We start from the raw sequence: 57,671 nt of genomic DNA, 5'->3' as shown, positions 1-57,671 counted from the left end.
CCTACGAGAATTGAACGTCATAATCCATGCCCACGATAAAGTCGGCTATATCAGGAATGCCTTAATTAGCGATGTATGCTGCACATAGCGATGTAAAATGTAGCATGATCAAGATTTGCGATTTCGTCAGCGCTGCATAAACTCGTAACTCTTGAAACAAACCAGAGGAGTCAACAGCCTCCAGTGACGGAGTACGGATAGCGCTCTTCTTGATGGCGGAAACGATTCTCATCCCTTCGTATTTCACTAGCTGTTACTCAGCTTAAAGATATCGATGGTTAGTCAATGTGATCTAAATCACAATCCCACTCGCCGACATAAGACGTTCAAAACTTTCTGACAAAACTGTTTATTTTTCGTTACATTTTGGCTAATGTATAAGATTCATTTCCGTATATTAACGGAATAGGATTTTCTGGACGGTCAAAATGTGTGGCAGTTGAAGCCGGCTAAGTCACTAAGCCGGCTTCTTGGTTCCCTCGAGCAAACGCGAGAACGCCTTGCACTTCCCCATCACTAATGGAGATGCAGGGCGTCTTTTGAATCAAAGCTCCGTATACGCTGCAATTCATTCCTCGTCGGCGGCCACTTTTCGTGTCAGGATCGGCTTGCGTTTGTCTTTTTGCGTGAGCTGAGCCGAGCGGTTTTCTTTGCGGGCCAAGTAGGCGAGCTCCTTTTGCAGCTTCACGTAATTGTCGTAGCGGTCGCGGCTGAGTTCATCTTCGGCAATAGCCAGTTTGACGGCGCAGCCCGGCTCCTTCAAATGCCGGCAATCCTGAAAGCGGCATTGCTCCGCCAACGCTTCGATATCCTGAAACGAAGCGTTGAAGCCGCTGTCGGCGTCCCACATTTGCAGCTCCCGCATCCCCGGTGTATCAATCAGCAGTCCGCCGTCCGGCAGGATGATCATTTCATGGTACGTCGTTGTATGCTTGCCCCGGTCATCCACATGCCGTACATCGTTCGTCTCATGCATGACACTGCCGTAAAGGCTGTTGATCAGCGTGGATTTGCGGCTCCGGACGAGCCAAGCAGAGCGACCGTTGTTCCTTCTTTGAGATATGGCGTCAATTGTTCCAGCCCTTGCTGCTCGATCGAGCTGATGACATGAATAGTCACTCCGACTGAAACTGCTGCGACCTCGGCCACTGCCGCTTTAACATCGTCGCATAAATCGGCTTTGCTGAGCACGATGACCGGGTTCGCGCCGCTTTCCCAAGCGAGTATCATGTACCTTTCAATACGGCGCACATTAAAGTCTTGATTGAGCGCATTAACGAGAAATACCGTGTCGATGTTGGCGGCGACAATTTGTTCTTCAATCGTGCTGCCGGCCGCTTTGCGCGAAAACTTACTGAGGCGGGGCAGCACGCCGTGGGTCGTCGCCCGGCCTTCCTCCAGACGTGCGGAAACGGCGACCCAGTCTCCGACAGCCGGATAGTCGGCCCGGCCGGCCGCGGTGTGCCGCATTTTGCCCGAGACCTCGGTGAGCAAATCCCCATGCTCTGTATACACGCGGTACATATGTTTATGCTCCAGCGCAACCCTACCGGGTATGCAGCCTTTGTCCCGGTATGCAGCAAACTTCAGCTCCCATTCGGGCTTCCAGCTCAATGTTTCCAATTTCAATGATGAATCCTCCTCAAAAATTGTGAAGCAATTAGCTTCGAAGGCGTTTAACGTCGAGTCGCGGCTGCAGCTTCTATGTCTCGAACAGCCGAACTTGACTTCGATGCTTCTAGTGTAATCAGCCCGCCGCCCCCATTACACGGTACAGTTTGAGGTAAATCATTTTTTCCAACACATGAAGGCGCTTCTGCACCGTCTTAATAAATACGAATGTGGTTATCATATTTCTCATGGGAAGTACTTTTGATATACTGGGAAAAAACAACTAGGAATGGGTGTCGAGGATTGAATACTGAGGATATGCTTGCCGTACTGAAGGCTTTGTCTAATGAGACTCGTCTCAACATTCTTTGCTGGCTGCGGGAGCCGGAAAAAATGAACGAGAATCTGCCTAACATTATCAAAGAAGAGTTCCCTGGAGGTGTCTGCGTGGGAAGCAATCAAGAAAAATCCGGTCTTGCGCAGTCGGTCATCTCCTCTTACCTCTCCTCCATGCAGAAAGCCGGACTTCTGAAGTCCCGACGCTACGGCCAATGGACCTATTACAGGCGTAATGAAGAAGGGATTGCCGCCTTCTTAGAAAGCTTCACAGCCGGGCTGCAAGTCAATAACAAGTAGTCAAAGCTTCTCCGAAAAATTTGCATTTTGATCTATTAACCTATATATTTGTATTTATAGATAAATAAACACTTTCTAGGCAGGAGGAGAGAAAGATGACTATATCCAAAACAGCAGAGGCTTTGTTCAAACCTTTTGAAGACGGCCGATTGAAGCTTAAAAATCGTATCGTTATGGCCCCTATGACCCGATGCTTTTCGCCGAAAGGCGTTCCAGGTCCCGATGTGGCCGGATATTACCGCCGCAGAGCGAAAAATGACGTCGGCCTCATCATCACTGAAGGAACGGTCATTAACCATCCGGCTGCAGCTGCCGATCACGGCGTACCTCATTTTTACGGTGAGGAAGCGCTAGAAGGATGGTCGCACGTTGTCCGCGAGGTGCATGAAGCCGGCGGCAAAATCGCTCCTCAGATCTGGCACACCGGCACGGCCCGCGATAAGGAAAAATTTCCGGATTCGAATGTTGACCCGATCGGGCCATCGGGCCTGAGCCTGACCGGCCAGCCGGTATCTGAGCCGTTGACGGTCGAGGAGATTCGCGGTCTTGTGCAGGCTTACGCCCAAGCCGCAGCCGACGCGAAGCGTATCGGCTTTGATGCTGTGGAAATCCACGGCGCGCACGGTTACCTCATTGACCAGTTTTTCTGGGAGGTAACCAACAAGCGCACGGATAAGTATGGCGGCGACCTGGTTGGCCGCACCACATTCGCGGTAGAGGTTATCGAGGCGGTGCGAGCCGCGGTTGGCCCCGCCTTCCCGATTATCTTCCGCTTCTCCCAATGGAAGCCGATGCATTACGACGCCAAGCTGGCAGCGAACCCGGAGGACTTGGGGCGCTTCCTCGCACCGCTGTCTGTGGCAGGTGTCGATATTTTCCATGCTTCCACGCGCCGCTTCTGGGAGCCTGAGTTCGAGGGATCCGACCTCAACCTGGCGGGCTGGACCCGCAAACTGACAGGGAAGCCGTCTATTACGGTAGGCTCCGTCGGCCTTGACTCCGTTTTCACCAGTCTGTTCGAGGAAGGCAAGGGTGGGCAGGCTGCCGGCATCGAAAACTTGATCGAGCGTCTGGAGCGCGGCGAGTTCGACCTCGTTGCCGTTGGTCGCGCACTGCTGACTGACCCGGCCTGGGCGGCCAAGATCCGCGATAACCGCACCGATGAGCTGCTGTCATTCACGCGGGAGGCGCTTGCCACGCTGAGCTAATCAAGCTCGTAATGAGTTCGTAAATTAGAAAGATTGCCACTATCCGACCTTCTTGACCGGATGGTTGGCAATCTTTTTTTGTACCAGGCTATGGCTTTATCAAAACGAGTGGTGGGGTAAGGATGCTAGTTAATGAGATGCTCCTCCAGCAATTTGCGAATCACGATTTCAAGTGCAGGTAAAGCGATTCGGGGGAGCTCCTCGTAAGAGAATAACCTACTTGGTCGATGTCGTCTCCCGAACAAAGCTGCCCGCCGGTCTCTTTAGCCAGAAACCAGATCATGACGCTCTGCTACTCGGGATTATACCATTCAGTGCCTACGTACGGCTCGCCATAAAGGGAACTGACGGTATAGAGAGAGGTAAGCTTTATGCGCAGCCCCCGTCTCCGTTGTTTCCCCCATTACCGAAAACCCGGTTTCCGGTTCGTCCCGGCTTCTATTCGTCAACGAGCTGGTTTAGCTGCTGGAACCAGAAGAAGAGCTTCCTATTCCGCCCCTGGAACCTGGCACTCCGTTGGATATCCCGTTGGACGTTGATCCACTTTTCGACGTTCCTACACTTCCTATGGACTTTGAGGGCGTCTTCGAAGCGGAGCTAGAGGTTGAAACCTTTGATGTTTATTCGCTTGTCGTCGATCCCGTGCTCTTCTTGTCCGCATCAGTTTGACTTCCCGAACCGGTGCTGAACGAACCGGTTCGGGACGAAGTCGTCGGAGCTGCCGTTCCGGTTGAAGGCGTCCCAGTTCCCATAGAAGGAGGCGTCTTCTTCGGGTCCACGCTGGTCACAGGCAGGGATACAGACGGCGGAGTGCTGGGGATCGGCTGTGTAGGCTTCCCTGCCGTCATCGCCGCAGCGCCGAGAGCTGCACCGGCCAGCGCGCCGGCCGCGATAACCCCGGACGTGACGGCGCCGCTCCGGCCATAATACGGATGTCCATCGTGGGTATAAGCGTATTGCTTATCATAGTTCTCGCCAGAATCGTCGCAGTGCCCGTCTCCGTTATCATCGCGGCAGTAGTCTATGATCGTCCCCCCGTACGGCGGAGCGTCCTGATTGGCCGTTGTCTGCGTCGATGCCGTCTGCTGGGCAGGACTTGCCGGTGTCTTTTGCGGTGGCGTTGTTGTCTGGCCGCACCCTACTAAGGCGGTAGCCATGAAGATCGAAACCATCATGGCCGATTTATTTAACGGTATCGTATTCTCAGTGCCAATGTTCGCTTGTTTTTTTGTCATCGCGGCTCACCTCGTTTCTGTAGATCCATCTTTCATCTGGCTCCATTCGGCCCGCATCCGTCTGCGCTTTATGCTGCGGCAATCCGAGTTGCGTAACTGTTAGGGTCGACTTCCACCAACTTTTGATTCCTCCTGCACGGGATCTAATACCTTACTATATAGGTAGCAGCTTACCTCTGGTTAACAAAAGCGCGGCAAAGCGGATTGCCCTGGCGGTCCAACTCGCCCACAGGTTGATTACCGGCCGGATCGCACCCATGCAACGCATATACTCTTGTTCGCCCTGCCGCTGTCGGGCCGGACAAGCAAAACTACAGTGATCCAACTCGGGGCGAAAGTACTTCTTCTCTTTAGGAACGATTCTGTTTTTTGGTAACGGCATAAGAATACCTCCGTCAAAGTGTGTTTTTAATACTTCGACAGAGGCTATTGGAAATACTTGTTAGTGAATTGGTTAGTCGAAGAAAAAACATTAGTACTATTGGTGTAGGTATAAACGATAATTTACACCAATCTAATTATCAATATTTCTCTTCTCGAATTTTGATATGGTCTTGAGAAAATGTAGTTAAGTCCGGATCATAATATTTAGTCCGGTAATTAAAGGTAAAAGATGGCCCGCCAACGTAGACCTCTACCCAGTTATGATTAACCTGGGATCGATCTGAACCAGACCCTACTCTACTGGCCCAACCATCAATCACTTTAGTCCTAATCCCAACTGCCCTATTCCCTCGGTTTTTAGGATTTTCTTCACATATGCTCACTCATTCGCAAGATTTCAACACCATGGAAATGAGGATTACTGGGAGCGTTGGTTCACATAAATCCATGATTCGCATTTCAAGGCATGCAGGAACAGAAGAAACGTGTTATTACTTTTCCCCTAGGTATACTCTATTGCACACTAACTCCACAAATGCTTTGTTTCATTCGCTTTTGCGTCCATTGTCAAATCACCCTTTTGAAGGTCTAAAATAATAAGCATCGGCCAGCGCAAGCGAACGTGACTTGAGAATCGATTCTACTTTGAAAATCCCTTTATTTCCCATATGATAGGAAGTATGTATCGACCACGCTATCCTGTCCGTTACTTCAATAAACCAAAAAAGGAGCTTCCGTAAAGCAAGCACAGCCTTTTCCACATTCGAAAGTCCTTTTACTGATGTTTACGATGCGTTAGCGGTCAAAATGTGGTTAGGACGCTCCCATCGGCTTCTTTAAAATGGCTTAACGACCATAAGCACCAATATGGCAATCATCAGCAGCTGTGCTGCCGTCTCGATTGGTGCGATCTTTTTTATCAGCAGTCCGAACTCGGCGGGAATTTCATTACCCTGGTCTTGACTTTCAGATATGATCTTTTTGATCTTTTTCATACGCGGCTCGATCCATCCGTCGATCATGACGACCATGAGCAGCGATAAAAGGATGGATACATTCAGCCACATTTGGGATAACCCCATCTTGGTTATGATCATAAGCCAAACCCCGGTTAAAATAAGTACGGCTCCGCCAATTTTAGGCATTATGGCAAGCTTGGTCGTTATACCAAAAGCAAAGTGCAGCTGGCCGACGGTTCTAGCGCATCTTCGAATGATGGGCATCACGAAAGCGGGGCCAATTATGGCGATCGAAGCCAATATATGCAAAACGAGCAGTAATCCAAACAAACCCATGATCCCCCCTCTCCTCAGCGCACCGTAATATTGCTTTGATAGGCTAGACCGACCCTTTTTCTTTTAAACGCTCCTCCGAGCTCAAGGTGGTCCAACATACATATTGCGACATCGTCATAAGCAACATTCAGCTCTTGAAGTCGGCTGAACAAGTGACCGGCTATATCTGCCTCGGAATATTCCTTGATCGTCTCCGGAATCGGAACGGGCAAGGTTTCCGTTGTTACATGTAGATGAACCGGATCTGGATGCTCTCTCGAATCAATCATTGTTCCCGGACACATAATGGACCAATCGAGTTGAGTCTGTTGTAGCCTTTCGAAATTCCGGTTGTGATTTCTATACTCAGGTGGGAAGCCGGGTAAATTGTTGCCGATAAGATCAGTATATGGAATATCCAACAGGCCGGCTCCTCCCATTATCCATACCCGCCCAGAGAAACTAGGTTGGAATTCACATTGGCTTATAATGTTATCGACGATACGAACAAACTCTTCTCCCTGGCCCGCATGGCCGGCTGCAATAATAGCGGCGTCTTGATGTGCGAGCGCCTCACCGACGCTCACCGGGTCCATAATATCGTCCACGATCACCTTCACATGCTTTGCGGAATGCTTACCTAGTTGATCATAAAGCTTCTCAGAATTTCGCACAAATGCGGTCATTTCATGCCCCATTTTTATCCCTTGTACCAACACTCTTTTCCCTGTATTCCCCGTCGCTCCAAAAACAATAATTTTCATTGTTCTTTCCTCCTCTTTAATGGACCCCAATATTTGGTTAACTCAAGCTTAGCATCGCTTCAAAATTATGTTAAGAACCCACTTTAAAGTAGGGTACTTACTTAAAAGTAAGCATGACAGAAAGGGATACCATAATTATACGCGGAGGTCGGGAGGACAGGAAAATTCTAAAGACAGATTGGCGACAATTCTACACTATAAGGAGTTTTATTATCTCAAACCCGATAATTAATTCATATCAGGAGTGCGACTCTAGGTAAACAAAAGCTGCCCGGAATCCCGTGGCAGCTTTTGTTTTGAGTTGATTGAATTAGTGTACAAGTTCATTGAACCAGCTTTATGACGCTGACTCTTCATATTTCCGCTTATTATGATTTTCTCCCCAAGCACACATGACTTCTGCTACAGGAATCAATGTTCTGCCGTATTCACTAAGAGAATATTCTACTTTTGGAGGGATAGTAGGGTAGACCGTTCTATCGACTATGCCTTCTCGTTCCAAATCTCGGAGATGTTGTGAAAGCATTTTTTGTGAAACATCAGGTATAAGCTTTTCCAGATCGTTGAATCTCTTTTTGGATTCAATCAAATGCCATAAAATCATTGGCTTCCATTTGCCACCTAAAACATGAATGAGTGTCTCAACTGGACATTCACGCTGATGAATCATTGATAAATCATCCCCTTACTTTTAAGTAAGTGCATTACCTAAAATTAACATAACAAAATTTTACGATAGCGCTACAATCAAGTCAATCATTGAAACTAAAAAGGATAAAGACATTAACGAATGCAGTACTCACCTCCGCCCTACTACAATGAATTGCGGAACTATTTCATTCTCTTGGAAATCGGGTGATCTTGATTTAACTCCAACAGATCCCATAAGTTTCCATATAGGTCTTTAAATACGGCAACAGTCCCATATTCCTGTTCTTTTGGTTCTCTAACGAATTCAATTCCCTTTGATAACATTGCATTATAATCTCTCCAGAAATCATCTGTGTTTAAAAATAGAAAGACTCTTCCTCCTGTCTGATTTCCAATAAACCCTTCTTGCTCCGTTTTGGATGCTTTTGCCAGAAGTAATGTGGTGCCCACAGATCCTGGCGGTGATACTATTACCCATCGTTTATCTTGTTCTGGTTGATATGTATCTTCAATTAAAGTGAAGTTCAGCTTCTCTGTATAAAATTCTATTGCTTCATCATAATCTTTTACCACAAGAGCAATATGAACAATTGATTGAATCATTTTTTGGCTCCCCTCGAAAAACATGAATAATTGAATCCTATCAACGTCCTATATTCTACCACTTTTCAAGCGATAAATAATGATTTGTTCACTTGCGATATCCTGCCCGTACTTCAACAGGCTGACGATGAATCCGTCAGCCTGCTTTCTTGATACTATCGTATCCGTTAGCGGAATATCTTAATTCTGAAGCAATGCTCATAAGTCATAAAGTTACTTCTGCATTATCTGAATAAGATTACCGCATGTATCGTCGAAGATAGCCAATGTAACTTCGCCTATTTCTGTCGGCTCCATGGTAAACTTTACGCCGTGTTTCAATAATCTTTCGTACTCTTTGCGAACATCTGCAACGCCAAACATTGTTGCTGGGATGCCTTCAGCAAATATCTTCTTTTGATACTCTTTGGTGGCAGGATGGTTATTCGGTTCGAGCAAAAGCTCGGTACCGTCTTGATCCTCGGGAGAAACAAGCGTTATCCACCTAAATTCTCCTACGGGAACGTCATGCTTTTTTACAAAGCCCAAGGTTTCTGAATAAAACTCCAGTGCCTTGTCTTGATCTTGTACGAATATACTGGTAACAATGATTTTCATACTGTATTTTCCTCCTTTGATATTTGCCATGTATGGTGCTCTGGTAACAATCTGGCTACAAGCAAAACAACCCATACATTCGACAGAAGTCCTGTTCCGAATTAATCATAACACTTAATCATTATCTCGAAATCAAGTCTTCCATAATCCTGCCCGTTTGTTGAACGAAGAGCACAAATAACGAAAACAAGCGATGGATCGCTTCCATCACTGCACTCTTGTTACCCTTTAGCGTAACATTTCCATAAAATCTTTTAATGAATGGGAAATCCACTTCTTAGGGTGTAAAACCATTTGTAAATCCAACCTAATTTCGGGATGGATAAATGGGAGGACGACTAATTCCTCTCGTAGAATCTCTTCGTGAACCACCATTCGTGGAAGTAATGAGATACCGGAGCCTGACATTAAACAACGTTTAATCGCTTCGGGGTTCCCCAACTCTAATCCGATCTTGTATGGGACGCTTTGTTCCCGAAGAACCTTTTCTAACATAATCCGGTAATTACAGCTCGCCTCAGTCATAATCCATTCTAAATCATAAAGTTGGTCAAGGTTAATTATAGGGAGAGTGGATAAAGGATGATCAGGACTCGCGATTAAAACCAGTGGTTCTTCTCTGATTTTCCTCCATTGCAAAACCGGATCAGACGGCTTATTTTCAAGCAAGAGTCCGATATCAAATTCACCTTCCTTGACTTTCTCTATTATGGAGGCTTCGCAGTCCGGCTGAAGTCTGATAGTAAGAGTAGGATATTTCTCGCGGATAGTTTGGATCAAAGAAGGCAGATAGTAAGAGGCCAGCGAATCAATTGTACCGATAGTTAGTGTCCCACCTCCTTGAAGGGTCAGAATTTCCTTAGACTGCTGAAATAAATTAAGCATTTGAACAGTAATTTTCATTAGCTCTTCCCCAGCGGAAGTAAGTCGAAGACCTTTTCCATACCTTTCGAACAACCTAACGCCATAAAGTTGCTCTAACTTTTGAATTTGCATCGTCACACTAGATTGAGCGTAACCAAGTTCCACTGCAGCTTTGGTGAAGCTTTGATGGAATGCAACTTCCCGAAAAGTCTGAAAATACGTGAGATCCAAATTATCACCACTTCAAAATTATTGATAATACCTATCATTTATTATAGATAACACCGATGTAAAATACCATGTTAAAGTATAATTCAATAAGGGAGAATTGGAGGGAAAATACAATGCTGATTGAACGGGATTTAGTGGGGATTTATGTGCCAGCCGTTACACCTTTTTTACCAAATGAAGAGTTAGATTTGGATTCATACCGATATTATTTGGAGAAGCTATTAAGTCATGACATTCAAGGCTTAGTGATCAATGGTACCACAGGTGAATCTCCCACTTTATTATGGGAAGAAGTAACGGCTCTCGTGCAATTGACGAAAGCTTGCCTGAACAAGCTTCAGAAGCGGTTACCAGTGGTTGTAGGCACGGGAACAAATAGCACAGCATCTACTGTCAAACGTACGGAACTGGCGGGAAAACTGGGGGCAGATGCAGTCCTCGTTGTAACACCGTATTATAATCGACCGTCACAAGCAGGCGTGCTTGAGCATTTCCGTAGGGTAGTACAAGTAGGCATTCCGGTAATTGCTTATGATGTTCCTAGTCGCACGGGTATTCATTTAACCACTGATACAGTACGGAAAATTTTGGATCTAAATGGTGTGATCGGATTAAAAGATAGTTCAGGTGGCATCGATCTTGTTTCTGAACTCGCCAAATCGGATATGAAACCTATACTTTGCGGGGAAGATCTTCATTTTTATTCTATGTTAAAGCATGGTGCCTCTGGCGGTATTTTAGCTTCAGCAAATATCCAAACTGAACTTTTCTTACAAGTGTATCAGCTTTCCAATCAAGGTAAGTATTCCCATGCGAAAAAGGTTTTTGATTCCCTAGTTCCTTTGATCAAGAGGTTATTTCAAGAGTCAAATCCTTCTCCAATAAAGTGGGTTCTTGCTAACCAAGGCCTCTTGGCATCAGACACCTTACGTTTACCAATGGGATCAATAAGCAAGGATTTACAGTTGGAATTGGAAGAGCTATTACAGAAACCTGCCCGTTACTTCAGTAGACTAACGTGGTGATTTCGTCAGTACGTAGTCACAGAGCAACTATATGCGTTTAGGTGTATCTTATCTACAAAGACAGGTAGAATAGGATTGCCGACAAAGGAAGTAATATGTAATTTCCAACTTGTCCTGGAGGCGTATGGGAGAAACGGACAGGTTTCATTCTCCCTGCCATCATTCGTAATACAATTTCGAGGAACATAAGCAAATACATGAGGGGAATAAGGGTTTTATACCGAAAAAAGATGACGAGTTGTATCAATGCATAGAGAAGTTGAGCGCTTCCCCACAACGCAAACGCGAATTTTATACCATCTGCACCAGGAACTGATAAATCCATTCCCGCAATAGTCCCAGCGCCACCATCAGGTGCAAAGAAATGAATACAACTTCTAACGATACCAATGATGGCAAGCAGCAAAAACGCGATAGACGCTATTTGACTACCTTGATAATGGTTGTCTGCGACGATAGGGAATATCAGATTTAACACGTTATGCATGACTGAGCGCTCCTTCTATACATTTATCCAAATTAATCAAATATACTGGGAATATTCGGTCGTTCATTTAAATAATAAATGATGCTGCCGGTCATTTTTGGCAGCAATGATTTTTATTGAGCGCAAGTTCTCCATTTAGTTCAGCGAGGCGGCTGAAAAGCTATGTCGGTCGCCTCGCTGTTTTTTTATTTCACAAGCGTACCCGTTAACGCCTTAAGCTTAAGAACCAAAATATCACTTTAGTTTTTCGCGCATGACATCGATCGCTTGGTGCATTGAGCCTAAAATAACCTCAATCTTAAAATCACGTGCTATACATTCAAATGTTGAATCATGAAAAGATAGTATGAAATGTTTGTAATCTTTTAAGTTTTCTGATTGGTGATAAGGGTGAACTTCGTTCATCTTCGATAAAATTCTGATCCATGATGAGTCCTCAACGATAAAAGATGAGTAGGGTCTTAGCGGATATTGGATGAATCTAAGGTTTATGCGCGACCAGCACTTGCTTGGAAGCTTTTTCGGTTGAGTGCTCCATAACCTGCTGTTGCCCGGTACGAGAAGATAACCCGGCGCATTCACGAAAAGCGAAATGTTTGCAGCCTAAACATTTGTTGTAATCCAATTTATTTAACGCATAGGTGATAGCTTCACCGGTATGGTCAAAGAAGTGGTCTTCTCCAATAATTTGATCTAATCCGGTCTTTTTTAAATAGGCTTTGGGTTGAGGTTGAATGCCTGAAAGGAGCACACTGCCTCCGGATTTTTTAAAATGCTTCACGATACTGGCAAGGTTCGATTCGCCGGTAGCATCCATGAAAGGTACTTTTCCCATTCGAAGCAGCAACACTTTCGGATGCAAGCGAAGTGTGTCCATAATCGATTTTTCAAACATATTGGCCGCGCCAAAGAAAAGGGGTCCCTCAATCGTATAAATGCCAACTTGTGGGCAGTCATGGCCTTCGTTTACCATATAAGACTTTACCTTCTCGTTCTTCATCGATGGGTCGGGTAAAACTTTTGTAACCGTAAGGATATCCCGCATGCGTTTCACAAAGACAATAACGGCAAGGAGCAATCCCACCTCAACGGCTGTAGTCAGATTCGTTAATACCGTAAGAAGGAACGTAATCACTAAAATGATCGAATCGCTGGTTTTCGTTTTTAACACATGGGCGAATTCTTTCCGCTCGCTCATATTCCAGGCCACCACCATCAGGATCGGTGCCATGCTGGATAGCGGAATGGCCGACGCCAAAGGAGCGAATAGGATCAAGACCAACAACACGACTACCCCATGTACCATTCCCGATATAGGTGAGGCAGCCCCGTTTTTAATATTCGTTGCCGTCCGTGCAATGGCCCCGGTTGCCGGAATTCCGCCAAAAAGAGGAGCCGCGATATTGGCAATCCCTTGCCCAATGAGCTCACGATTACTATTATGTTTGCTGCCTGACATACCATCTGCAACAACAGCTGACAGCAGAGATTCAATTCCGCCCAGCATCGCAATAACAAATGCGGGCGGGAGCAGTTGTTGTATCTTTTCCAGCGAAAAATGTGGAATAGAAAGAGTCGGCAATGTGCTTGGAATCGCGCCATAGGTCGAACCAATGGTTTCCACCTTTCCGCTAAAGAATAAAGCCGCAACAATGCTTGAAACGATAAGACCGACTAACGACGCCGGAATTTTCGGAAAGACTTTGGGAAGAAAGATTATGACGACAAGACTAACGACAGCAGTAATGACACTGTACATATTCAAAGTGTAAAGATGGGTTCCGATTTCTTTCATATTGGACAAAAAGTCTTCATGACTCTTCATATTTCGCAATCCAAAGAAATTCGCGATTTGTCCGGAAAAGATGATAACAGCGATACCTGACGTAAACCCGATCGTAACGGGGCGGGGAATAAATTGAATCAAGATGCCAAGCTTGAAAATACCCATCAAAACAAGAATAATCCCTGCGATAATGCCAGCGAGGAGCAAATTTTCATATCCGTACTGCAGGACAATACCTAATAAGATCGGAACAAAGGCTCCGGTTGGACCGCCAATCTGAAACTTGGAACCACCAAGCAAAGAAATGAGGAATCCTGCTACAATGGTCGTATAAATTCCAAACTGAGGTTTTACCCCGGAAGCAATAGCAAAAGACATGGCAAGCGGAATGGCTACGACACCGACAATCAACCCTGCAACGAGATCCCGACGTAGCGCTTGGCTGTTGTATCCTTCAAATCTTCCTGACCATTTCATAAAAACCCTTCTTCTTTATATATTTGATTATTTGAATATACGGGAAATATACACCCATCAATCGTTCCTGTCAATGAACAAATAACTGCCTTTTACATGCAAAAATGCCCTTTTCGCACAATAAAAACAAGGCTATCTTGTTGGATTTCAAGATTCCCTCCTTACTTGTCTTTTTATTCATTTCTTATGTTTTCCAACAACGAAATAGCGTCTACCAGATGATTGTCAAAAATAATTTTGGCAACCCTAAGCAGCTCCTTTATGAGGGGATCTCGAAGGGAATAAATAACGGAAGTCCCCTCTTTTGTTCCGCTAACCACATTTTTATTTCGAAGTACGGCTAGCTGCTGCGAGACAGCTGAGCCTTCACTTCCCAATATAGTCTGCAATTCATTGACATTTTTATCTCCCTCGCAGAGCACCTCAAGGATCCGAATACGCATGGGATGAGCCAACGCTTTAAAAAATTCCGCTTTAAATTGCTGAATATCGCGATTCATCATCTAATCCCCTTAAAAATTTTGAAGATCTAAATATATACAAATAATAATACCACATATAAAAAGCTGGTTGTAAAACAGCCCTTGGGCGTATAATATTATATTCAAATAATCAAATATTAGTTTCTCGGATATTCAGTTTTTGTAAAATATGAAAGGTGCTGCGCACATGACTAAATTTTTAAATATCTCACAGGGAGACTATCCCTTAATCAATAAGGGATTACTACAGTCTGACCAAAAAAACAACTCGGCCACCCGACCGAAACAATTAAATGAGAGATTGCGCATTACAACAAAACAAAAAGTAATCGAAGTTGGATTGGAATTTCTCAGTGGGGCTGGGGCCGATCATATCTGTAAAGTGTGTATTTCTGGCGGCGGCTCTTGCTGCATAGGCTGCGGCTTTTTGAACCATGGTGTCGGCTGTCAACAACGGAATACGAGTTGCACGGCTTGGCTATGCGGGTTTCTAAAGTTTATCTTGTATGAAGCTGGCTTGATAAATGAATGGATAGAATTTTGGGAGCAAGTTCCAGGACAAGAATTCCGGGAAGATTTCACACCTGCCTTTTTTGCCGTTCACAAATGGTTAGATACACCGAATATTCGTGTTTTGTCCGAAGCTTTTGCCGAGGATTTACACGAGCTGCAACCCAATAACTATCCGTTCTGGTTGCTTGAAATTAAAGAAACATTAGACCGGCATGTAGAAATGATTTTGGAGTATAACGATCCGGAAATCACCAGAAAGATCGAGAAGGACATAAAATACCTGACAAAGGATTTCCGTAGGTTTCATCTGGCAAAGAACAGCTTGATTCCTTGCTGAACAGGAATTTGAACGTTTTTGAAACTTGCAGCCAAAGGAAGGGTGCACGATAGGGCTCCTTCATTTTTATGTAACCATTATCTTTTAATGATTCTACAACCGAATTAAAGAGTTTTTTTCCTAACCCTATTCGTTGGTAATCCTTTAGTAGATAGATTGCAAATAGCTCACCATCATGTTCAAATTCGTTATTCCGTCTTCGACCCCCATTCGAAAATCCAACGATATTACCTGCCATGTCTTCTGCGACGAATATCTTTTCGTCAACGTTTAGATTCTCAAATGTCCACAACCAACTTTTCATTCTCTTTTCAACGGAGAGATTGGACAAATACGATTCGGAAATAATGCCTTTATAAGTGGTTTTCCAGCTATCAACATGAACTTTTGCGATTTTTTCTGCATCCTCAATGTGAGCTTCTCTTATTATCATCGGTTTCCCCTCAATCCGATTGTATGTTTATCCCTATGTTACCATAAAGGAACATTGAAGATAGCTGCCCGTTAGCGTAACAAAGCTGCCGTTCAACGCGGCAGCTTTATCATGGTGTGGATTATTGTGCTATCGTACTCCGTTAGCGCAATGATTTATGATGCGGTTTACCGTACAAAAGACTTCTCTTAAGTATCGTTTTATGATTGTCTTTGAATTTCCGAAGCCTTATGTTTGCTAAACGAAGTCAATCATACAATCTAACAACTCAATGGGATACGTATGCTCCTTTGTTCCGCTCGGCGTAGTGGTAATAATATTTTAAACGCTACTTTCTACATCAACGGATTCACGACCGTTTTCGGCAAAATTATCATACATAGATGACTCATGTTATACTGGTCAAAAAGGAGGTCGCTGACATTGCCCCAACTGACGATAAGAGGAATTGCACCGGAACGAGTGATCGCGATCAGCGAAGCGTTAGTACGACAATTAGCCGACGTGTGCGGCTGCGGCACAGATAATTTTACCTTCGATTGCCTGCAGACTGTTTCTGCGATGGACGGTAAGCGTGTGGATACGTATCCGTTCGTCGAAGTCGCCTGGTTCGAACGCGGGATGCAAACGAGAGACCGTTTCGCCGAAACGATAACGAAGCATTTGCTTGCAGCGGGCGTGCCGGAGGTGGAAATTGCCTTCAAAGTGTATAGCGAGGAAGGTTACTACATCAACGGCATGCGCTGCGATGCGCTTTGACGGCGGCTTGCCAGTCTACGTATCAGCTGCCCCAGTGCCGTTGATACAACCATATGTTGGAATGGCTTACTACGCTATCCTGCCCGTTGAACGGAGTGTACAGAAACGAAAACAAGCGATGGATCAGTTCCATCGCCAAGTTTAATGATTAATGGTACTGTCCCGTAATGTTTTCATCAATATCTTTCAATAGTTTGGTGAGAAATACAATTTGCCCAGTATGATAACCATAGTGCGCAGCAACTTGAATGAGCAGAAGTCTTATGACTCTAATATCGTAGGTCTCGTCTTCCGACGCATTAACTCGATGCATCTTATTCCAATCCTCTAAAGAATACCTAATAATTACTTCCCTATTTAAATCCTTCTCGGATAAGTTTGATAATGTGCTAGTCGAATCAGAGCGTGTTCTCTGAAGTAGGTTTTTTAATTCATCCCTAGTCATACCGCCTTCAGGTACAAATTCTCCTCGGGAGCGTTCTCTAATGAACGGATTGTTACCGATTGCACTTACGAAATTTTGATACTCGTTTCCTGCTAAATGTAAGCAGAGGTTTCCAATACTATTGGTCGAAGACCCCGTTTTTTTCCAAATCAAATCATCATCAAGATTATCAAGGCTCTTTATAATGCGATTTAACTGCTTATTCATGTCTTCGAGTACGTTCTTTACTATCTCCAGCATATCAGTACCCTCCGCAAATGTTATCATACTGTCCAATAGAACATTAAGACTACCTATCTGTGGTCGCCTCTTATTGAATTTATTCCAAAAACGCTTATCCATATTCTAACACAATAATTTGAAGATAACTGCCAGTTAGCATAACGCGGCTGCCGAATTTTGCCGGGAGCCGCGTCTTAGTTTGATTATTCCACTAACGTACCCGTCCCTCAGGCCGCCGATTCGAGCGGCAGCCTTCTAGCAGTATATCATTGCACTTCCCCCAATATTATTTTAACAATGCCTTAAAGCTGCTTAATCCTTGTTCGCCATCGACAAATAGTCTACGGAGCAGCAAAGGGTTCTGGTCCGGCGCAGCCTTCCCCTGATCGATCGTGAAAGCATAACGGAATTGGTTCTCCTTCAAAATGTTCAAGGTGACTTGATTTCGTTCCCCGTATGGGTAACAAAAGACGTCTGCCGTTATCTCCAGCTGCTCTTCGATTTGATGACGGCCCTCCATAATTTCGTGCTCTTGTTTCTCAGCGCTCAGCCTTGGCAAATGCGGATGAGTCATACCGTGGGGCTGTATGTCCCAGCCGACCTGATGCATTTCTTTTACCTCATCCCAGTTTAAAAAATACCCGTCATCCACCATACCCGGGGACATAAATAGAGTGGCGCGGAACTCATACTTTTTTAGAATAGGCATGGCAGTGGTGTAATTGTCTTTGTACCCGTCATCGAACGTTAGAAGTACCGGTTTGGTCGGCGGACTGACGCGGCCTTCCCAAATGTCTATGAATTCTTTCAAAGACAACGTCGTATAGCCTTGTTCCGCTAAGTATTGCATCTGTTCTTCCAGCTTTTTCGGAGTGATTGCGGCTCTATTGCCGGGCTGAATCGTAACGCTATGATAGTTTAGCACCGGTATACTTACTTTGGAAAGAAAAGGCGGCGTCTTATATATGGCGTCTACAACTGCTGAACTAGGCGCCGCCAGAGGGTGCTGAATTGGCTCCATTATTAGAACAGGCTCAATGATTTGTGGTGGTTCCTGCTGCCCACCTAAAGCAGACGCTTGAGTAGGCTTTGACGGTTCTTGGGTCCATGTCGGCATCGTCTGCTGCGGTTCAGAGCTCGTCTGAGCGGTCGTTTCCAATTTCTGGAGAACAGCAAATGCTGTTAAACAAAGAATTGCAATGGTAACCAGAACTCCAACTATAATCAAAGAAAAACGCCTTTTCAAAGGGAACATCGTACATGCACCACCCGATTCATAGAATAACCGACATTCTATTAATCTATTACTATCCGGCTGATGCTCAAAATATGCTTATGTTGCGATACTTATTTTTCCGCATAATAAGATCCGCGCAACGGAAGAATCAGCTCCGCCAGCATAATGACCCAGATATATCCACATTATTGTGATCTACTAATAATTTCTTTATACCAACAACAGCGGGTCCCGCTATCTCAGGGGCCTGCGAACCCGATAGGCCGACTGTGGAATTGAAGTCAGCAGCCGTGGCCAGATTGACGTCCTCGGGCTCATGCACCAACAAGCAACCCATCCCCTCCCCATACACTGCCTGAGTTTTGTACATTCCTGCCACAGTCGTTGTCACTTCGCGCTTTTCACGGTCAACGTTGTATCGCATCAAGCTATCGATAAAACGAATGGCTCCGGTCGGCTTCACCATATCGGCGTAGATCTGATCGGAATTCAGGCCCGAGACAAAAGTTTCGGAACAGATTTGATGACTGGTAAAGCCCGAGGCAACCATTAATGGTTGATACAGCAGGAACCCTGAGCAAACGGATAACATTAAAACGGCTGTGACAGCCAGTAAAGTAAATCTTCGCTTTCCGTCACTCCTAGAAATTATCGCCAATGGGCAAATTTTGCGAGCTTTTTTCATTGCAAGATCAACACCTCTAGTTTTACTTCTGCATCTGTCATAATATAAGCTGCCAGCACTGATATTACATCGACAAAGCCGTATGCCAAGGTTTCAATGGAAAACGGTTTGCCTTCAAGTTTGAGATGGTTGGCACGGTTAAACCTCAACAAGCTTACGCCGTTAGAGTACGGGCACCAGCTTGTGGGGTTTTGAGTCTTAATCAATTCACTAGGTAGATGTTCTATTCCCGTAAGGAACTTTTATATTCCTGTTTGCTTCGCTTATAAACGTTGATCCCAGTAACAGGAGAGCGCCTAATATTTGAAATAAGGTCATCCTTTATATTTCGGATAAATTTGTTGGCCAAGGTCAGAATTGCATAAAAAGCTGCCGCAATAAGTCCATAAAGGATACCGAGCAGATGATGTTCGGCTCCCCCAGTACTGCCGCTTTGCACAATTAAAATCAATCCGAAAAGAGCCATTCCGACACATATCACTTTTTTGAGTGAAAGTTTTTCTTTCAGTACAATAGGCGACATCATAATGACCAAAACGGGAGCAAAATAATAGCTTAAAGCTGCATTCGCGATTGTGGTTTCCTTATAAGACTGAAAAAGAAAGATCCAATTTCCACCCAAGGCGAAGCTTGCGAGTAATAGTACAGGAGCATTCATTTTAATGTTTTGCCACGATATTTTACGCTTGGTACAGATGCAGATGATGAACAGAAACAAGCTGCCAATCAGACTCATGAATAAAGCTATTTCACTTGAAGCCAAATCAATATACTTGGCAAAAACTCCAACTGCACCGAAGATTACCATCGACAAGATGAAATATATTTTTTCTTTCACTTCATTTCCCGCTTTCTACTAGATATGATGGTGCGACCTATGAGTTGCCGGCTGCCACATGCATACAGTAGAATCTTTGGAAAGGACTAGCAAACCTCATGTAAGTACCTTGACAGTAGATTCTACTGTTGAGGTATTACTGGCGGGTCAATAAAGTTAAACATCGTTATCTCTCCTCCACAAAGTAAAATAAGAAAAAACTGAATCATTTCATGACCCATAAATTTTATAAACTTATTATATAGCCAAGACGTCTGCCTGAAAAGTTTGTAAGACAGCCATCCTGTCAGGGGAGTTTGGCGGACCATGTACGTCGCCTTACCACCTAAGCATCCGGAATTGATCCAGGTTCGGTTTGACCAAATAAAATTCCCCCGTTCCAGCGCGATAATTGCCGGAGCGGGGGGATTTTTCGTCTTTGCAACGTCATAATCGGATTAGTGCAGCGAAAGCATGGCCGCCATGTCCTCTTGCGCATCGCCGATCAGCTTCAGGCCGAATTTCTCGACGAGTACGTTCATGACACCTTCGTTAATGAACTCCGGCGCCTTCGGGCCGATACGGATATCCTGGATTCCGAGGCTGAACAAGCCTAACAGAATGGCGACGGCCTTCTGTTCGAACCACGACAGCACGATGCTCACCGGCAGTTCGTTGACACTGCAGCCAAAGGCGTCGGCGAGCGCCAGCGCGATTTTGACCGTGGAGCCGGAGTTGTTGCACTGGCCCAAATCGATGTACCGCGGGATACCGGTGCCGGCAACCGTGCCGTAATCCACATCATTAAAGCGGAACTTGCCGCAGGACGTCGTCAGGATGACCGTGTCGTTCGGAAGCGATGTCGCCAGCTCGCGGTAATACTCACCGCCTTTGCCCGGGGCGTCGCAGCCGGCGATGACGAAGAAACGTTTGATCAGGCCGTCTTTGACCGCTTGAATGATTTCCGGCGCAAGCCCGATGACGGTTTCGTGGTGGTAGCCGGTGGTCAGCACTTGCTCGGAGTCGATATTCGCCCCCGGCAGCTCGAGCGCCCGCTCGATCAGCGGCGAGAAATCCTCGCCGACGATTTTCGTAACGTTCTCAAGCCCGGCTACCTCATAGGAGAAGAAGCGGTCCGCATAGGTGCCCTTGATCGGCATAACGCAGTTTGTCGTCGCGAGAATCGCTCCCGGGAACTGCTCGAACAGCCGGCGTTGGTCATACCAGGCTTTCCCGATGTTTCCTTTTAAGTGCGCATATTGCTTCAGCTTCGGATATCCGTGTGCCGGCAGCATTTCGGAGTGGGTATAGATATTGATGCCTTTGCCTTCCGTCTGCTTAAGCAGCTCTTCCAGCGCATACAGGTTGTGCCCCGTCACGACGATGCACTTGCCCTCAATCTTATTCTGCGGTACCGTAACCGGCTGCGGAATACCGAAGTGCGTCGTATGCGCCCGGTCGAGCACATCCATGATCCGCACCGCGGCATTGCCGACCTTCTGGCCATATCCAGGTGCTCCTGCAGATTGAAATTGGAGTTGGTCAATGTCAGATAAAGTGCTTCGTGCGTTATTTTATCAACTTCCGGGTCGGTATAACCAAGCTGTCTGGCGTGCGTCGCATAGGCAGCTATTCCCTTTAATGCAAAAATGATCGTATCCTGCAAGCTTGCGATCGTCTCGTCTTTTCCGCATACCCCGACAACCTTACAGCCACCGTTCGGTGTTTGTTCGCATTGGTAACAAAACATGATGCATCCTCCATTCAGTGATTCGCTATTTACTCTTACAATGATTAGCTTATCAGAAGCGGGAGGATACTAATGTGATAGTGCTCACATCGTTTCTGGCGAAATGGTGACAACGATTCACGCATTGCTCGTACAACTGTTGACAATACCCGGTTTTCATATAAATCAGTGCTGATGTCTAAATAGGATTGTTTTATGGATATGTTGATTTTACTGGGTTTTCAAGGCGTTTCAATTAGCTTTCAAATGAAATAAGTTTTTTATTGTGGTGGAAATATTAATTGGTAAACTGAAAATAAAGTTTTTTAAGGCTATGGGGGCATATGTAAGTAAACGTACCCGACGATTCGGAGCCGCATACTCCGGAATGTTTATTTATTTCTGGTTACAAACTTTTTATAATTCTTAACGTTTCGTATCACCTTCACATTACCTGACAACAGTTTCTTCTCGCTAATAATCCATGTATGATCTCTAGAATGTTTCCTGCGCAGTGCTGCAAAATTATACTTTCCTCTCGAATAAACCGTATAGCCCTTTGCCCGGCATTTTTGGCAGAACTTATCGTCCTCGCCTACATCTACATTGGAGAAACGAACCTTACGGAAGACACTTTTTTTGAATACCAGCGTAGCTCCGGGTAAAATTCGAACTCGTTGATACTGCCTATTTGGGTTGCGCAAAATCAGAACCTTTTTTCCGTCCAACCAGAGGAAATGGGCTCTTTTTCCTACGACATCCACCTTTTTGCTCCGAAACAGATTCATGGCATCCGACAAGTATCGAGGAGCGTAATAATCATCGTCGTCAAATTTGGCTATATGCGAGTACTTCGATTCCCTTATTCCGAAGTTAAGGCACTTTCCTAGCGTGGTGATTTCCTTTTTCCTGTACACTCTGATATTCCTATACTTCTTGACCATTGCTCTGTACGGCCTTACCGGAATATCGTTGTTATTGATAATGATGATCAGTTCCTTTTTGGCAAACGAGTCCGACCCTCGCATAAGGTAGCATATCTTACCTTCGACGACGGTCCGAACGAGGTGACGCTGGCATTATTGAACATACTTGCCCGTCATCGGGCAAAGGCTTCCTTTTTTATGCTGGAGCCCCATATTCGCCGGTATCCCTGCACAGTAAGAGCCATGATCCGGCAAGGCCATGCCGTCGGGTTGCACGGAGTTACCCATAAAGTCAATCGATTCTATGCTTCGAAACGCTCTGTCGTCCGTGAACTCGATCAGACCCGCCGCACTTTAAAAAGAGCAACCGGCAAAACCAGCTATTTGGTCCGTACCCCTTACGAAAGCTTGCCCCATCTCAAGCCTGCTTATTTCAAAGCGCTCAAGAAAGCAGGCTATCGGCTGTGGGATTGGAATGTAGACAGTAAGGATTGGAAATACAAGAACCGATACTCCATCGTTATGGTGAAAAAGGGGACTCTTCGAATGGAGAAAGCGATGGTTCGTCCAGTCATATTGATGCACGATCTTAAAGAAACGGCTGAAATATTACCAAAAATCCTCTTATTCTTGAAGAGAAGAGGATTTAGATTCAAAAAAATAACTCCAGATTTAAAACCCGTTCATTTTGTCAAATGATCCCGGATTCACTTCAAAAGTAAAAGCCCGAAATAATAACGACGATAAAACAAACAAGGTATAGCGTATAAATCATCGAAATCCCCTCAAAACAGGAGAAATACCGAACACAGAACGTAAAAAGATCGTCCTTTACCTCGCCAAAAGGCAAGTTAGAGGGCGATTATTCGTTTCTCGAAGAAATAAATGGCCACTGGCGAGTTCTATATAACTCAACGTTCGCAGCTTGAAACAGGTTCTATAGCAAGAGCGATGTTATGTTACTGCCATCCCCTCTTCCGAAATTACTCAGCATCATCGGTAGTACGCAGTGATCCAACTCCCTGTCCATCGGGAAAAAACTTAATATAACAGGTTAGTAAATCGCGGATTTCAGCCTCTCCTCCTGTTATGCAACTTAAAATTTCCATAATCGATCACCTTGATCTTTCCGCTAGTATTTAAACGTAAGTTATCACGTGTTATGTCAAACGGAGTGATTCCGTTTTTCCTAAATTTGGATTTCAATGTGTTTAATTTGCTTACATACTGGCGCGACTTGGGAAATTTACGATCGTATTTTTTCATAATCAACCAACTTCTACCATAGTGTATTATTTCGGCAAGATGTTTTTTAATCGTAGAGGGAACTGATTTATATATTCTGATTTCTCTTTTGTTGTATTTGATCGCCTTTTTTGATTTAGCTACCTTTAAAACATAGCCATTACCCAGATCATATACAATTCGACTAGCGCCTTCCCCGAAGACTTGTTTCCCTTTAATCAATTTTCTAATTGACTTTCTCATTTTGCTTCCTCCAAATAAGATAGGTTCAAAACATTAATCAACAAATTACTTATTCCGCGGTGCATCATGACTGAGTCGTTTGAATCATTTTAACGACCAGGAATGTTTTTCTTATAAATTATGTTGGAGGTGACCACGCAGTGTTGGCGTATGTTCACGAGCAATAATTTTTAATTCCTCTTGCATTTACATGACAAAAATCGAGATACTGATGATTCCATTCGAACACGATGGCGAGATCAACAATAAAAAAAGATCAAAACCTACATCAGTAAAATGCGGGGTCTGACCTTTTTCATCTCATGTCATCATTACTTTTTGATTATACCTAATTATTTCTTCATCATCTTTATGTTAGGGTGCAGGTCTCACTGTCTCACCAGGCATCATCGCGCCTTAAGATTCCATGCACACTGCCGACAACCAAAAAGTAAGGTTTGATGTACGAAAAAATATAAAAAGCGGTTGTTTACTAAAGCAAACAACCGCTAACGAACTTTATTTTCCACTAACGAACTTAAATGCTCACTAATGCACTTTATTTTCCACTAACAAACTTTATTTTCCTTCACCAAGTGCGCTTAGTTGTATTTATCCAAATCACCAGGCTCCAGCATCAGCTCGTGCTTCAATTGTTTAATGTAACAGACAAGAAATTGATGCCGTTCAGAGGCTATTCGCTTACCAATTATCGTATGCATTCCATTCGAAAGGTGTAGTAGTTTTTCGTAAAAGTGGCGATATACCGAACCTTGAGGTCGTAATGTCGGATCGAACACGGCATCGGGCAATGATCCGTCCTCCACCAGCGGCAGTCCGTGAACCCCGCCGAACATAAAAGTTCTTGCGATACCTACAGCTCCGATCGCATCAATCCGATCCGCGTCTTGCACAATTTGATGGTCTAAGGACAATTGGATTCCACCGGATTCACCTCGGGAGAAATCATACTCTTCGTGCCGTGCTATTACATCCATGACACGCTCGAATCGCACTTCTTCCAGATGCGGCAGCAATAGCGGCCCAAACTCCCGGCGCAATCCATCGATGGCTTCCAACCCGTAATGGAGTCGTCCTGTTTGTTTTTCCTCTTTACGGTAATAATCGTGCAGCAACCCGGCTGTCATCGCAATATCTCGATCCGCTCCAAGCTGACTGGCTATGTCCACAGCCAGCTCCATCACGCGAACGGCATGCAGAAAATCGTGCCCGGTGGCGTCATCGTTCATTTTCAGCCAAACTTTCTCTACCGCAGGCTCAAACCATTCAGGTAAAGCCATTCGAACAAAGGGAAATAATCGCTTCATTCTGCTCCCTCCTTGATCGTCTTTACAAATCCCTTCCCGCCCCGCTTACCAGGACAACCATTCATGCTGCCGTAAAAGTGTCATGCCCTGCAAACCGGTTCCCGTCATTCCGATAGGAGCTTCTCCGTAGTGCATTAAATACAATCGGTTTCGTATTTCTTCCGGGTATTCACATAATGTATCGAAATCCGCGTGAACGGGATTGGGAGTGAAGCATGAATCATGATAAAACGTTTCGATACCCTGACTGAATAGTCCGCAGACCAGCTCCTGATCCGCCTGCATATCCGAGCTATAAAAGAATCGCTCCTCCAGGATCAACGAACAACTGAACTTGGACGGAACATGACACGTCTGAATCCAACGGGCCGTCGAAGCTTGCGGCATCCAATCGGTTTCCGAGTTGCCTGAGGAACAAAACGAAAACAGCTCATCTTCCTTCACCCACTGGACCTCAAAATAATCGTCAAGGCTTGTTTTGCCTTCCGTCACGTTCTCCAGCGTCCCTCGAAGGTACCGCTCCCACAAAATGCCTTTCAGCGGGGTTGGAACGAACAGCTTCATCTTTCTATGGGCCGCATAAGAACCGTACAAAGCTGCTTCCTCCAAACCTCCGCAATGGTCGTAATGGAGATGAGTGATGAAAATTCCCTCGATATCGTCAAAGCCATAGCCTGCTTCGTGCAAGCTATGCCATGCCAAAGCCCCGCAATCAATCATGAACAGCTGCCCCTGCGTCTCAATCAACGCATTGTTATGGTACGTCGACTTGCAGAATCCGTTCCCCACGCCCAACATCATGATTCGAAACGGACGGTTCATCTGATCCCTCCAGCTGATGCCAGTTTCGCGTCTGCCGCACCATGAATTCGAGATACAAAGTCGTCCGAGGACAAAGACGGTACGGACCATCCCAAACCGAACGAGAGATCGACTACAGGCGGCAGCGTAATGTGATGTCGGTGAAGCTCCTCTTTTTTAGCAAAAATGTGACCGGTCGGACCATCCCATTGGATTTGTCCGTCTGACATCACGATCGTTCTCGGGACATAGTCAGCCACTACCCGCATATCGTGGGTAAGCAGCACAATAGTATGTCCGTGTTCCCACAAGGTACGGATATAATTCATCATCTCCCGGGAACGCAAGGAGTCGATGCCCGTCGTCGGTTCATCCAATATGATCACTTCCGGCTCCAGCGCGAGAATGGATGCAATCGCCACCCTCCGCCGCTCCCCCCGGCTCAGAAAATGAGGATGCTCCTGCAAATAGTTGTCAATCTGCAAAAGCTTCGTCACTCGGTGCACTCGTTCGTCGATTTCTGCAGGCTTCAGTTTCTGAATTTGCAAGCCGTAGGCTACTTCGTCATACACCGTGCGGCTTACAAATTGAAAATCCGGGTTTTGAAAAACAAAACCGACATGTCTTACCCGCTGATCCCCCCGATACGAATTCGCCGATTTCCCATAGATCAATACTTCCCCACTTCTTGGCTTCAGCAAACCGGTGATTAATTTGCACAAGGTGGACTTGCCTGCCCCATTGTGCCCGATGATCGCCGTAAATTCCCCTTGATGAATACGCAAATCCAAGGGCTTGATGACTAGCTCGTCATCGTATTTGTTATAGCGAAACATGACTTGCTTCAGTTCAATGATCGGTTTTCCCGGCGGCGCTTGCACCTGCGGTTCCGGCCCGAGCACAGGATGACGGCCTGCCCCATCGAGAAAGCGGCTAACGCCTCCTCGTAACATTTCTTTCTCCAGCTCAGCTACGGTCAGAGGGTCGCCTCCATCCGTCTTGCGCACACCAAGCTGTCGTGCAATTTCGATTACCTGCGGCATTGGCAGTAACTCGCTAATCCCCGGCTGATCGTACAGCTTCGAAGGCGGCGTATCGGCGATAATACGGCCACCCGCAACCACAATAACCCTGTCGGCGTGCGGAAATGTCACATCGAGATTATGATCGACGAACACGACGGTATAGCCCCACTCCCGATGAAGATTCCGAATCGTCTCGATGACCATTTCTTTGCCCATCGGATCCAGCTCAGCGGTCGGTTCGTCCAGTACGATCACCTTAGGCTGCATCATTAGGCAAGCCGCAATAGCAACCCGCTGCTTCTGCCCGCCGGACAGCTCAAGCGAGGAACGCAGCAGAAGCGGCTTTATCTTCACTTGCTCCACTACTCGGGACAAGCGACGGTCAATCTCCTCGACGGGAACACCCATATTTTCCAACGCAAACGTCAGTTCCTCCTTGACCGTCCCGCGGACTAACTGCCATTCGGGATCCTGCAGCACCGTGCCGACAACGGAGACGAGATCATAAGGGAACATTTGCTGCACATTGATTCCGTCTACGGTAATACTTCCTTCGTACAGTGAACCTTCCATTTCGTTGGGTATCAGTCCATTGATCGAAAAGCAAAGCGTCGATTTGCCGCCTCCGCTCGGTCCCGTTACAAATACAAATTCACCTTCGTTAATTTGAAGATTCAACGGATGCAGAAGAGGCTCTTGTTTGACTTCAAATGTACACGAATAGTTTTCAAAACGGATCATGGCTTCCTCCTTGATTACAGTCCGTACAACCAATGCAAAGCCAACCAAACGATAAACAATAACGCAGCCAAGCGAATGGCCCAAGCATCGATTATGGTTAACTGGGGATGATAATAGTAGGTCCGTTTATTTTTTCTCCCTACCCCTTTTAATGTAAGCGCGAAGCTGGTCGTACGAAATCGTTTCAGGAACACGAACAATACCGGAACGAATACGCTGGCAAATCGCTTGGTTCGGGTAAGCAAACTGCCGGAGCGAAAATCCACCCCGCGGCAATACTGCGCATCCATAACCGTCTTCACATCGAAAATCATTAGGCTCCAATAACGCATCGCCAAAGAAACCGCCAAGGTTGCGAATTCAGGCAACCCGAATTTTTTCAGCCCGATGACCAAGTCTTCTGAAGAAGTAGTAAATAGCAAAATAAAAAACAATAAACACCAAATCATCATTCGCAGTGTAAAAGTGATCGCATACAGGATATTATTGGAAGAAATTTTAAAAATCCAATACCCCAGATTTGCTTGTACATAGACCTCTCCACCCATATCCGCGAAAAAGTAAGTCAGACTCATGAAAATGGCCAGCAGCCCGACCGGGATCAGCAACAGCCAATGGGATTTCGGGGGTCTAATATACGAGAACAGCATTAAGCATACAAGCAGCAGCACAGACAGACTCAAGCTTCGATCCATAAACAGAGGGATGAGCGTAAATAGCAATCCGAAGATCAAAATTTTAGTAAATCCATGCATTAAGTGAATGATGGAATTCGAAGGGTAATATAACTGCATGAATCTCCCTCCTTGTTAACCCCAAAACCGCTTGAAAAACAAACCGGATTTATTCATATAATCGGACATCCATGCAAACAGAAGCGGACTAAACACGGCAGCTGTTAGGGAGTTGCTTACCTGCATCCAAGCCCAGACGGTTCCCCACGCCACATTGGCCGGCACTTTTTGAAAAATAACGAGATTGAGCGCCACCAATACCGTACCCGCCAGCATGCCGAGCAAGACGACGAAAATAAAATACACGCGGTCTTTCATGCTTTCGATATTGATTTTGCGGTACATAATCCCCGGTACAAAGCCCATCATAAATTGCGCCAATAGCGCCAAAGGATAAACGGCGGGGTTCATTCCGACCACTAACATCGATAATATATTACCGACAACCAGACCGGCCGAACCCCAGATGCCGAACCACATACCGAATAATGGAGCAAACACTGCCGCCGGATAAATGGCCTGAATCGTTCCGATCTTTATCGGGAAATAACGGGAAATATAGATCGTCGCTCCATAAATTAACGCACTGATAACGATAGCCACAATATGGCGAGCTGAGACGCCCTTTTGCACTAATCCTTTTTGCATCGGGTTGGATACTTGTGTCATGTTCTCATCACTCCTGCTCTCATTTGTTTTCAAGCTCCGCTAATTCCTTCTCGATCAAATAGCGGCTCCATTCGTTGAAAATGATCTGATTTTTTTTGACGAAGATGACCCTGCGATCTTTAAGATCCTTTAAAATTCGGTTAATGCTGCGCACCGTAACGCCCCACTCGGAGGCAATATCTTCGCGAGAAAAGGGAGTAATGCAGGCGATATGCTCATTAAAATCGAAATGCTCGAGCTTCTTATAAAAATAACGGATGAGCCTGTGGCGAATGGACATGGACATTTGGTCAATCGTCTTTTGCGAAGCTCCATAAAGCTTGTTCGATAGCTGTGCGTTTAGCAATATTAAGAAATGGTTGTCTCTCGCGATCCATTTCCGGTAAACATCCGCCTTTAGCGCCAGCGCCACACCCTTCGTCGTTGCAATGACAGAGCATACATATGCCTGGCCCAGCGCTATTTCAATATCGCTGATAAGTTCTCCCGGATACAGGTATGCCATAATAACCAAATGCCCGTCATCCAACGTATGTTGTACTTTGAATTCCCCTTCGATGACGATATAGAAATACTCGGACATTCTCCCCTGCTCACAAACCATGTCATGGGGCTTGTAATTACGGATGTCCCATTGGTTAAACAAGTCCGGCGGCATTTGGCTCAGCATATCGTGTAACCAATGATGTTTGTTCATCAGCTTGTTGATCGTATCGGCGCTCACTGCTGTTCCCCTCATATCCAATAAGTATTTACCTTATTATGCCGGGAATGAAAGAGAAGAATCAACGAATCCATTCCATGCCTCAAGGCACCGCTCACCCGTAAGAATCCGTTTCGCCGATGCTCGAATCGATGCCGGCAGCGGATTGTCGTCTAACTGTGAAGCAGATAGCCAAATACCTCCCTCTTCCCCTTCACCGAGCTGCTCCTGTTCCCCTATGACTTGTCCCAGATAGACAAAATCAATATGATCATGCTCCTCATCGATAGGCTCCAGCTGAATAGCGATGGGATAAGCCAGAACCTGAACCCCATCTTCTTCTAACGACTCACGCGAAGTAGAAGATAAGAGCCTTATGGAATATCCCGTCTCTTCCTTCACTTCGCGCAGCGCTGCTTCATCCGGCGTTTCATTCCTTTCCAAATGCCCGCCGGGCGGTAAATAATACCCTAGAAAAGGCGGGTTCCTCCTGCGAACAAACAATAAAGCCTCTCTGCTCTCGTTCAGCACATACACCGTTGCCGTAAATTCCCGGCGTCGTTCCTGTCGTTCCATTGTTTCCTCTCACCTCCGTTACGCTTTTGCGAACCTTGCATTTTCATTAAACAATAAACCCCATACTTGGAGTTAGGACATTTGTCCAAATTAACAATCTTAAAAAAGAATTGGCACGGAAACAAAAAAACGCGCTAGACCTAAGGTCCTGCGCGTTGGCATGTTGCAGTGTAGACAGCGCGAAAAACGTCAAACACCTCTTAATCCTTATACCTTACAATGGTTCCCGCAATAAAATCATAAACCGTTTGTTTATTTTTGCTAATTAAGGCGCAAAGCAAGTAAAGGAATACCAAACCGTAGACCGCGGCCAATAAAGTATAAATCATATAATCGGGATTGCCGGACGGCATGACCATATGCCATACGGTGAAATGAGCCATCTCCCAAGGGATGAATTTCAAGGCGGAACGGAAAAGAGAACGTCCAAGCCCGAACGGTTGACCATCTACGCTAACCACCACGATCCCCATTTTTCGTTTTCCCCATGTTGCGTGCGATTTCGACCCCTCACCTACGGCAAAATAAAGATAAACAGGCAGTGTAATGAATATAAACCCGGTGATCTCCGCCGACAGAGGACTTAATGTGAACAGCGGAATCAGTAACGGTTTTGCTAAGTAAAATAGTCCGATCAGCAGGATGATGTAACATAATATGATGATGTAATCCCACAAAAAAGATATGATTCGGGTGCCAAGCGATACGTTTTTTAGATCTTGCATAAATCCGGCCCTCCTTAGGACGGACTTTTAATGCTCATGGAGAAGATCATTGGAGATAACAAAGAAGTAATAATCGCGACCACAATGACGGCATCTTGAATCCCCCTGTTAATAATCCCCAATCTCATGCCGATCGATGCCGCAACAACGATTAGCGTCATACGTGACGAAAGCAAGAATCCGCCTGCCAGCGCCCTCCGCATGCCAAGAATCGGTCCGAGACACATCATCGGAAGCACTTTAACGATATAGGCTGTGGAGAGAAGAAGGGGAACCCAACCTAACGCCTGGGGAGATCTTAAAAATTCCGTTAAATTAAAACGGAAGCCGACCATTACAAAGAAGATAGGAATAATCAAGCCGTAGCCCAGTACTTCTAACTGCTCCTTAAACGGATGATGATCGTGAAGATGAAAACTCGCTAAAAGTAATCCCGCCAAAAAACTGCCAAGAATAGCCTCCGACCCTGTCATATCCGTAATGATTCCATATAGGCCGAGCACGGCAAGCAGCCCCTGCAATCGCACGACGGAATTTTTGCGGATCTCCTTATGCCAAAAAGAGGTTCTCTTCAGTCTGAATATGGCTTGATAGAGAATTACGGATAAAGGCAACAGCAAACCTACTGAAGCCTGACGCCAAGTAAATCCGCTTTGGTAGGAGCCTCCAATGATGGAGAGGATGATCATTGTGATGAGATCGGCGAGAATTGCGGAAGTAAGGAGCAGTTGGCCATATTGGCTCTTAATGATTCTCGTTTCCTTTAGGACCGGCATCACAATCCCGAGTGAGGTTGTCAAAAGGATAAGCATAATCATCCAAGGCTGTGTTGAGCTGTCTATTTGGTTAATTCTTGTCCCTAACAAAAAAGCCAACAAAGCGCTGCCCGCAAAGACTAAGAATCCGATTACAAGAGGATTTTGTCGGAGCTTCGCCCCCTTTTGATAACGAAGGATATTAAAATCGATCTCCATCCCCGACAAAAACATTAAATAATAAAGCCCAAATTCACTTAGATTGTCCAGCCAATTCATTTCCTCCTGATGAAACAATCCTCTGCCGTAGTAGGAAAGCAGTATTCCTAAAATCAAATAGCCCAGGATTGTAGGAATCTGAGCACCTTTCATTCTGCTTAGCAGCATTTGCATGAGAAATATACTTATAAACAACCAAAAAAGAGGTATTAAATCACCATGACCCATAATAGCAAGCCCCCATTCCTTATTAGGGTATGCTAGTCCGTTTCGTTAATATAACTCACCACCTTAACTTGTTGATACTAATGTAGTGCTGCTCTAACAACAGCAATCTCCCATAAGGTTAGGATAAACGGCTACGCCGCCCTTGTCTTACAAGGACCAGCGCGTTTATCAAGGTTGATGCGAAGCTGTAAGTTGTGAAAACTTATACATTCTTATCAACTGAGAAAAAAGCTGCCGATCATGCCGGCAGCCCCGTGGTGTAGTTTATATTTACTCGATCTCGAGCAGTCGATGGTACGTTTCAACTTAATAATGGGTTAAGTGATACTATGAAGAGCGTGAAGCGCATCCTGTTTATCTTTTAAAAAGAATACCTGCTTACCGTTATTGCACTCATAAATAAAATCCTTCAAACTCTTGCTGTTATACTCGTCAAAATCTCCAACAATAGCAAGCTTAACATTGTAGTTCACATATTTCTGCAATATCTCACCTGCAAGTCTGGTTCTGAGCTCGAAGAAATCCTCCGTTACGTTCGATTTGTTAATCATTATTTTATAACAATCATTGTTGTACTTAATAGAAGCCATCAAATCAAGTGCTTCCTGAACATCGCGTATGATGATGTCAGAGCTTTCTACAATAGCGACCTTAGAATTCCCCTTTTGGTCGATGATTACATTCATTTTTATTCCATCCTTCGTCGATAAGATACTTTAATCTAACCATTCTAGCATAGACATACTAACTCTTGACAAGCCTCATCAGAATATTAATGTCCGGAAGCCGATAGTATTCATCCTGCTGGGCGTTTAGCACCATCAGGCCGGAGAGCACGGACAAGTAAGACGAGATGAGCTCCTCGGGATCGCCGGCCGCGACTTCACCGAGCCGTTGTCCTTCTTTAAACACGGGCAGCAACTGCTCTATGAAGGTTTTCATCGAATATTGTTCAATGTACTGCCTCGCTTTCTCCGGGACCCCGTCGGAAGTACGTGCTTGATGCATCAGCATAAAATAAGGCGTTCCGCTCTCATCCATAGTGGCTTCGGTCAAGATCCGGATTTTATCGATCGGCGAACCCGGCAGCTTCTCGAGATTCGCCATTTCCTCATGGGCTCCCACCACCGCCCGATGCACAAGTGTCGTAAACAGCTCATCCTTGGATTGGAAATAATGGTAGAGCAGGCCGTGGCTTATCCCGGCTTCCGCAGCGATCATGCTCATCTTCGTTCCGATAATACCCTTACGGGCAAAAACCTTAAGCGCCGCCCCCATAATTTGTTCCTTGCGTTCATCGCGAATTTGATTCAGCTGTTCATCATTTAAAGGCGCCACAGACGATTACCCCTTTGCCTGGATCGGTAAAATGCTTGGATATAAATATACCATAGTATACCATGTCCCGTACCCTGCTACGAACGGTTAAGCTGTTTCGGCCGCCCTCGCGAAGGAAGGCAGCTCATGCTCCAAAATCTCCTCAAGAGGCCGGCCATAGCTTTGCAGCAGCTCCTCCAGCCATTGCATGCCTTCTTCCGATGCCATGAGCACGTCCCGTACGACTTGCGGATCATAGATTTCCCGGGGCGAAACCGTCAACGTATTTACAGCCCAATACATGCCGTACAGCCGAAAATCCCTCATCATCGTAGCATGCTTGAGACACAATTCCATATATCGTTTACCGAAGTCGATGCCCTTTAGCGGCTCGGCTCCCGCGTATTCGACGCCTTCCCACAGCATATCATTGGCGCAATTCAGCCAATATGCCGGATCAATCACCTCTTCAAGCTGCTGCAGTACCCTCTTCTCAAAATTGGGGGCATGCCGCTGCTCCTTCAAGATGATCTCCAGTCTTTCCGCTTCGATCGCGGCTACCGTCATGCCTTGGCCGAAGATCGGATCATAGATGCACAGCGTATCTCCGAGCGCCAGCAAACCCGAAGGCCAGCGGTTCATCCGAGCGTAGCGATGACGGTACAGCTCCGGTACCCGGTACCCTCGGGGAGCTGTGAGCGGTTCAAGCTCCCTGACGATCTCCGAGATCAGCGGGCTCGGGAGCTGGGCTACCGCCTGTTCGAACTCATCGGCACGGGTTGGAGGATAATGGCCTCCAGGACGGTAAAGCACCACCTCCGCTACATCGTTTTCGATGATGGAGAATACGCCGGTATACGTCCCGTTCGCAGGTTGACCTGCGATGTTGATGGTATCCCATTTGTCTAGCAGATGGACCCTTCCGGCAGGAATGCGATAGCGGCGGGTGCTGTAACCGATGGACACCTTCAGCCGGTCCGGTTCAGGAACGTTGTATCCGAGCTCTTCAAGCCAGGCGGATAGTTTAGAGAAACGGCCGCCGGTATCGATCACCAGATCAGCTGACAGCGACTTCTCCTGACCCTCGTCCCTCCTGTCCCGGACCCGAATTCCGATTACTGCGGCTCGGTCTGCGGTCGTTTCTAATCTAGTCACGTCATGCTGAGGCAGAAATCTTACGTTCGGTAATTGATTCACATGTTTACGGAATACCCATTCCAGTAAAGCCCTGCTGAACTTATATTCGTTCCTTGGATAGAGGAATTCCATCACGCCGTACTGATTCATATTGTAGACGGTCTTCTGCATCACCCCACGTGCGCCGTTCGCGGCCAAATCATCTTCATACCCCGGAAAGAGACGATTCGTAATGAGTCTCCCCTGAACCGTGAAGCGATGGGGATGAAAAGCGTGCGGTGTGCCCGAACGATCCTCCGGCTTCTGGGGAAATTCGTCCTTCTCCACGATAAGTACATCCTCATAGTAATCGGAAAGAACTCTCGCCGTCAGCAGTCCGGCAATCCCTCCGCCTATAATAATGGCGTTTCCCATTTTATGAATGTTCATTGTTTACCGCTCCTTATTTTTGATTGATTCATTCAGTCAATTTTTGTGTAAAAAATTAAGGCTTCTTCTCAGCCTCATCAACCTTCTCTTTCGACACCTACTCACATAACTTATTCATCTGCGGCATCATGATTGATCCGTTCAGTCAACGTTAGATTATAGCATTTCCCAATACCTGTCAAGTTTATGATATGACCTATGGACCAAGAAAAGGATACCTATATTCCTACCGTTTAAACTAGCATAAGGTGCTATCGATAAAGTGAAAAGGACGCCGGCCATTGTCCTCAAGGTACGCTGCAATGCATCCACATGTTCTTCAAGATCGCGAACCTAATGGAGACAAGATTTTCGTTTCTTCCTTCCCAGTGTTGGAGAAGGGGCGAAACCGGCGAATAGGGCCGACCACGCTTTGGACACCTCTGGCATAATAGGTGACGGCCGGAGTCTCCGAAAGATGAAGATGGAGCGATTGTGTCATCGTATTGCCGTAGATTCGGATATCGGCTCGTTGAAGCTTCCAGGGCTCATGGTACACTTCTCCCTGGTATATGCAGTTACGGTGAGAGCAGTAAAATAAATAGCGCTCCGTCAACCAATGTTCGAGCGTGCCTTCGCGAGGTACAAAAGGATCAGAGCTAGGCTCGTAAACCCCGTGAAATGTCTCTGCCGCGGTCATAAACGGCAGCCTTCTTCCTGTAAACCGTATTGATTCCCGCTGCTGCAAAAAAGTTAAATCGGCATCATAATACGGCAAACGATACCATAACCTGGCTATGCGAACGATAAGCGGGTTGGAGGCATCCAAGGTGATAAAATAAACCCCCGAGCCTTGATTCGTTTTTACGTAAGTCCGTACATTGAGTTCAGGAAACATAGTCATCCCTGGAATAGGAGGTAAAGCGCGCAAGCGGACTCCGCTCATCAGAAAAGGAATGATTCCGATCCAAGCTTGTCCATCGTAAGTGTCGATTTCCAATTCACTAGGAATCATTTTCCTGATTGAATCGGGCGCAACAGGCCAGTGGGCAAACAAGAGATGCTCCCAGCTCTGTGTCATAATCCATGGTATGGCGCTGAATGGCTTTTTCAATTTCTGGACATCTGAAACATCGCTCATTATTTCAGCTTCGCTTTCATGTTCGATATAAATTGCTGTCTAGCCGTTTCACATTAACTTCGAGACCTAGTCGATCATCGGTAAACTTGAACATACATCGACGTGAAGAAGGGAAGCTACTGAAATTAGGTTGAACAATTTATTGGAAAAGTATACTAGAAACTAAGGAGTTATCCCCATGAACCCAACATTTATGCGATAATCAGGAAAAATGGAGAGAAGGCGAGCGCTATTGGAAATGATAACTTTTGCAAATCTGGCTTTGCGGTTTCTTTTAGAATTATGTGCTCTTGCTTCGCTCGGATATTGGGGGTTTCAAACCGGAAGCGGATGGTTGGTCAAATGGGCTTTAGGAATCGGCGCCCCCCTGCTTGCAGCGATCGTTTGGGGTTTGTTTGTTTCGCCCAAAGCCACATATGACATCGGCGATCCGGCACGATTGGCCGTTGAGATTGCCGTCTTCGGGGCTGCCGCAGTTAGTTTATATGCTTCCGGGCAAACCAAACTCTGCATTATATTTATTGCAGCGGCGGTTATCAACCGAATAGGCCTCTTTATTTTCAAATCATAATCCCTATCTTCGGTCGCTTCCCTGCTCGCCGAACCGTCGCGTTCCGCCATGTTAACCTTACTGCTTGACGGAGGCCGCCATCCTGCAGGAGAGCTTGCCGCCTCAGCCGGAATTACTCCGCAGACGGCCAGCTTTCATTTGAACAAGATGACGGAAACGGGCATTGTGCTGGTGGAAAAGCATGGGAGGCACCGCTACTACCATATCGGGAGAAGAGAGGATGCGGAGATTATCGAGCAATTGAGCGCGCTTGCCGGACCGGTTGAAATCAAGTCTCTCCGTCAGTCCGAACAAATGAAAAGGCTGCGTCATGCCCGATTCTGTTATGACCATTTGGCTGGTGAAGTGGCGGTGACGATAGCCGAAGCCTTAGTCGACCGTCAGATCCTGACGAAGCAAGGCTTGGATTACGAGCTCACCGTTACGGGCGAGTCCTTTTTTCAGAGCTTAGGGATCGACATACCCGATTTGCGGAAAAAACGCCGGGCATTCGCCCGCTGCTGCCTGGATTGGACCGAACGCAGGCACCATTTGGCCGGTGCGCTCGGAAAAGCCATGACCGACCAGCTGTTTGCACGGGGCTGGCTGAAGCGCCGCGACAACGGCCGCGGGGTGGATGTCACTCCGGAAGGGCTAACCGGTCTTTCTGCTGCGTTCGGCATTGACTTTGGTTAATACAAAAAGCCCAAGACGGCTCCTAGGGGCGGTCTTGGGCTAGGCTCATTCTAAGCGATTCGCCCAGTGCAGGGCCGTCCATGCATCAGGTGTTCTCGCGGTGATGCAGCAGCTTTTTCCTGACATAGCTTAAATGCAGATACATATGCTTATGAGCTTCATAAGGGTCTCTGTTCGCTAAAGCTTGATATATATCCATATGAAAACGGACCGTAACCTCCCGCTCCCTGTACTTGATATGGCTGTTCATTTTATCATGGGCGATGAGCAGGGAGTCGATCATGCCTTCGATCACCGGATTGTTGGCGCTCACCGCAATCGTACGATGAAATTCCTTGTCGACCTCGCCATAGTTGTCGTCAACGCTGCTTGCAATCCGGTCGATCGTATCCTTCAGCTTCACGAGCTGCTCGTCCGTAATTTTCTCCGCAGCGATTGTGACCAGTCCCAGCTCGAGCGCCATCCGCGCTTCAATGACTGCAGGCAGATTGTCCACCGCCAAAGCGAGCATCGCAGAGAACGGCCTGGAACCGATTTTATCGTTAAAGAACGTTCCGCCGCGAGGCCTTCTCGTGATCACCTCGAGGATCTCCAGCGAGCTCAGCGCTTCGCGCAGCACCGGCCTACTGACATTCAGCAGCTCCATCAGCTCGTACTCCGGCGGAAGTCTGTCCCCCGGCTTCAGCTGGCCGCTGTCGAGCAAATGGAGGATGCGCTCCACAACCTGCTTCGATAACGTATTTCGCGTTACCGTCTTCATCACCACATTCGACTTTGTCTCTTCCATGTTCGCCTTCCTTTGCCGGTCCAATATGGACAATTGTAAGACATTTGGCACGATAAAACAAACAAAGACTGACGAAATAAGCCCTCCACCTGGACGGATAGAGGGCTTGTTAACGATTATCTGTTTACTTCGACTCCCGCCAGCTTCTCGTAAAACTGTACCAGGCTGCCATGGTCCCGGTCTCCGAGTCCGTCGACCTTAAGCGCCTGCATCATTTCCATGACCGCAGCGGTGAGCGGCAAAGATACGCCGACCTCATGCGACGTTTGAAGCACATTGCTTAAGTCCTTGATGTGCAAATCGATGCGGAAGCCCGGATCGAATTTGCGGTCCATCATGAGCGGGGCCTTCGCATCCAGCGCGGTGCTTCCGGCGAGGCCGCCTCTTACTGCCTGATAGACCAGCTCCGGGGAAACCCCTGCTTTGGTGGCCAGGACGAAAGCTTCCGACATCGCGGCGATATTAATCGCAACGATGATTTGATTCGCGAGCTTCGTTACGTTCCCTGCCCCGATATCGCCCGTAAGCACAACAGAAGCGGCCATCGATTTCAGAAGATCGTAGCACCGGTCGAACACTTCCTTCTTCCCTCCGACCATGACCGAAAGCGTCCCCTCGATCGCCTTGGGCTCTCCCCCGCTGACCGGAGCGTCCAGCATGTCGATGCCCTTCTCGGCCAGCTTGCCGGCGATTTCCTGGCTGATCAGCGGTGCGATGGAGCTCATATCGATCACAACCGATCCAGGTTTGGCTCCCTTAATCACGCCGTCCTCCCCTAAGATGACCTCTTGTACCTGCGGGGAATTCGGCAGCATCGTGATGATGACGTCCGTCTGCTCCGCAAGGGTCCGCGGACTGGAAGCGGTTTGCGCTCCGGCAGCCTGAAGCTCGGCGGCGCTCTTGCTCGTTTCCAGGACGGTCACGTTGTATCCGGCCTTCAGCATATTTTTGCTCATCGGCTTGCCCATGATGCCCAGGCCGATAAATCCGATTCTCATAACGGTCTGTCCTCCCGATTTCAATTAGTTTTGTACAGCGGTTTCTGTCTGCCCCATTTGCTTCAATATCTCATTCAGCTTCGCCTTGTTCAGCTCCGTACAGCTCATCGTCGGCGCGATCGGTCCCCCTACCTCAAGACCGATTAAATTCATCGCGTCTTTAGTTACGACGGGGAAGCTTCCGAGATTGAAGGCCATGCGCAGCGGGGCCAGCTTGAACTGCGCTTCCAGCGCTCCCGCAAGGTCTCCTGCCATAAATTTGTCGTAAATTTCAACGACGAGGGCTGGCACGATATTGGCGGTCGACGCCACGCAGCCGACGGCCCCGTAAGCAAGGGAACCGAGAATCATCGTATCCCGGCCGGCCATGACACGGAAATTTTTATGTCTCGTGAGGCGGATATACTCTGCAGTCAACGTTAAGTCACCGCTGCTGTCCTTCACCCCGACGATGTTAGGGATGTCGGCCAATCGCTCCAAAAGGCGGGCGGAAATATTGTTGCCCACCTTATCCGGATTGTTATACAGCAGGACCGGCAGGAATGTCGATTCGGCCACCTTGCGGAAATGCCGGTACAGCTCCTCCTCCGACAAGGATAAGAACATGGGCGGCAGCATCGTGATCGCCTGCGCGCGAAGCGTCTCCGCCAACCGCGCCAGCCTCACGCACTCCCTTGTCGTAATCGCTCCGATGCCCATATAGACGGGAACCCTTCCCTGGACCTGGTCTACCGTAACGCCCAAGGCCCGTTCCTGCTGGTCCGGTTCCAGTGCGAAGAATTCCCCGTTGCTCCCGAGCGCCAGAATGCCGTGTACGCCTCCGGTGATCGTATGCTCGATCACCCTTCTCAGACCTTCCTCGTCTACCTGATCTTCAGCATCCACCGGTGTCACGATGGGCGGTATGACGCCCCTTACGAAGCTTGTATCCAGTTCCATAGCTCTCTCTCCTTTATCGCTGTTATGCTGCGCCAGGCTATAGAGAAACTCATGAAATAAAGAAATTTGCTTTGGTACACCTGTAGGGTATCCCCCTCCGGCCGCTGTTGTTATCGGAATATGTTCAATATGATTCGCTTTTGCAGCGGTCTTTTTCTGATAACAAAGGCGGACCCTATCACTCCTACAGGGGATCCCCCACCTGCAACCTTTTGCATGTTTCTCCATATCCGGGTTTCTAGACAATCTGATCGCAGCTAAGCTGCGCTTTTCGTTATCTCACCAGGGAAGGACGTTTTGGGTCGAAGGCCCAGCCCGGAATGAGGTATTGCATCGCCAAGGCATCGTCCCTGGCTCCAAGTCCCTTCTCCAAGTAAAGCCGATGAGCCTTCTCAAGCTCTTCCATGTCGATTTCTACGCCTAAGCCCGGCTTATCCGGCACTGTCAATTGACCGCCTTCAATGCGAAGCGGCTCCTTCGTGAGACGCTGACCGTCCTGCCAGATCCAGTGCGTATCGATGGCTGTAATCTCACCCGGCGCCGCAGCCGCAACATGAGTAAACATGGCCAGAGAAATATCAAAATGGTTATTGGAATGCGAGCCCCAGGTAAGTCCCCAGTCATTACACATTTGAGCGACGCGAACCGAGCCCTGCATCGTCCAGAAATGCGGATCCGCCAGCGGAATATCCACGGAATGAAGCTGGATCGTATGCCCCATCTGTCTCCAATCCGTCGCAATCATGTTGGTAGCGGTCGGAAGTCCGGTAGCTCGGCGGAACTCCGCCATCACTTCGCGCCCGGAATGCCCGTTCTCCGCTCCGCAAGGGTCCTCGGCATAAGCTAGCAGATGGCGTTTGCCCCGGCATAGGCGGATCGCCTCGCTTAAGGACCATGCTCCGTTAGGGTCAAGCGTTATCCGCGCTTGCGGAAAGCGTTCGGCTAGTGCCGTCACGGCTTCCATTTCCTCGTCGCCCCGGAGCACGCCTCCTTTTAACTTAAAATCCTGGAAGCCATACCGTGCTTGAGCCGCCTCGGCGAGACGGACGATCGCCTCCGCCGTCAGAGCTTCCTCATGGCGCAAACGCTTCCAATCATCCTCTGCGTCAGGCTCGCTTCTGTAGTCCAAATCGGTCTTGGTGCGGTCGCCCACATAAAACAAATAGCCGAGCACAGGCACCTGTTCGCGCTGCTGTCCCTCTCCCAGCAAGGCGGCGACCGGCACGCCGAGATATTGCCCCATCAAATCCAGCAATGCGGCTTCCAGTGCCGTTACCGCATGAATCGCGACGCGAAGGTCGAAGGTCTGAAGCCCGCGTCCTCCAGCATCCCGGTCGGCGAATTGATGCTTTACGGAATTCAGGACATTGTGATAGCGTCCGATCGGCTGACCAACCACGAGCGGCCTGGCATCCTCCAAGGTTTGCCGGATTTTCTCGCCCCCAGGCACCTCGCCGATTCCCGTCTGGCCTGCGCTGTCCCTAAGAATGACGACATTCCTCGTAAAATAGGGCGCATGCGCGCCGCTGAGGTTCAGCAGCATGCCGTCATATCCTGCCACGGGAACGACGAGCATTTCTTCGATGACGGGAGTCCCTTTCCCGGAAATCACTGCCTGGTCTTGCGCCGTCTCTTGTTTCATCATCATGAATCACTCCTTGAATCCTAATGGGATAGGGCGAGCCATTTCATTGAGATGCGGGTTATCGGATCTTCATGCTGTTATTGTATTTATGTATTATTGTAAGACAATTAATCGAAGACTTCAATCCTTATTTTTCAAGTTCTCCTATGTGCCCGAACGAAGCCGCCGGGACTTCCCGGCGGCTCCATTATCTCTTATTGTATGGGGCGTTTTCCTCGCCGGATCGTAAATTCGTCTCCTTCGGCTGTCGCGAATTCCACTAAGGAGCCGGAATGTATGGACACCGTGCCGGTCTCAGGAATCAAGGTCAGCTCTTCTTCGCTCCATGGGTTCCGGATTCTGCAGATTCCTCCGAGTGTGGATTCGATTCGGATATACCCGATCTCTCCATCGCAAATCTCGGACGTGATACGGAAGCCGCCGTGGCACCATAACGAGAAGCGGACGTTCCAGCCTGCAGGGCATGCGGGGAATACGCGAATGACGGGCGTCCCGCCCGGTCCGGCAGGCTGGCTCTGGCAAAGCGCCAGCTGCAGCGCCGCCGCCGCATTACCGAGCCGCTGAGCGCTGATACAGTTGACGCCTTCGCGTACCGTCAGGCGGTTCTCGAAAAATTTGACCTTTCCCGTTTCCGTGAAACAGCAGTACTCCCGTTCCGCATTAACGCAGTCCAGCTGCGCCAAGACTGCTTGCTTGAACGGCTCCGCAAGACCCATGCCGGCCAGCACTCTGGCCGAAGCCGACATTTCCGAAGCGGTCTTGGACCAATCGGAGCCGATCTTGGCCTCTTGATAAGCGATGGTGGCAAGACCCGTGCGGAACAGCTTCGGATCAGAATTGGCCGTCTCCAGTTTCATGGAGGGCATTCAGTTCCTATGCGAATTCAAAAGACTTAGCCCATTACCGCTTCAAGTCGGATTGGAAACAGCGTATTAAAGGTGTTTACCACATTCAGAATGTAAACAGCTATCATAGTCGTTTGAAACGATGGGATTGACCGCTTTAATGGCGTAGCAATCAAGTATTTGCAACATTATCTGGCTTGGTTTCGTTACTTAGACAGCAAGGAATATGAGAACACAACGTCGAATAAGAAAAATATGCTGGTCGCCTCTTGCCTGTTTACTATAAATGAGACAGACACCAATCTTCGCAGAACATCTTTTTCTTCCTAAACTAACCAGATTAGTTAAGACAACCTCGGAGAACCTACATCAAAAAAAGGTAAGTTGTCGTGTTATTACAATACAGGTTTCCGCGATTATGTTAAACTGGGTATAGAAAAGCCTTGTAATATTGGGTTACCCCCATTTTGTACAGAAAGGTAGTGGGATGGTGAAACTGTCGCAAGTTAGACTATTAGTAAAAAACTTTGATAAAAGTGTAGCGTTTTACAGAGACGTGATGGAGTTTCCATTGGGATTTTCCTCTGAGGAGATGCAGTTCGCATCGTTTAATACTGGCGAAACCAAAATCGAAATTTTTTCCCGTGAAAACATGGCAGAAGTGATTGGTGAAAACAATCTACCAACCGATGGAGCATCACAATCGAAATTCTTACTCACTTTTTCTGTTGACCAAGTCGATGACGTTTGTTCCCGTTTGAAAGATAAAGGGGTGGTACTCCTTAACGAGCCTCACGATCGGCGAGCCTGGAATGCCAGGGTTGCCCATTTATGCGATCCCGATGGCAATGTGATTGAAATATACAAACACCCTCTTTAATGACCGTTTTCATATTTTTTCTACCACTTTGTGAATCGGTAGCGTTAATCAAACCCTTCATTTTAGTATAATATCGCAATAAAACTTCCCATTACTTACAGCGCGGCGAACCATACCACAAAATCGTTGAACTATCGGATAAGATAGTTAGATTAACTTTTTAGTGGGCGGTTTTCTTTTGGTCGAAAATCAACAATAAACGAAAACAGAGCCTATAAAAAAAGAAACCGATCCTCGTTAAATGGAGGGACCACCCGCCATTTTACGAAAAAAACGGTTTCTTTTTTCATTTAAAGTATATGGACCGGCTTGTTCTGCCCATGGATTTGAAGGATCGGCTTTTGGGACTGTCTGATTAAGGGTTTGTATGCGAGAGAATGTTGATTAGCTTGCCGAACGGGTCTCGGACATAGAACCGTCGAACGCCCCAGGGTTCATCCGCCGGCCCATATTCGACCGGAAATCCGGCTAAATTCATCCGTTCAAGCGCAGCATCGACATCGTCGACTTCAATCGATAGATCGGGTATTGGCGTATCGGAGCCTCCCTGCGAGGCGAAGCTAATTTGGATGCTCATCTCCTCAAGTGAGCCGTAAGTGGCGATCCAGCCATGATCCATCAATAAATCGAGGCCGAGCACGTCCTGGTAAAAGCGTTTGGCTGCAGCGATATCCTGCGTATCGACATTGGCTACGATTCGTTTGACCTTCATTGCCAGCCTCCATTCGCCCGGTAACGCTTTTCTGCTTATATCGTTCTCCCTGCAGCTTATTGCCGGGATGGGCTATTTCCAAACGGAAGTGATGGGATTCACGGAACGGCTTTCCCCGAGCGGCGGAAGATGGTAGGCTTCCTCCAACGTCCGGAGCACATGAATGTGATTTACATTCTCGTCATATTGCCCCGGCTTGACCATAGGGCCTGCCATGATCAGCGGTATGCGGTTTTCCTTCGTGTTGTCATCCTCGTCCCACGTAATGATTAACAGACTATTGTGCGATGCCGCCCAGGTCAAGTAGGAATCCAGATTCGTCTTTAACCAGTCGTCCGCCTCCTGCACCGTTCCATCATGCATATCGTTCTGGTGATTGGGAATGACAAACGAAACCGTAGGCAGCTTCGAGAAGTCTTGCGGAAAGTCGGAGAACGGACGGTTCAGCTCCCCGGGCACATTCGTAAATTGAACCCAAGGATTATGCTTACGCGCATACCCTTTGTACGAACAGCCGGTATAGCCGGTCTTCGGCAAATCTTCGGAGTACCCGGTGAACGTTAAGCCTGCATCCAATAGCTCGCTTGCAAGATTGGCGGTGCCGAAAGGCTTTTTGCAGGAATCGTCGGTAACCCCCTGGGAGGAGCCGGAGAATAGCGTCAAGTAATTCGGCTGGCTCGGATGGGCCACCCCGTGCGCATTCGTGAATAATGCCCCATTCTCGAGCAAGGATTGGATATAAGGCGCCTTCGGACTGCCTATGATCTGTTTATAGGAGTGATTCTCCTCCACCACAACCACGATATGTTCGATCGGAGACGATAAATTCGTCAGCCGGGTGAACGAAGGCTTGTACAAATTGACCGCATTCGCCGCGGCATCCCAGCGAACTTCAAGTCCCAATTGCTCGCCCAGGAAGCGGACCGGCAGCATCGTGTTCCCTTCCACAATGTATGGTGCATTGTCAAGCAGCTTCTGCTGCCCGTTCACCTGAACCTCCGGACGGCCAATGGTGAATTCGATATGCTGATTCGATTGATCCAAGGTCACCTTTCGCTGCTCGCCGTTCCATGCGACTTGAAACCCCATCCCTTCCGCAACAGCCCGCAGCGGTACGAAGGTATGGCCGCCCACGATTTGAGGATTCACTTCCGTCTGAATCCGGTTGTCATTCATTAGTATTTGAATCGGGGTCGGAGTGCTCGCCTCTGCAGCGGATGCACTTGTGCTTACAGCGGAGAACAAAAGAGCGAGCGTCAACCATTTTTTCATGCTGCACCTCTCCTATGTAGTTTGTCGGCCTACGCCTACAATCTAGTTAGAGGCTCACCGTTGGAAAAAGTTGCGCATCCCTTGCCGCCTGGAATTTATTACATATATACGAATATTAGTTCTGTTAACCATAATTCCTGCAATCGAATGCGAGATTGTTGGGTAATAGATAGAAAAAGTGGGGTTGATCATGTTGGATTGGGCAATGTTCTTGCCTACTATCATAACGAAAGACCGCTGTTTCAACAGCGGCCTCCCGAATATCCTATTGAATTATAACAATTCGCCAGCCAAGCTTATTTTCAAGGAGCACCCCCCGGATTCTCAACGGTCTCCTTGGTATTGCTGGATCAGCTCCATCTTAAGCTCCCAAGCGGCGCGGCTCAAATTGACCCGATACACCTCGGGATTCAGTTTCCTTAAATATTCCGGCCAGAACATCGCCAGCTGCTTCTTATGGTAGCTCCTGATCTGGTCCGGCGTCGGCCGATCGCAGACCGGCTTGCCTTGGATGAAGATCGGCTGAAGCAGGGGGATCGCTTCATAGTCCTTGATCGTCTTGTTCAAATAAGGGTGCTGCGGGTCGAACAGTTTAATGGAATCGTGATTACGAATATCCTCTTCTCCGCGCAGGGCAATGTAATCCGCTTCCGCCTTCCCCGTTTGCCGGTTGACGATGCGGAACACTTCCTTGACTCCCGGGTTCGATACCTTATCCGGATTGCCCGAGATCTTGATTACCGGCACATAGGCCCCGTCCTTTTCCCGCGCGACAAGCTTGTAAACGCCGCCAAGGGCCGGTTGGTCGTCCGCCGTAATCAAGTGCGTCCCTACGCCCCAGGTATCAATCTTTGCTCCTTGCGCTTTCAAGTCTGTGATGATATTCTCATCGAGATCGTTCGACGCCACAATATTCACATAAGTCAGTCCGGCCTCATCCAGCATTTCCCGGGCCTTCTTGGACAGGTAAGCCAAGTCCCCGCTGTCAAGGCGGATCGCTTGCATGCGCTTCCCCTGCCGCTCCAGCAGCTTGGCGGTATGGATCGCGGCGGGTACGCCGCTCTTGAGCGTATCATACGTATCGACGAGCAGCGTAACCTGATCCGGCAGCGCCTCGGCGTATTTGCGGAACGCTTCCTCTTCGGTATCATGGGCCTGCACCCAGGCATGGGCGTGCGTTCCTTTGGTCGGAATGCCGAACAGCATACCGGCCCTCAGGTTGGACGTTGCATGGAAGCCCGCAATATAAGCCGCTCTGGCGCCCCAAACTGCCGCATCCGCTTCCTGCGCTCTCCGCGTGCCGAACTCCAGCAGCCCTTCGTCGGGCGCTACCTGCTTAATGCGCGATGCCTTCGTCGCGATCAACGTCTGGTAATTCATAAAGTTCAGCAGTGCCGTCTCTACCAGCTGCGCCTCGAATACCCTGGCTTCCACCCGCATGAGCGGTTCGTTCGGGAATACGAGCGTGCCTTCCGCCGCGCACCATAAATCGCCCGTAAACCGGAATTCACGCAGCTCGGCCAGAAAGTCCTCGTGATACTGCTCTTCCTGCGTCCTCAGGTATTCGATTTCTTCTTCTCCGAACTTCAGGCCCTCTATATATTGCACGATACGCTCCAACCCGGCAAAGACGGCATACCCGTTGCCGAACGGGAGCTTCCGGAAGTAGCCTTCAAAGACCGCTTTCTCGTTGTGCGAGCCTTGGATCCAATGGGCGTACATCATGTTGATCTGATACTTATCCGTGTGCAGCGTTAAATTCTCATAATCCATATCCATTCACTCCTTAGGCTGCTTGACGACCCCGGCCCCCAGCACCCGTTCAAAATGTCCCAGCGCCCATTCGTGGCCCTGCGGATTGAAGCTAGCTACGGCGTCTTCATGCACGACGACCGTAAACCCTTTGTTGTAAGCGTCGACCGCCGTATGCAGCACGCAAATATCGGTACAGACACCGGCCAAATGAAGCTCCCGGATGTCTCTTGCCCTGAGCTGCTGTTCAAGGTCGGTGCCGCAGAACGCGCTGTATCTTGTTTTATCCATCCAACGGATCCGCTCCCGTTGCTTGGCATAGATTGGCTCCAGCTGCCCATAAAGCTTTCTTCCGTCGGTGCCTTGAATGTTATGAGGCGGGAACAGCTTCGTCTCCGGATGATAAGGGTCATCCGTTTCATGAAGATCGACCGCCATCACGACAAAATCGCCACGCTCGGCGAATTGCTCGACAAGCCCGCAAATCCGCTGCTCAATATCCACGGCCGGCTGACCGCACGGCAGCTTTCCGACCACAAAATCGACGGTATAATCGATTACGATCAAGGCTTTCATTCCACGCCACGCCCTTTCACATAATGTATCTGTAATATTATTACTTTGACAATATCGTGAAAAGAAAACCGCGCCTAGCCGTATATGGACAGCTGAGGCTCGGCATCCGTGAACCGGTACAGCTGCGCTGCCCGCTGGGAATACTTGTTGGACATCTTCGGTTCCCCGCGCCGGTCGCGCACTTCTTCAATGATCCCCTTACGGCTTTGCGTCGACGTAATCTTGCGGATAAAATTCCGCTCCTCAAATGCAGGAACGACCGTCTGAATCACTTGATACAGCTCGCTGATCGTAAATTCCTCAGGCAGAAACTCCTTCGCGATCGTCGTCGTCAGCATGCGCCGCCGAATTTGCTCAAGCGCGTCACGCAAAATCTGATGATGATCGAAAGCAAGGTTCATCCGCAGAGCCTCCTCCACCGTGAACAGCCGGACATCGGAAGCGTCGTCGGCCGCTTTGCGGTTGATCAAATGCGCTTCGTTCACCAGCGCGAAGAAGGCGTGCGAGATAATCCAACCCCGCGGATCTCTTCCAGGCGCGCTGTAAACATTGAAGTACTCGATATGGACGTTCTCGACGCCGGTTTCTTCTTGAAGCTCGCGCTTCGCAGACTCGTGAATCGATTCGGTTTCCTTGGAGAAGCCTCCGGGCAGCGCCCACTGCCCCTCGAAGGGCCAATTTTTCCTTTGGATCAAAAGCACTTGCAGCTCCCGGTACGGCAGCGATTTTTTGGCCGTGCCGCGTTCCGTTGACGTAATGGTGAAGATGACGATATCTGCGGGGGCTCCGTCCGGCGTTCGGTAACGGCTTGACGTATAGTTCGACTCATTAGTCGCCGATTCGGACATTCAAATCACCCGCCTGCCATGATTTATATTGTCATTTTGATAATTTCATTATGAATATATTAGTTCCGTTTGTCAATCCTTGATTGTCACCGCAACATCATGCCCCAGCTCGTCATATATCTCTATTTAAGGTATGCGCATCGGAAATCCTGCGACTTATGTAACGGTTTACCTGAGCTCTTACTACTGACAACAGGTCGCCTTGCAATCGAGCTCACCGCCTCCCTGCACCGGCTCTATCGTATCGACATTAGTAGGTAAATTCGTCCCTTTCTCTCATTAGCTCAGGATTTTATCATACCCGGGAGAACGGAACGACCGCAACGAAAAAAAGACCGCAAAAATCGCGGCCTTCCTGCTTGAACATGCCCTGCTTTTGAGGAGATCAATCCGGAACGACAAAATAATTTTTGCCGTACAGCTCCATGACATCCTGCTCTTCCGCATGATCCTTATGACGGTAAGCTAGTTCCTGGATAAATTCAAAAGCCTTCATCTGATCGCGTTCACTGAGTCTCTCGAATAAACAATACAGCTTTTCTTTTCTTTCCATACCGTAAATCCTCCTCTCAAGTTTAACAGCGGAGTCGGGAAAACTTCAGCAGTCGGGTTTACGCTGCCCATCGCGAAATCCATGGGAAAATAACACAAAAAACACAAGGCTAGACCTTGTGTTGATTTAACACATCTATCCTCCCACTTTTCGCTTACGAGGTTAGCTGACGGATTCGGGCTGTGAGAAATCGCCCTACAACGTGCAACTTATTGCACGTCGATTCACCCCATGAAACCTTGGTTCCCCCGCTCTTCTCAAAGAAAATTCAGCGATGATAATCGCATTATGAAGTTGTACCTTAGATTTTAACCCGCGGTCATGCTTTTTGTAAAGCCCAATTTATACCATCTTTCAATAAAAAGTCTGGGCTTACTCCGATTTCAGCGCGGCCTTGCCCGGGTTCCGGTTGACGAGGAAGATGCTGGCCAGAATGAGCAGCATGCCGCCAAGCAGCGAATAGGTCAGTCTTTCATGCAGCGCAATGCTTCCGACTCCAATAGCTACAATCGGGATAAAGAACGTGTAAGAAGATACCTTGCTCGCCTCTCCGGAGTCGATCAACTTGTAGAACACAAGCCATCCGATGGCGATAACGAACAGGGAGATGAACAAGAGCGAAAGAATGAAAACCGGCGTCCATGCGATCGCCGTCCACCGCTCGAGGCTCGACCCGGCCGCCGTCATGATCAGCCCGCCGGCGATTAATTGGAAGGTGACCAGCCAGATGGGGTCTACGGCGCCGCTCTTTTTCTTCACAAAAACGGTTCCGAGCGCCCAGCTGAGCGCAGACCCCAAGGCCAGCAAAATTCCCGTCAGGGAAATGTGGCCGGATATTCCGCCGGAGCTGATCATCCCGACACCGGAGAACCCGAGAATCAGACCTGCGATTTTCAAGCCGTACATCGATTCTCCGAGCCACATCCAAGAAAAGATGCCGACCAGAACAGGCTGGAGAAACACAATGGCGGAGAACAGGCCGGAAGGCAAATAATTCAAGCCGATCGTCTGGAGACCATAGTACAGAATGACGTTAAAGAGTGCGGAAAGCAAGTAGATCGGCCAAGCCGCCTTTAACTGCAGGCGCTTGTATCGCGGCAGAGCCACGATCAGCAGCAGCAGGCCGCCAAGCAAGGTCCGGAGGCCGGAGAACAAGACGGGCGGAGCATACGATAAGGCCATCTTCGACAGCGGCCAATTCACTCCCCAAACCGTAACCAGAAATACGATGAGAAGAATGGTTTGTAATTTTGATAGTTTATTCATTGCAGGCGATTCCCTTCTCCGTTCGATCTTTTCTGAATTTAATGTTAGGTGTAATGTTATTCCATTATTGTTCGGCGGCCGCCCTTTGACAACCGTTGAATAGGACGCGGAGAAGGCAACCGGCAGCTTGTAAACGTCGATCATTTGCGCTATGCTCCGCCATTCTTGGTTTTTCTCCCATATAGCCTGTTTCTTCTTAGAAAAGAAACAGGCAAGCTGCCGCACAGCTTGCCTGTCTTCGCCTTACGTTTCGATCGGTATCCGTTCGGCGGTCCCTTGTATGCCGTTTATCCCCTGCAGCAGCTGTTCCAGCTTCAGCGGTCTGGAAATCCAATAGCCCTGAACGCCGGGGCAGTCCATCTCCACCAGCTTCTTGAATTGCTCCAGCTCCTCGACGCCCTCCGCAATCACGTGGAGGTTCAGCGCGCGGGCCATCGCAAGGATCGCAAACAACAGCGGAGGATTCATATGATGAACGAAAGAGCGGTCAATCTTTAGCGTATCGATCGGCAGCAGCGTCAGCATGCTGAGGGAGGAATAACCCGTGCCGAAGTCATCCAGCGCTATGGTGAAGCCTTCGCCGCGCAGCTGCTTGAGCAATTGACTGAAGCTGTCGACGTCGTGAATGAACGTTGATTCCGTGATTTCCAGCACAATGCACCCGGATGGCACCCGCTCCTGACGGACGATCGCAAGCAGCCGCTCCACAAAGCCGGGCTCATGCAGCTGCACGCGTGAAATATTCACCGACACCTTAAAATCACCACCAAACGTCTCGCGAAGCAAATGCCAATCCGCACTGGCGCGGCGAAGCACCCAATCGCCGATCGGTCCGATCAAACCCGTTTCTTCCGCAACCGGAATGAAATCTCCGGGAGATAGGAGCCCCTGCCTCGCATGATTCCAGCGAAGCAGCGCCTCCGCTCCGACGATCTTCGACTGGAAGGTGTTGTAAACCGGCTGATACCATAGCTCAAGCTCGCAGCGTTCGATCGCCGATGCCAGCTCCAGCTCATGCGAATATTTCACGACATGATCATATTTGACGGAAGGCTCGTATATATGGAATCGCTTGCGGCCCTCCCCTTTGGCACGATAAAGCGCGATATCCGCCGCTTTCAATAACGCCGGGATATCTTCCGCGCCTGAATTTACAGCCACCCCGATGGAAACGGAAAGCTTCATCGGACGGTCATGAATGAGGAATGGCTCCAGAAACAGCTCAAGAATATCCATCGCTATCCGATCCGGAGGAATGTCCGCTTGGCTGGAGGCCACAAGAAACTCATCGCCTCCGAGGCGAACGACAGCTTGGCCTTGCGCATGAAAACGGCCGCTTAGTCTCGCAGCGGCTTCCTGCAGAACGGCATCGCCAATATCATGACCGAACGTGTCGTTAATGTTTTTGAAATGATCGAGGTCGAACAAGTGAACGGCATAAGGGCGCGACACGTGCTCCAGTAAGTACCTTCGGTTGTACAGCCCGGTAAGATCGTCATGATACGCGTACTCCCGCAGCAGCTCTTCGTTTTTTTTGCGCTGGGTAATGTCCCGGGTTATCGAGATGATGTAGTCAATCCGTCCGTCATCTTCCACTATCGGAGTAATGAGGCTCTCCCCGCTCAGCAGGCCGTTGGGCAGAACGATACCGTCCTCGTAACAAAGCGGCGTACGGAGGTTCAGCACCTTGGTATATTTTTTATGCAAATAGGCCGCCATTTGCGGGGAATTTTTCTCGGCGAACGTTTTTCCCGCATCCGCATTGGTTATTCCGCTGAAACGCGTAGCCGCCCGATTGACGTAAGCATACTGAAATTCGCCGTTCACGACCTTCATAATATAAATGGAATCCTCGATTTCATCCAGCATAGCCGGCAATCGGCGATATAGTTCAAACAAGGATAGATGCTCCACAGTACTCCTGCTCCTTCGGCCAACAGTCCTATTTAATACCAGTTCCATCCTATTATGGAACGCGAAATTGTTCAAGATGAATTTGTACGGTCCGTTCGATGCGGGTACTTCAAACGAAGCGTTATTTCACAAGTGGGGAACAGTTCGGCAAAGTGCGCATTCGCTTCTAACTCGGCTTGACAACCGGAGGATTCCGGCCCGCTTTCTTATTTTGCCGTGACCGGCCTGTAGGTCTTGTTTGGGTTTGACGGATGATTTCTGTATAATGGGCCTATATCTTCATCTATGGCATTAGGTTTGAATCATCCGATGAATAAAGGAGAGGCAAGATGCTGAAACGGTGGTGGATCTGGGGCCCTCTCATGCTGCTTGCTTTGTTTGCGTATTTGCTTCTGCAATTTTTCTTCTCTACGCTTCGTATCCGGCATGCGGTGGAGCCGCTGGAGGCCCGGCAATCCGGCGACGGCCGGCTCCGGCATGTCGTGCTGATATCGCAAGAGCTGGACAATCCGTTCTGGCGCTCCGTCGAGCAACGGAACAGATAACCTCGCTGCGGGACAGCGGATGGGCGAGCTCGTCGCGCAAGGCTCGGGCGGCTCCGCCACCATCGGGGTGCTGATCGGAAGCGAGGCCGAGAGCCAGAAGCTCCGGCTGGAGGGTTTCCGTAAGGCGATCAGCCGCTATCCGGGGTTATCGGTCGCCGAGGTGCGAACCTCCAACATTTCGCGGCTGCAGGCGGCTCAGCAGGCCGAGGAGCTTCTGAGTCGGCATCCTCAGGTCGATGATCTCGTCGGATTCAGCGCCTTGGACGCTCCCGGCATGCTGGAGGCGGCTACCCGGCAGCCTTCACGAAGCGTGCGGCTGTACGGCTTCGACGATCTGCCCGATACGACGGAAGGCATCCGGCAATGCCGTATTGCTGCAAGCGTCGTGCAGCAGCCGATGGAAATGGGCTACGACGCGGTATTGCTGCTGAACGATTATTTTCACGGTAAAACGCCGCCCTCCCGGCAATTCACCGAATTTCGGGTGATCGGCATGGGCAGCTCGAGCGATGGAACCGGAGGCGCGTGCCGATGACGATTCGCAGAAAGCTGCTGCTCTTCATTCCATTGCTCGTGCTGATGGTCAATTTGGTCACGTTCTTTTTATTTCAGAGCGGCAAGATCGTGCAGGAAAGCTATGGCGTAATGATGGATCGCATCCTGCTCTACAATCAGTCTTCCCAGACGGCGGACCGTTATCTTCAGCAGCTGTACGGGTACTTAAATAAACCCGGATGCGAAGGGCCCGGCCGTGCTGGAGCAGCAAAGGAACGAGCTGGAGGGGCAGCGGAAGCTGCTGTCCGCAAAGGGAACCGTCCCCCCGAGCGCTGTCGCGCTGAACGATTACGTTCATATGCTGAGCACCTTGATCGAGCAAGAACAAGCCTCGCTCGCGGCGGCTCAGCTTCCGTCGCCGGGAACCGCACTAGCCTATTACGACAAGGCGGAGCGGACCGCCGGCTTTATCCGGGAAGAGGCGCAGCAGCTCGTGGACGAGGAGCTTCGTTACTATCAGCCGGTCTATAAGCAAATTCAAGAAGAGAACGTACGGATGAACCGGCTGGGCGCAGCCGTATTCATCGTGAACACGCTCCTGAGCATCGCCGTCGCGTTCTGGATTTCCCGCAGCATTACCGAGCCGGTCAGCCGGCTCGTCGGCATGGCCCGGCATATCGCCAAAGGCCAGCTCGATACCGAGCCCCCTCCCTCTCTTCGAAGGACGAGCTCGGTATCTTGTCCGACGCCTTCCGGCAAATGCTCGCCGACCTGAAATTGCTGATCGAGCGAGTTAAGCTAAGCCTGGAAAAGGACCGCCTCGTCAGGGAGCTCGAGCTGCAGGCGCTGCAAAGCCAGATGAATCCGCACTTTCTCTTCAATACGCTGAACGCCCTCTCGAAGCTGGCGTTACTCGAGGGAGCGGAGCAAGCCAGCGATCTGATCGTATCCATGTCCAACCTGCTCCGATATAATCTGCGGAGGCTCGATCAACCGGTTACCCTCCGCGATGAGCTGCAGCATGTAAAGGAATATTTTACGATACAGAAGGCCCGCTTCCGGGACCGGGTAAGCTTCGAGACCGATATCGACGAATCCGCACTGGGTATCCCGATTCCGGCATTAACGGTGCAGCCGCTCGTGGAGAATGCGTTCGTGCACGGCATCGAGGGCATGGAGCGGGGCGCCGTCATCCGTCTGGACATTCGGAGGAAGGACGACGAGATTTTGGTTTCGGTTACGGACAACGGCGTAGGAATGAGCGAGGAGATCCGGCAATCGCTGCTTCGGCTGGAAGCGGAATCCACCCGGAAGCAGTCTACAGGCCTCGGAACGCGGAATGTATTTAAGCGGCTGGAGCTTTTTACGGACGGAGCGATTTGGTCGACATCCGCAGCGTGCCGAACCAAGGCACGACGGTGACGATACGGATTCCCATCAGAGAGGAGATTGAGCATCCCCATGTACCGGCTGTTGATCGCGGATGATGAAGCGCTAGAGCGCGAAGGCTTGGAATGGATCGTACGGCGGGAAATGCCGGACACGTTCCAGGTGCTTCATGCCGAGAACGGACGGACGGCCATCGAGCAAGCGGAGGAGCATCGTCCCCATATTATTTTCATGGACGTCCATATGCCCGGCATACAAGGACTGGCCGCGCTGCGCGAGATCAAGGAACGGCTTCCGGAGACGAAGATGGTGCTGGTCACGGCTTATGACTATTTTGCCTATGCCAAGGAAGCCCTGTCGCTCGGCGTGAAAGAGTTTATTGTAAAGCCCGCGAAGCGAGAGCAGGTCGTAAGCACACTGAGGCTTCTCGTAGCCGAGCTGGATCAGGAGAAGCGCAAACGGACGGAGGAGCTGGAGCTGTCTACTTCGTGAATTTGGGAATCGCAGGGTATGGGGATGAAGCTTGGGATGTCAGCTCCGCTTGGCGCTGGATGTTCGGTATCGGCGCAATTCCCGGCGTGCTGTTCATGCTGCTGCTGTTCCTCGTGCCCGAGAGCCCGAGATGGCTGATCAAGCAAGGACGTCCGGTGGAGGCCCTTCCGATTCTTTTGAAGATTCACGGCGAGGACTTGGCCAGGCAAGAAGTGCTTGACATTAAGGAGTCGTTCAAGCAGGAGAGCGGCTCGATCCGTCAGCTTTTCAGCCCCGGCCTCCGCACCGCGCTGATCGTAGGCGTCGTGATCGCCGTGCTGCAGCAGGTGACGGGGATCAACGCCATCATGTATTATGCTCCCGAAATATTCAAAACGACGGGCGCCGGAACGAACGCTTCGCTGATCCAGACGATTCTGGTTGGCCTGATCAACTTCCTGTTCACGATTTTGGCGCTGTGGCTGATCGACAAGGTAGGACGCAAAGCACTTCTGCTCGCAGGCTCCGCATCCATGACGGTGTGCCTTCTCGTCATCGGCGCCGCGTTTCACTCCGGGCATACCTCCGGACCGCTGGTGCTGGTATTCATCCTGCTGTACGTCGCATCCTTTGCCGTATCGCTCGGACCGGTCGTTTGGGTGCTGTTGTCCGAAATTTTCCCGAACCGGATCCGCGGCCGCGCGACCGCGCTCGCTTCCATGGCGCTGTGGCTGGCGGACTACGTCGTCTCCCAGTCGTTCCCGCCCCTGCTTCATTCGGCCGGGCCGGCGGCGACGTTCTGGATCTTCGGCTTCATGTCCCTCTTCACGTTCTTCTTCACTTGACGGGTCGTACCGAGACCAAAGGCAAGTCGCTGGAGGAAATCGAGGCCGGCTGGACAAGCACGGCCGCGCCGTCCCGCGAGATCGCCGCGCCAGCGGAAGTCAATTAACGAACGAGCCCCGTCCGGCCGGACGGGGCTCATCTTTTTACGCACGAAGATCTTCCGGCTTGCTTACTGCATCGGCAGACGGCTCGCTTTCCATCACGCTCCGGTCTGGCCGAATCCCCATTACTGCTCATAGGTCATAACCGAATCCTTGCTGATGAATGTCCCGATATGATGTCCTTCGCAAATTTGCGCCATGGCGCCGGGCTTATCGAAATTGAACACATGCAGCGGAAGTCCGTGGTCTCTCGCCAGGATAAAGGCCGATTGATCCATGACCTTGAGATTTTGCTGAAGTACATCATTATAATGAAGCGATTTCAGCTTCTTCGCGGCAGGGTCATGCTTCGGATCGGCCGTATAGACGCCGTCCACCCCTTGCTTGGCAACGAAGAGCGCTTCGCAATTCACTTCAATCGCCCTTTGCACGGAAGGATAATCTGTCGTTACATAAGGCTGGCCGTTCCCGCCTGCAAAGATGACGATATACCCCTTATCCAGATGATGAATGGCTCTTAACCGGATATAGGGTTCGGCAACAGACGCAATCGGAATGGCCGTCATGACGCGCACTTCCTTATTCGTCTTCGCCTTGAGCACCCCTCTCAGCATCAAGCTGTTGATCACAGTGGCCAGCGTACCTATACTATCCGCCTCGGCCCGGTCAATGCCCCAGCTCTCCCCCATGTTCCCCCTAAAAATATTTCCGCCCCCGATGACGAGCGATACCTCGATCCCCCGTTCGACCACCGCGATGATTTCACTCGCGATATGCTCCAGCTGGGACGGCTCAAATCCAAATTCGCTTGCTCCCGCTACGGCTCCGCCGCTCAGCTTGATCAATATTCTTTTGTACTTGTTCAACGACTCCACCTCCGGATAATCTCACTGTCCTTCAAAATCCCATGACCGTTCATGAATCCCAGGATAAACGGCTACGCCGTCCTTGTCTTACAAGGACCAGCGCGTTTACCAAGGTTGTTGCGAAGCTATAAGTTACGAAAACTTATAAATTCTTACTAGAGTAAAGGGCAGAGAAATCTGCCCCTCCTCATCAAACCGTACGTGAGGTTTTCCCTCATACGGCTTTCCGATGTTCGTCATTCATGTGCATGCAGATCACAAGAGCGTTTTAAGTCCACATTGACTGGCCAGAAATCTTACTTCTTGAAGCGAGCCCATCCATCTTGCACGCTG

Annotated in this window: 55 protein-coding genes, 6 pseudogenes and 1 riboswitch; of the genes and pseudogenes, 15 read left to right on the top strand and 46 right to left on the bottom strand. The window is 48.6% G+C overall.

Annotated features, from left to right (window positions below):
• Window positions 1–568: 568 nt before the first annotated feature.
• A pseudogene (rsgA, locus tag O9H85_RS33710) lies at window positions 569–1,629 on the bottom strand (ribosome small subunit-dependent GTPase A).
• Between the two features lie 300 nt (window positions 1,630–1,929).
• Between rsgA and O9H85_RS33705 the strand changes: the two are divergent.
• Both O9H85_RS33705 and O9H85_RS33700 read left to right on the top strand, forming a co-directional pair.
• Window positions 1,930–2,247, top strand: a complete 318-nt coding sequence (locus tag O9H85_RS33705; RefSeq protein WP_269885761.1) for an ArsR/SmtB family transcription factor — start codon at window positions 1,930–1,932, stop codon at window positions 2,245–2,247.
• Between the two features lie 95 nt (window positions 2,248–2,342).
• The gene (locus tag O9H85_RS33700; RefSeq protein WP_269885750.1) at window positions 2,343–3,455 is read left to right on the top strand and encodes an NADH:flavin oxidoreductase; all 1,113 of its coding nucleotides are present in this window, start codon (window positions 2,343–2,345) and stop codon (window positions 3,453–3,455) included.
• 620 nt (window positions 3,456–4,075) lie between these two features.
• Here O9H85_RS33700 and O9H85_RS33695 read toward each other — a convergent pair.
• The 7 genes from O9H85_RS33695 to O9H85_RS33665 all read right to left on the bottom strand — a co-directional run bounded on the left by O9H85_RS33695 (window position 4,076) and on the right by O9H85_RS33665 (window position 10,058).
• Window positions 4,076–4,690, bottom strand: a complete 615-nt coding sequence (locus tag O9H85_RS33695; protein WP_269885749.1) for a hypothetical protein — start codon at window positions 4,688–4,690, stop codon at window positions 4,076–4,078.
• A 1,220-nt stretch (window positions 4,691–5,910) separates the two neighbouring features.
• Complete coding sequence (locus O9H85_RS33690) at window positions 5,911–6,369, bottom strand: DUF2269 family protein (RefSeq protein ID WP_269885748.1); 459 nt, start codon at window positions 6,367–6,369, stop codon at window positions 5,911–5,913.
• 14 nt (window positions 6,370–6,383) lie between these two features.
• Window positions 6,384–7,112, bottom strand: coding sequence for an NAD(P)-dependent oxidoreductase (locus O9H85_RS33685; RefSeq protein WP_269885747.1), 729 nt, complete (start codon window positions 7,110–7,112; stop codon window positions 6,384–6,386).
• 337 nt (window positions 7,113–7,449) lie between these two features.
• Window positions 7,450–7,782 carry a winged helix-turn-helix transcriptional regulator gene (locus O9H85_RS33680; protein ID WP_269885746.1) on the bottom strand — a complete coding sequence of 111 codons (333 nt, stop codon included), beginning with the start codon at window positions 7,780–7,782 and terminating at the stop codon, window positions 7,450–7,452.
• 161 nt (window positions 7,783–7,943) lie between these two features.
• The gene (locus O9H85_RS33675) at window positions 7,944–8,366 is read right to left on the bottom strand and encodes a VOC family protein (RefSeq protein WP_269885745.1); all 423 of its coding nucleotides are present in this window, start codon (window positions 8,364–8,366) and stop codon (window positions 7,944–7,946) included.
• A gap of 213 nt (window positions 8,367–8,579) precedes the next feature.
• Window positions 8,580–8,963 (bottom strand): VOC family protein, encoded by a 384-nt coding sequence (locus O9H85_RS33670; RefSeq protein ID WP_269885744.1) that lies wholly within the window; start codon window positions 8,961–8,963, stop codon window positions 8,580–8,582.
• Window positions 8,964–9,191: 228 nt separating this feature from the next.
• A complete protein-coding gene (locus O9H85_RS33665) occupies window positions 9,192–10,058 on the bottom strand; it encodes a LysR family transcriptional regulator (protein ID WP_269885743.1) in 867 nt (288 codons plus the stop codon).
• 113 nt (window positions 10,059–10,171) lie between these two features.
• On the opposite strand from O9H85_RS33665, the gene dapA reads away from it, so the two are divergent.
• Window positions 10,172–11,083 (top strand): 4-hydroxy-tetrahydrodipicolinate synthase, encoded by a 912-nt coding sequence (gene dapA, locus O9H85_RS33660; RefSeq protein WP_269885742.1) that lies wholly within the window; start codon window positions 10,172–10,174, stop codon window positions 11,081–11,083.
• Between the two features lie 52 nt (window positions 11,084–11,135).
• On the opposite strand, the gene O9H85_RS33655 is transcribed toward dapA, so the two are convergent.
• The 3 genes from O9H85_RS33655 to O9H85_RS33645 form a co-directional block, all read right to left on the bottom strand.
• Window positions 11,136–11,570 carry a hypothetical protein gene (locus O9H85_RS33655; RefSeq protein ID WP_269885741.1) on the bottom strand — a complete coding sequence of 145 codons (435 nt, stop codon included), beginning with the start codon at window positions 11,568–11,570 and terminating at the stop codon, window positions 11,136–11,138.
• 481 nt (window positions 11,571–12,051) lie between these two features.
• Window positions 12,052–13,833, bottom strand: a complete 1,782-nt coding sequence (locus O9H85_RS33650) for a SulP family inorganic anion transporter (protein ID WP_269885740.1) — start codon at window positions 13,831–13,833, stop codon at window positions 12,052–12,054.
• 173 nt (window positions 13,834–14,006) lie between these two features.
• On the bottom strand, window positions 14,007–14,333 hold the full coding sequence (locus O9H85_RS33645) for an ArsR/SmtB family transcription factor (protein ID WP_269885739.1): 327 nt from the start codon (window positions 14,331–14,333) through the stop codon (window positions 14,007–14,009).
• 169 nt (window positions 14,334–14,502) lie between these two features.
• Between O9H85_RS33645 and O9H85_RS33640 the strand changes: the two genes are divergently transcribed.
• Window positions 14,503–15,165 (top strand): hypothetical protein, encoded by a 663-nt coding sequence (locus O9H85_RS33640; RefSeq protein ID WP_269885738.1) that lies wholly within the window; start codon window positions 14,503–14,505, stop codon window positions 15,163–15,165.
• Here the strand turns inward: O9H85_RS33640 and O9H85_RS38080 are convergent.
• Window positions 15,077–15,469, bottom strand: a complete 393-nt coding sequence (locus O9H85_RS38080) for a GNAT family N-acetyltransferase (protein ID WP_409348245.1) — start codon at window positions 15,467–15,469, stop codon at window positions 15,077–15,079. The two genes, O9H85_RS33640 and O9H85_RS38080, sit on opposite strands and share 89 nt — an antisense overlap.
• Before the next feature lie 552 nt (window positions 15,470–16,021).
• Here O9H85_RS38080 and O9H85_RS33635 point away from each other — a divergent pair.
• Window positions 16,022–16,357, top strand: a complete 336-nt coding sequence (locus tag O9H85_RS33635; protein ID WP_269885737.1) for a DUF1904 family protein — start codon at window positions 16,022–16,024, stop codon at window positions 16,355–16,357.
• Between the two features lie 148 nt (window positions 16,358–16,505).
• On the opposite strand, the gene O9H85_RS33630 is transcribed toward O9H85_RS33635, so the two are convergent.
• The 6 genes and pseudogenes from O9H85_RS33630 to O9H85_RS33605 all read right to left on the bottom strand — a co-directional run bounded on the left by O9H85_RS33630 (window position 16,506) and on the right by O9H85_RS33605 (window position 22,520).
• Entirely contained in the window at window positions 16,506–17,042 is a 537-nt protein-coding gene (locus O9H85_RS33630; RefSeq protein ID WP_269885736.1) for a DinB family protein, read from the bottom strand.
• Window positions 17,043–17,310: 268 nt separating this feature from the next.
• Window positions 17,311–18,279 carry a polysaccharide deacetylase family protein gene (locus O9H85_RS33625; protein ID WP_269885735.1) on the bottom strand — a complete coding sequence of 323 codons (969 nt, stop codon included), beginning with the start codon at window positions 18,277–18,279 and terminating at the stop codon, window positions 17,311–17,313.
• Between the two features lie 130 nt (window positions 18,280–18,409).
• Window positions 18,410–18,946 (bottom strand): hypothetical protein, encoded by a 537-nt coding sequence (locus O9H85_RS33620; protein ID WP_269885734.1) that lies wholly within the window; start codon window positions 18,944–18,946, stop codon window positions 18,410–18,412.
• Between the two features lie 223 nt (window positions 18,947–19,169).
• The gene (locus tag O9H85_RS33615) at window positions 19,170–19,784 is read right to left on the bottom strand and encodes a DMT family transporter (RefSeq protein ID WP_269885733.1); all 615 of its coding nucleotides are present in this window, start codon (window positions 19,782–19,784) and stop codon (window positions 19,170–19,172) included.
• Window positions 19,785–20,221: 437 nt separating this feature from the next.
• Window positions 20,222–21,513 (bottom strand): annotated as a pseudogene (gene hcp, locus O9H85_RS33610) (hydroxylamine reductase).
• 371 nt (window positions 21,514–21,884) lie between these two features.
• On the bottom strand, window positions 21,885–22,520 hold the full coding sequence (locus tag O9H85_RS33605; RefSeq protein ID WP_269885732.1) for a glycosyltransferase family 2 protein: 636 nt from the start codon (window positions 22,518–22,520) through the stop codon (window positions 21,885–21,887).
• Here O9H85_RS33605 and O9H85_RS33600 point away from each other — a divergent pair.
• Window positions 22,416–23,117 carry a polysaccharide deacetylase family protein gene (locus tag O9H85_RS33600; RefSeq protein ID WP_333474303.1) on the top strand — a complete coding sequence of 234 codons (702 nt, stop codon included), beginning with the start codon at window positions 22,416–22,418 and terminating at the stop codon, window positions 23,115–23,117. The two genes, O9H85_RS33605 and O9H85_RS33600, sit on opposite strands and share 105 nt — an antisense overlap.
• Window positions 23,118–23,489: 372 nt before the next feature.
• Here O9H85_RS33600 and O9H85_RS33595 read toward each other — a convergent pair whose 3' ends face one another.
• The 14 genes from O9H85_RS33595 to O9H85_RS33530 all read right to left on the bottom strand — a co-directional run bounded on the left by O9H85_RS33595 (window position 23,490) and on the right by O9H85_RS33530 (window position 36,392).
• Window positions 23,490–23,906 (bottom strand): hypothetical protein, encoded by a 417-nt coding sequence (locus tag O9H85_RS33595; RefSeq protein WP_269885731.1) that lies wholly within the window; start codon window positions 23,904–23,906, stop codon window positions 23,490–23,492.
• Between the two features lie 581 nt (window positions 23,907–24,487).
• Complete coding sequence (locus O9H85_RS33590) at window positions 24,488–25,213, bottom strand: HD domain-containing protein (protein WP_269885730.1); 726 nt, start codon at window positions 25,211–25,213, stop codon at window positions 24,488–24,490.
• A gap of 45 nt (window positions 25,214–25,258) precedes the next feature.
• Window positions 25,259–26,035, bottom strand: coding sequence for an MBL fold metallo-hydrolase (locus O9H85_RS33585; RefSeq protein WP_269885729.1), 777 nt, complete (start codon window positions 26,033–26,035; stop codon window positions 25,259–25,261).
• A complete protein-coding gene (locus O9H85_RS33580) occupies window positions 26,032–27,780 on the bottom strand; it encodes an ABC transporter ATP-binding protein (RefSeq protein WP_269885728.1) in 1,749 nt (582 codons plus the stop codon). Before O9H85_RS33580 ends, O9H85_RS33585 begins: the two co-directional genes overlap by 4 nt.
• Window positions 27,781–27,794: 14 nt before the next feature.
• Window positions 27,795–28,574, bottom strand: coding sequence for an energy-coupling factor transporter transmembrane component T family protein (locus tag O9H85_RS33575; RefSeq protein WP_269885727.1), 780 nt, complete (start codon window positions 28,572–28,574; stop codon window positions 27,795–27,797).
• A 15-nt stretch (window positions 28,575–28,589) separates the two neighbouring features.
• Window positions 28,590–29,183, bottom strand: coding sequence for a hypothetical protein (locus O9H85_RS33570; protein ID WP_269885726.1), 594 nt, complete (start codon window positions 29,181–29,183; stop codon window positions 28,590–28,592).
• 19 nt (window positions 29,184–29,202) lie between these two features.
• Complete coding sequence (locus O9H85_RS33565) at window positions 29,203–29,907, bottom strand: Crp/Fnr family transcriptional regulator (RefSeq protein ID WP_269885725.1); 705 nt, start codon at window positions 29,905–29,907, stop codon at window positions 29,203–29,205.
• Window positions 29,908–29,943: 36 nt separating this feature from the next.
• A complete protein-coding gene (locus tag O9H85_RS33560; protein WP_269885723.1) occupies window positions 29,944–30,462 on the bottom strand; it encodes an NUDIX hydrolase in 519 nt (172 codons plus the stop codon).
• 200 nt (window positions 30,463–30,662) lie between these two features.
• Window positions 30,663–31,187, bottom strand: coding sequence for an RDD family protein (locus O9H85_RS33555; RefSeq protein ID WP_269885722.1), 525 nt, complete (start codon window positions 31,185–31,187; stop codon window positions 30,663–30,665).
• Window positions 31,188–31,201: 14 nt separating this feature from the next.
• A complete protein-coding gene (locus O9H85_RS33550) occupies window positions 31,202–32,389 on the bottom strand; it encodes a cation:proton antiporter (RefSeq protein ID WP_269885721.1) in 1,188 nt (395 codons plus the stop codon).
• A 317-nt stretch (window positions 32,390–32,706) separates the two neighbouring features.
• The gene (locus O9H85_RS33545) at window positions 32,707–33,075 is read right to left on the bottom strand and encodes a DUF4180 domain-containing protein (RefSeq protein ID WP_269885720.1); all 369 of its coding nucleotides are present in this window, start codon (window positions 33,073–33,075) and stop codon (window positions 32,707–32,709) included.
• Window positions 33,076–33,133: 58 nt separating this feature from the next.
• The gene (locus tag O9H85_RS33540) at window positions 33,134–33,727 is read right to left on the bottom strand and encodes a TetR/AcrR family transcriptional regulator (RefSeq protein ID WP_269885719.1); all 594 of its coding nucleotides are present in this window, start codon (window positions 33,725–33,727) and stop codon (window positions 33,134–33,136) included.
• Window positions 33,728–33,814: 87 nt separating this feature from the next.
• Window positions 33,815–35,272 carry an NAD(P)/FAD-dependent oxidoreductase gene (locus O9H85_RS33535; RefSeq protein ID WP_269885718.1) on the bottom strand — a complete coding sequence of 486 codons (1,458 nt, stop codon included), beginning with the start codon at window positions 35,270–35,272 and terminating at the stop codon, window positions 33,815–33,817.
• A 319-nt stretch (window positions 35,273–35,591) separates the two neighbouring features.
• On the bottom strand, window positions 35,592–36,392 hold the full coding sequence (locus O9H85_RS33530; protein ID WP_269885717.1) for a YqjF family protein: 801 nt from the start codon (window positions 36,390–36,392) through the stop codon (window positions 35,592–35,594).
• A 238-nt stretch (window positions 36,393–36,630) separates the two neighbouring features.
• On the opposite strand from O9H85_RS33530, the gene O9H85_RS33525 reads away from it, so the two are divergent.
• Together O9H85_RS33525 and O9H85_RS33520 are read left to right on the top strand one after the other, a co-directional pair.
• Window positions 36,631–36,963, top strand: a complete 333-nt coding sequence (locus O9H85_RS33525) for a YrdB family protein (protein ID WP_269885759.1) — start codon at window positions 36,631–36,633, stop codon at window positions 36,961–36,963.
• 21 nt (window positions 36,964–36,984) lie between these two features.
• Window positions 36,985–37,638, top strand: a complete 654-nt coding sequence (locus O9H85_RS33520; protein ID WP_269885758.1) for an ArsR/SmtB family transcription factor — start codon at window positions 36,985–36,987, stop codon at window positions 37,636–37,638.
• An 85-nt stretch (window positions 37,639–37,723) separates the two neighbouring features.
• Here the strand turns inward: O9H85_RS33520 and O9H85_RS33515 are convergent, their stop codons facing one another.
• The 5 genes from O9H85_RS33515 to O9H85_RS33495 all read right to left on the bottom strand — a co-directional run bounded on the left by O9H85_RS33515 (window position 37,724) and on the right by O9H85_RS33495 (window position 42,864).
• Window positions 37,724–38,425 carry a FadR/GntR family transcriptional regulator gene (locus O9H85_RS33515; RefSeq protein ID WP_269885716.1) on the bottom strand — a complete coding sequence of 234 codons (702 nt, stop codon included), beginning with the start codon at window positions 38,423–38,425 and terminating at the stop codon, window positions 37,724–37,726.
• A gap of 116 nt (window positions 38,426–38,541) precedes the next feature.
• Window positions 38,542–39,423: a 2-hydroxy-3-oxopropionate reductase gene (gene garR, locus O9H85_RS33510; RefSeq protein ID WP_269885715.1), complete on the bottom strand. Its 882-nt coding sequence runs from the start codon at window positions 39,421–39,423 to the stop codon at window positions 38,542–38,544.
• A 24-nt stretch (window positions 39,424–39,447) separates the two neighbouring features.
• On the bottom strand, window positions 39,448–40,362 hold the full coding sequence (locus tag O9H85_RS33505) for a dihydrodipicolinate synthase family protein (RefSeq protein WP_269885714.1): 915 nt from the start codon (window positions 40,360–40,362) through the stop codon (window positions 39,448–39,450).
• A gap of 274 nt (window positions 40,363–40,636) precedes the next feature.
• A complete protein-coding gene (gene gudD / locus O9H85_RS33500; protein WP_269885757.1) occupies window positions 40,637–42,004 on the bottom strand; it encodes a glucarate dehydratase in 1,368 nt (455 codons plus the stop codon).
• A 197-nt stretch (window positions 42,005–42,201) separates the two neighbouring features.
• A complete protein-coding gene (locus O9H85_RS33495) occupies window positions 42,202–42,864 on the bottom strand; it encodes a hypothetical protein (RefSeq protein ID WP_269885713.1) in 663 nt (220 codons plus the stop codon).
• On the opposite strand from O9H85_RS33495, the pseudogene O9H85_RS33490 reads away from it, so the two are divergent.
• Together O9H85_RS33490 and O9H85_RS33485 are read left to right on the top strand one after the other, a co-directional pair.
• A pseudogene (locus O9H85_RS33490) lies at window positions 42,861–43,138 on the top strand (IS1595 family transposase); the annotation flags it as partial. The gene O9H85_RS33495 and the pseudogene O9H85_RS33490 overlap by 4 nt on opposite strands.
• Window positions 43,139–43,339: 201 nt before the next feature.
• Entirely contained in the window at window positions 43,340–43,732 is a 393-nt protein-coding gene (locus tag O9H85_RS33485; protein WP_269885712.1) for a VOC family protein, read from the top strand.
• Between the two features lie 355 nt (window positions 43,733–44,087).
• Here O9H85_RS33485 and O9H85_RS33480 read toward each other — a convergent pair whose 3' ends face one another.
• The 8 genes from O9H85_RS33480 to O9H85_RS33445 form a co-directional block, all read right to left on the bottom strand.
• Complete coding sequence (locus tag O9H85_RS33480; RefSeq protein ID WP_269885711.1) at window positions 44,088–44,444, bottom strand: VOC family protein; 357 nt, start codon at window positions 44,442–44,444, stop codon at window positions 44,088–44,090.
• A 72-nt stretch (window positions 44,445–44,516) separates the two neighbouring features.
• On the bottom strand, window positions 44,517–45,716 hold the full coding sequence (locus tag O9H85_RS33475; protein WP_269885710.1) for an alkaline phosphatase family protein: 1,200 nt from the start codon (window positions 45,714–45,716) through the stop codon (window positions 44,517–44,519).
• A gap of 324 nt (window positions 45,717–46,040) precedes the next feature.
• Window positions 46,041–47,489: a nicotinate phosphoribosyltransferase gene (locus tag O9H85_RS33470; protein WP_269885709.1), complete on the bottom strand. Its 1,449-nt coding sequence runs from the start codon at window positions 47,487–47,489 to the stop codon at window positions 46,041–46,043.
• 6 nt (window positions 47,490–47,495) lie between these two features.
• Window positions 47,496–48,044 carry a cysteine hydrolase family protein gene (locus O9H85_RS33465; protein ID WP_269885708.1) on the bottom strand — a complete coding sequence of 183 codons (549 nt, stop codon included), beginning with the start codon at window positions 48,042–48,044 and terminating at the stop codon, window positions 47,496–47,498.
• A 74-nt stretch (window positions 48,045–48,118) separates the two neighbouring features.
• Window positions 48,119–48,892: an NUDIX hydrolase gene (locus tag O9H85_RS33460; protein WP_269885707.1), complete on the bottom strand. Its 774-nt coding sequence runs from the start codon at window positions 48,890–48,892 to the stop codon at window positions 48,119–48,121.
• A gap of 385 nt (window positions 48,893–49,277) precedes the next feature.
• Window positions 49,278–49,445 (bottom strand): hypothetical protein, encoded by a 168-nt coding sequence (locus O9H85_RS33455; RefSeq protein ID WP_269885706.1) that lies wholly within the window; start codon window positions 49,443–49,445, stop codon window positions 49,278–49,280.
• A gap of 135 nt (window positions 49,446–49,580) precedes the next feature.
• A riboswitch (cyclic di-AMP (ydaO/yuaA leader) is annotated at window positions 49,581–49,729 on the bottom strand.
• A gap of 88 nt (window positions 49,730–49,817) precedes the next feature.
• Window positions 49,818–50,711, bottom strand: coding sequence for a DMT family transporter (locus O9H85_RS33450; RefSeq protein ID WP_269885705.1), 894 nt, complete (start codon window positions 50,709–50,711; stop codon window positions 49,818–49,820).
• A 243-nt stretch (window positions 50,712–50,954) separates the two neighbouring features.
• Window positions 50,955–52,625: a putative bifunctional diguanylate cyclase/phosphodiesterase gene (locus O9H85_RS33445; protein WP_269885704.1), complete on the bottom strand. Its 1,671-nt coding sequence runs from the start codon at window positions 52,623–52,625 to the stop codon at window positions 50,955–50,957.
• Window positions 52,626–52,954: 329 nt separating this feature from the next.
• Between O9H85_RS33445 and O9H85_RS33440 the strand changes: the two genes are divergently transcribed.
• The 5 genes and pseudogenes from O9H85_RS33440 to O9H85_RS33420 form a co-directional block, all read left to right on the top strand.
• On the top strand, window positions 52,955–53,170 hold the full coding sequence (locus O9H85_RS33440; RefSeq protein ID WP_269885703.1) for a hypothetical protein: 216 nt from the start codon (window positions 52,955–52,957) through the stop codon (window positions 53,168–53,170).
• Between the two features lie 19 nt (window positions 53,171–53,189).
• A complete protein-coding gene (locus tag O9H85_RS33435) occupies window positions 53,190–53,705 on the top strand; it encodes a substrate-binding domain-containing protein (protein WP_269885702.1) in 516 nt (171 codons plus the stop codon).
• A pseudogene (locus O9H85_RS33430) lies at window positions 53,702–55,152 on the top strand (histidine kinase). The gene O9H85_RS33435 and the pseudogene O9H85_RS33430 overlap by 4 nt, the downstream one beginning before the upstream one ends.
• Window positions 55,127–55,534, top strand: a pseudogene (locus tag O9H85_RS33425) (response regulator); the annotation flags it as partial. The pseudogenes O9H85_RS33430 and O9H85_RS33425, both read left to right, overlap by 26 nt.
• Window positions 55,522–56,477, top strand: a pseudogene (locus O9H85_RS33420) (sugar porter family MFS transporter); the annotation flags it as partial. The pseudogenes O9H85_RS33425 and O9H85_RS33420, both read left to right, overlap by 13 nt.
• Before the next feature lie 120 nt (window positions 56,478–56,597).
• Here O9H85_RS33420 and pyrH read toward each other — a convergent pair.
• Entirely contained in the window at window positions 56,598–57,338 is a 741-nt protein-coding gene (pyrH, locus tag O9H85_RS33415) for a UMP kinase (RefSeq protein ID WP_269885701.1), read from the bottom strand.
• Between the last annotated feature and the right edge of the window lie 333 nt (window positions 57,339–57,671).

The organism is Paenibacillus gyeongsangnamensis, assembly GCF_027533625.1.
GTDB classification, from domain to species: Bacteria; Bacillota; Bacilli; order Paenibacillales; family NBRC-103111; genus Paenibacillus_G; species Paenibacillus_G gyeongsangnamensis.
This window is presented reverse-complemented; position numbering and strand designations above follow the sequence as displayed.

Coding starts and splice junctions, on each gene's coding strand:
- O9H85_RS33435 (WP_269885702.1), top strand. CDS start 53,190: ATGGGCGAGCTCGTCGCGCAAGGCTCGGGCGGCTCCGCCACCATCGGG.
- O9H85_RS33690 (WP_269885748.1), bottom strand. CDS start 6,369: ATGGGTTTGTTTGGATTACTGCTCGTTTTGCATATATTGGCTTCGATC.
- O9H85_RS33640 (WP_269885738.1), top strand. CDS start 14,503: ATGACTAAATTTTTAAATATCTCACAGGGAGACTATCCCTTAATCAAT.
- O9H85_RS33545 (WP_269885720.1), bottom strand. CDS start 33,075: ATGAATGTAATCATCGACCAAAAGGGGAATTCTAAGGTCGCTATTGTA.
- O9H85_RS33685 (WP_269885747.1), bottom strand. CDS start 7,112: ATGAAAATTATTGTTTTTGGAGCGACGGGGAATACAGGGAAAAGAGTG.
- O9H85_RS33480 (WP_269885711.1), bottom strand. CDS start 44,444: ATGAAGGTCAAACGAATCGTAGCCAATGTCGATACGCAGGATATCGCT.
- O9H85_RS33475 (WP_269885710.1), bottom strand. CDS start 45,716: ATGAAAAAATGGTTGACGCTCGCTCTTTTGTTCTCCGCTGTAAGCACA.
- O9H85_RS33550 (WP_269885721.1), bottom strand. CDS start 32,389: ATGGGTCATGGTGATTTAATACCTCTTTTTTGGTTGTTTATAAGTATA.
- O9H85_RS33555 (WP_269885722.1), bottom strand. CDS start 31,187: ATGCAAGATCTAAAAAACGTATCGCTTGGCACCCGAATCATATCTTTT.
- O9H85_RS33530 (WP_269885717.1), bottom strand. CDS start 36,392: ATGAGCGATGTTTCAGATGTCCAGAAATTGAAAAAGCCATTCAGCGCC.
- O9H85_RS33575 (WP_269885727.1), bottom strand. CDS start 28,574: ATGCAGTTATATTACCCTTCGAATTCCATCATTCACTTAATGCATGGA.
- O9H85_RS33605 (WP_269885732.1), bottom strand. CDS start 22,520: ATGCGAGGGTCGGACTCGTTTGCCAAAAAGGAACTGATCATCATTATC.
- O9H85_RS33440 (WP_269885703.1), top strand. CDS start 52,955: ATGCTGAAACGGTGGTGGATCTGGGGCCCTCTCATGCTGCTTGCTTTG.
- O9H85_RS33465 (WP_269885708.1), bottom strand. CDS start 48,044: ATGAAAGCCTTGATCGTAATCGATTATACCGTCGATTTTGTGGTCGGA.
- O9H85_RS33570 (WP_269885726.1), bottom strand. CDS start 29,183: ATGACACAAGTATCCAACCCGATGCAAAAAGGATTAGTGCAAAAGGGC.
- O9H85_RS33670 (WP_269885744.1), bottom strand. CDS start 8,963: ATGAAAATCATTGTTACCAGTATATTCGTACAAGATCAAGACAAGGCA.
- O9H85_RS33580 (WP_269885728.1), bottom strand. CDS start 27,780: ATGATCCGTTTTGAAAACTATTCGTGTACATTTGAAGTCAAACAAGAG.
- gudD (WP_269885757.1), bottom strand. CDS start 42,004: ATGAAACAAGAGACGGCGCAAGACCAGGCAGTGATTTCCGGGAAAGGG.
- O9H85_RS33700 (WP_269885750.1), top strand. CDS start 2,343: ATGACTATATCCAAAACAGCAGAGGCTTTGTTCAAACCTTTTGAAGAC.
- O9H85_RS33515 (WP_269885716.1), bottom strand. CDS start 38,425: ATGGAAGAGACAAAGTCGAATGTGGTGATGAAGACGGTAACGCGAAAT.
- O9H85_RS33585 (WP_269885729.1), bottom strand. CDS start 26,035: ATGAACCGTCCGTTTCGAATCATGATGTTGGGCGTGGGGAACGGATTC.
- garR (WP_269885715.1), bottom strand. CDS start 39,423: ATGAGAATCGGATTTATCGGCCTGGGCATCATGGGCAAGCCGATGAGC.
- O9H85_RS33485 (WP_269885712.1), top strand. CDS start 43,340: ATGGTGAAACTGTCGCAAGTTAGACTATTAGTAAAAAACTTTGATAAA.
- O9H85_RS33695 (WP_269885749.1), bottom strand. CDS start 4,690: ATGACAAAAAAACAAGCGAACATTGGCACTGAGAATACGATACCGTTA.
- O9H85_RS33525 (WP_269885759.1), top strand. CDS start 36,631: ATGATAACTTTTGCAAATCTGGCTTTGCGGTTTCTTTTAGAATTATGT.
- O9H85_RS33560 (WP_269885723.1), bottom strand. CDS start 30,462: ATGGAACGACAGGAACGACGCCGGGAATTTACGGCAACGGTGTATGTG.
- O9H85_RS33675 (WP_269885745.1), bottom strand. CDS start 8,366: ATGATTCAATCAATTGTTCATATTGCTCTTGTGGTAAAAGATTATGAT.
- O9H85_RS33620 (WP_269885734.1), bottom strand. CDS start 18,946: ATGAAAAAAGCTCGCAAAATTTGCCCATTGGCGATAATTTCTAGGAGT.
- dapA (WP_269885742.1), top strand. CDS start 10,172: ATGCTGATTGAACGGGATTTAGTGGGGATTTATGTGCCAGCCGTTACA.
- O9H85_RS33495 (WP_269885713.1), bottom strand. CDS start 42,864: ATGAAACTGGAGACGGCCAATTCTGATCCGAAGCTGTTCCGCACGGGT.
- O9H85_RS33705 (WP_269885761.1), top strand. CDS start 1,930: ATGCTTGCCGTACTGAAGGCTTTGTCTAATGAGACTCGTCTCAACATT.
- O9H85_RS33650 (WP_269885740.1), bottom strand. CDS start 13,833: ATGAAATGGTCAGGAAGATTTGAAGGATACAACAGCCAAGCGCTACGT.
- O9H85_RS33680 (WP_269885746.1), bottom strand. CDS start 7,782: ATGATTCATCAGCGTGAATGTCCAGTTGAGACACTCATTCATGTTTTA.
- O9H85_RS33470 (WP_269885709.1), bottom strand. CDS start 47,489: ATGGATTATGAGAATTTAACGCTGCACACGGATAAGTATCAGATCAAC.
- O9H85_RS33455 (WP_269885706.1), bottom strand. CDS start 49,445: ATGGAAAGAAAAGAAAAGCTGTATTGTTTATTCGAGAGACTCAGTGAA.
- O9H85_RS33595 (WP_269885731.1), bottom strand. CDS start 23,906: ATGAGAAAGTCAATTAGAAAATTGATTAAAGGGAAACAAGTCTTCGGG.
- O9H85_RS33630 (WP_269885736.1), bottom strand. CDS start 17,042: ATGCTGGAGATAGTAAAGAACGTACTCGAAGACATGAATAAGCAGTTA.
- O9H85_RS33655 (WP_269885741.1), bottom strand. CDS start 11,570: ATGCATAACGTGTTAAATCTGATATTCCCTATCGTCGCAGACAACCAT.
- O9H85_RS33590 (WP_269885730.1), bottom strand. CDS start 25,213: ATGAAGCGATTATTTCCCTTTGTTCGAATGGCTTTACCTGAATGGTTT.
- O9H85_RS33645 (WP_269885739.1), bottom strand. CDS start 14,333: ATGAATCGCGATATTCAGCAATTTAAAGCGGAATTTTTTAAAGCGTTG.
- O9H85_RS38080 (WP_409348245.1), bottom strand. CDS start 15,469: ATGAAAAGTTGGTTGTGGACATTTGAGAATCTAAACGTTGACGAAAAG.
- O9H85_RS33625 (WP_269885735.1), bottom strand. CDS start 18,279: ATGTTCCCTTTGAAAAGGCGTTTTTCTTTGATTATAGTTGGAGTTCTG.
- O9H85_RS33460 (WP_269885707.1), bottom strand. CDS start 48,892: ATGTCCGAATCGGCGACTAATGAGTCGAACTATACGTCAAGCCGTTAC.
- O9H85_RS33535 (WP_269885718.1), bottom strand. CDS start 35,272: ATGAACATTCATAAAATGGGAAACGCCATTATTATAGGCGGAGGGATT.
- O9H85_RS33505 (WP_269885714.1), bottom strand. CDS start 40,362: ATGGAACTGGATACAAGCTTCGTAAGGGGCGTCATACCGCCCATCGTG.
- O9H85_RS33450 (WP_269885705.1), bottom strand. CDS start 50,711: ATGAATAAACTATCAAAATTACAAACCATTCTTCTCATCGTATTTCTG.